Origin of the sequence: Bradyrhizobium liaoningense, from assembly GCF_018130955.1 — a bacterium.
Taxonomy (GTDB): domain Bacteria; phylum Pseudomonadota; class Alphaproteobacteria; order Rhizobiales; family Xanthobacteraceae; genus Bradyrhizobium; species Bradyrhizobium liaoningense_C.
On record NZ_JAFCJM010000014.1, the window covers coordinates 54,666 to 110,942 of the forward strand.

Annotated in this window: 53 protein-coding genes and 1 tRNA gene (2 of these 54 running past the window's edge); 30 read left to right on the plus strand and 24 right to left on the minus strand. The window is 64.6% G+C overall.

Annotated elements, in window-relative coordinates:
• The 6 genes in view from JQ632_RS14270 to JQ632_RS14295 are tightly spaced (at most 53 nt apart) and all read right to left on the minus strand, a layout consistent with a single transcriptional unit that may run on beyond the window.
• Positions 1–327, minus strand: the 5' portion of a protein-coding gene (locus tag JQ632_RS14270) for an aminotransferase class V-fold PLP-dependent enzyme (protein WP_212402968.1). The gene continues 843 nt to the left of window position 1, outside the view; the window shows 327 of its 1,170 coding nt (coding positions 1–327); it begins with the start codon at positions 325–327; the stop codon falls past the left edge of the window.
• 17 nt (positions 328–344) lie between these two features.
• On the minus strand, positions 345–1,646 hold the full coding sequence (gene glyA, locus JQ632_RS14275) for a serine hydroxymethyltransferase (protein WP_212402969.1): 1,302 nt from the start codon (positions 1,644–1,646) through the stop codon (positions 345–347).
• 53 nt (positions 1,647–1,699) lie between these two features.
• On the minus strand, positions 1,700–2,494 hold the full coding sequence (locus JQ632_RS14280) for an amino acid ABC transporter ATP-binding protein (RefSeq protein ID WP_249151955.1): 795 nt from the start codon (positions 2,492–2,494) through the stop codon (positions 1,700–1,702).
• Entirely contained in the window at positions 2,491–3,624 is a 1,134-nt protein-coding gene (locus JQ632_RS14285; protein ID WP_212402970.1) for an amino acid ABC transporter permease, read from the minus strand. Before JQ632_RS14285 ends, JQ632_RS14280 begins: the two co-directional genes overlap by 4 nt.
• Positions 3,621–4,814 (minus strand): ABC transporter permease subunit, encoded by a 1,194-nt coding sequence (locus JQ632_RS14290; RefSeq protein ID WP_212402971.1) that lies wholly within the window; start codon positions 4,812–4,814, stop codon positions 3,621–3,623. The genes JQ632_RS14285 and JQ632_RS14290 overlap by 4 nt, the downstream gene beginning before the upstream one ends.
• Positions 4,815–4,867: 53 nt before the next feature.
• Positions 4,868–5,896 carry a transporter substrate-binding domain-containing protein gene (locus JQ632_RS14295; RefSeq protein WP_212402972.1) on the minus strand — a complete coding sequence of 343 codons (1,029 nt, stop codon included), beginning with the start codon at positions 5,894–5,896 and terminating at the stop codon, positions 4,868–4,870.
• A gap of 154 nt (positions 5,897–6,050) precedes the next feature.
• On the opposite strand from JQ632_RS14295, the gene JQ632_RS14300 reads away from it, so the two are divergent.
• Positions 6,051–6,959 carry a LysR family transcriptional regulator gene (locus tag JQ632_RS14300; protein ID WP_212402973.1) on the plus strand — a complete coding sequence of 303 codons (909 nt, stop codon included), beginning with the start codon at positions 6,051–6,053 and terminating at the stop codon, positions 6,957–6,959.
• 89 nt (positions 6,960–7,048) lie between these two features.
• Here the strand turns inward: JQ632_RS14300 and JQ632_RS14305 are convergent, their stop codons facing one another.
• On the minus strand, positions 7,049–7,903 hold the full coding sequence (locus JQ632_RS14305; RefSeq protein WP_212402974.1) for a helix-turn-helix domain-containing protein: 855 nt from the start codon (positions 7,901–7,903) through the stop codon (positions 7,049–7,051).
• A gap of 235 nt (positions 7,904–8,138) precedes the next feature.
• Between JQ632_RS14305 and JQ632_RS14310 the strand changes: the two genes are divergently transcribed.
• From JQ632_RS14310 to JQ632_RS14320, 3 genes are all read left to right on the plus strand, one after another.
• The gene (locus JQ632_RS14310) at positions 8,139–10,265 is read left to right on the plus strand and encodes a molybdopterin-dependent oxidoreductase (RefSeq protein WP_212402975.1); all 2,127 of its coding nucleotides are present in this window, start codon (positions 8,139–8,141) and stop codon (positions 10,263–10,265) included.
• Positions 10,266–10,338: 73 nt separating this feature from the next.
• Positions 10,339–10,644 carry a ferredoxin family protein gene (locus JQ632_RS14315; RefSeq protein WP_212402976.1) on the plus strand — a complete coding sequence of 102 codons (306 nt, stop codon included), beginning with the start codon at positions 10,339–10,341 and terminating at the stop codon, positions 10,642–10,644.
• Positions 10,641–11,963 (plus strand): FAD-dependent oxidoreductase, encoded by a 1,323-nt coding sequence (locus JQ632_RS14320; protein ID WP_212402977.1) that lies wholly within the window; start codon positions 10,641–10,643, stop codon positions 11,961–11,963. Before JQ632_RS14315 ends, JQ632_RS14320 begins: the two co-directional genes overlap by 4 nt.
• A gap of 20 nt (positions 11,964–11,983) precedes the next feature.
• On the opposite strand, the gene JQ632_RS14325 is transcribed toward JQ632_RS14320, so the two are convergent.
• A complete protein-coding gene (locus JQ632_RS14325; protein WP_007602550.1) occupies positions 11,984–12,202 on the minus strand; it encodes a DUF3126 family protein in 219 nt (72 codons plus the stop codon).
• A gap of 148 nt (positions 12,203–12,350) precedes the next feature.
• Positions 12,351–13,175, minus strand: a complete 825-nt coding sequence (cysE, locus tag JQ632_RS14330) for a serine O-acetyltransferase (RefSeq protein WP_212402978.1) — start codon at positions 13,173–13,175, stop codon at positions 12,351–12,353.
• A 287-nt stretch (positions 13,176–13,462) separates the two neighbouring features.
• Between cysE and JQ632_RS14335 the strand changes: the two genes are divergently transcribed.
• Entirely contained in the window at positions 13,463–14,842 is a 1,380-nt protein-coding gene (locus tag JQ632_RS14335; RefSeq protein WP_212402979.1) for a hypothetical protein, read from the plus strand.
• Here the strand turns inward: JQ632_RS14335 and JQ632_RS14340 are convergent.
• Positions 14,828–15,583 (minus strand): alpha/beta fold hydrolase, encoded by a 756-nt coding sequence (locus tag JQ632_RS14340; protein WP_212403182.1) that lies wholly within the window; start codon positions 15,581–15,583, stop codon positions 14,828–14,830. The two genes, JQ632_RS14335 and JQ632_RS14340, sit on opposite strands and share 15 nt — an antisense overlap.
• Before the next feature lie 34 nt (positions 15,584–15,617).
• The gene (locus JQ632_RS14345) at positions 15,618–16,757 is read right to left on the minus strand and encodes a hypothetical protein (protein WP_212402980.1); all 1,140 of its coding nucleotides are present in this window, start codon (positions 16,755–16,757) and stop codon (positions 15,618–15,620) included.
• Positions 16,758–17,065: 308 nt separating this feature from the next.
• Here JQ632_RS14345 and JQ632_RS14350 point away from each other — a divergent pair, with 308 nt between their 5' ends.
• Positions 17,066–17,311: a zinc-finger domain-containing protein gene (locus JQ632_RS14350; RefSeq protein ID WP_212402981.1), complete on the plus strand. Its 246-nt coding sequence runs from the start codon at positions 17,066–17,068 to the stop codon at positions 17,309–17,311.
• Between the two features lie 33 nt (positions 17,312–17,344).
• On the plus strand, positions 17,345–18,547 hold the full coding sequence (locus JQ632_RS14355) for an FAD-dependent monooxygenase (protein ID WP_212402982.1): 1,203 nt from the start codon (positions 17,345–17,347) through the stop codon (positions 18,545–18,547).
• Between the two features lie 74 nt (positions 18,548–18,621).
• Here JQ632_RS14355 and JQ632_RS14360 read toward each other — a convergent pair whose 3' ends face one another.
• Positions 18,622–19,071 carry a twin-arginine translocation pathway signal gene (locus JQ632_RS14360; protein ID WP_212402983.1) on the minus strand — a complete coding sequence of 150 codons (450 nt, stop codon included), beginning with the start codon at positions 19,069–19,071 and terminating at the stop codon, positions 18,622–18,624.
• A gap of 248 nt (positions 19,072–19,319) precedes the next feature.
• Here JQ632_RS14360 and JQ632_RS14365 point away from each other — a divergent pair.
• Positions 19,320–19,408 (plus strand) — tRNA-Leu (locus JQ632_RS14365).
• A 311-nt stretch (positions 19,409–19,719) separates the two neighbouring features.
• The gene (locus JQ632_RS14370; protein WP_212402984.1) at positions 19,720–20,154 is read left to right on the plus strand and encodes a PPC domain-containing DNA-binding protein; all 435 of its coding nucleotides are present in this window, start codon (positions 19,720–19,722) and stop codon (positions 20,152–20,154) included.
• Positions 20,155–20,234: 80 nt separating this feature from the next.
• Here JQ632_RS14370 and JQ632_RS14375 read toward each other — a convergent pair whose 3' ends face one another.
• Positions 20,235–21,110: a LysR family transcriptional regulator gene (locus JQ632_RS14375; RefSeq protein WP_212402985.1), complete on the minus strand. Its 876-nt coding sequence runs from the start codon at positions 21,108–21,110 to the stop codon at positions 20,235–20,237.
• Between the two features lie 95 nt (positions 21,111–21,205).
• Here JQ632_RS14375 and JQ632_RS14380 point away from each other — a divergent pair, with 95 nt between their 5' ends.
• The 4 genes from JQ632_RS14380 to JQ632_RS40065 all read left to right on the plus strand — a co-directional run bounded on the left by JQ632_RS14380 (position 21,206) and on the right by JQ632_RS40065 (position 25,256).
• Entirely contained in the window at positions 21,206–22,288 is a 1,083-nt protein-coding gene (locus JQ632_RS14380) for an alkene reductase (protein WP_212402987.1), read from the plus strand.
• A gap of 15 nt (positions 22,289–22,303) precedes the next feature.
• Positions 22,304–23,194, plus strand: a complete 891-nt coding sequence (locus tag JQ632_RS14385; protein WP_212402989.1) for an SDR family NAD(P)-dependent oxidoreductase — start codon at positions 22,304–22,306, stop codon at positions 23,192–23,194.
• A gap of 617 nt (positions 23,195–23,811) precedes the next feature.
• Positions 23,812–25,059 carry a multidrug effflux MFS transporter gene (locus tag JQ632_RS14390; RefSeq protein WP_312015610.1) on the plus strand — a complete coding sequence of 416 codons (1,248 nt, stop codon included), beginning with the start codon at positions 23,812–23,814 and terminating at the stop codon, positions 25,057–25,059.
• A gap of 62 nt (positions 25,060–25,121) precedes the next feature.
• On the plus strand, positions 25,122–25,256 hold the full coding sequence (locus JQ632_RS40065; protein WP_283817678.1) for a hypothetical protein: 135 nt from the start codon (positions 25,122–25,124) through the stop codon (positions 25,254–25,256).
• An 89-nt stretch (positions 25,257–25,345) separates the two neighbouring features.
• Here the strand turns inward: JQ632_RS40065 and JQ632_RS14395 are convergent, their stop codons facing one another.
• Positions 25,346–26,953 carry an ABC transporter substrate-binding protein gene (locus JQ632_RS14395; protein WP_212402991.1) on the minus strand — a complete coding sequence of 536 codons (1,608 nt, stop codon included), beginning with the start codon at positions 26,951–26,953 and terminating at the stop codon, positions 25,346–25,348.
• Positions 26,954–27,226: 273 nt separating this feature from the next.
• On the opposite strand from JQ632_RS14395, the gene JQ632_RS14400 reads away from it, so the two are divergent.
• The 9 genes from JQ632_RS14400 (at position 27,227) to JQ632_RS14440 (ending at position 38,443) form a co-directional block, all read left to right on the plus strand.
• The gene (locus JQ632_RS14400) at positions 27,227–28,357 is read left to right on the plus strand and encodes a M20/M25/M40 family metallo-hydrolase (protein ID WP_212402992.1); all 1,131 of its coding nucleotides are present in this window, start codon (positions 27,227–27,229) and stop codon (positions 28,355–28,357) included.
• A gap of 149 nt (positions 28,358–28,506) precedes the next feature.
• Positions 28,507–29,448, plus strand: a complete 942-nt coding sequence (locus JQ632_RS14405; RefSeq protein WP_212402994.1) for an ABC transporter permease — start codon at positions 28,507–28,509, stop codon at positions 29,446–29,448.
• A 14-nt stretch (positions 29,449–29,462) separates the two neighbouring features.
• A complete protein-coding gene (locus JQ632_RS14410) occupies positions 29,463–30,350 on the plus strand; it encodes an ABC transporter permease (protein ID WP_212402995.1) in 888 nt (295 codons plus the stop codon).
• A 133-nt stretch (positions 30,351–30,483) separates the two neighbouring features.
• Entirely contained in the window at positions 30,484–32,133 is a 1,650-nt protein-coding gene (locus JQ632_RS14415) for an ABC transporter ATP-binding protein (protein ID WP_212402997.1), read from the plus strand.
• A 451-nt stretch (positions 32,134–32,584) separates the two neighbouring features.
• Complete coding sequence (locus JQ632_RS14420; protein WP_212402999.1) at positions 32,585–34,090, plus strand: M81 family metallopeptidase; 1,506 nt, start codon at positions 32,585–32,587, stop codon at positions 34,088–34,090.
• A gap of 17 nt (positions 34,091–34,107) precedes the next feature.
• A complete protein-coding gene (locus tag JQ632_RS14425; RefSeq protein WP_212403001.1) occupies positions 34,108–35,280 on the plus strand; it encodes a M20 aminoacylase family protein in 1,173 nt (390 codons plus the stop codon).
• Positions 35,273–36,694, plus strand: a complete 1,422-nt coding sequence (locus JQ632_RS14430) for an amidase (RefSeq protein WP_212403003.1) — start codon at positions 35,273–35,275, stop codon at positions 36,692–36,694. Before JQ632_RS14425 ends, JQ632_RS14430 begins: the two co-directional genes overlap by 8 nt.
• A gap of 187 nt (positions 36,695–36,881) precedes the next feature.
• Positions 36,882–37,772 carry a crotonase/enoyl-CoA hydratase family protein gene (locus tag JQ632_RS14435; RefSeq protein ID WP_212403005.1) on the plus strand — a complete coding sequence of 297 codons (891 nt, stop codon included), beginning with the start codon at positions 36,882–36,884 and terminating at the stop codon, positions 37,770–37,772.
• Positions 37,769–38,443 (plus strand): triacylglycerol lipase, encoded by a 675-nt coding sequence (locus JQ632_RS14440; RefSeq protein ID WP_212403006.1) that lies wholly within the window; start codon positions 37,769–37,771, stop codon positions 38,441–38,443. The genes JQ632_RS14435 and JQ632_RS14440 overlap by 4 nt, the downstream gene beginning before the upstream one ends.
• Here the strand turns inward: JQ632_RS14440 and JQ632_RS14445 are convergent.
• From JQ632_RS14445 to JQ632_RS14460, 4 genes are all read right to left on the minus strand, one after another.
• Positions 38,430–40,475 carry a methyl-accepting chemotaxis protein gene (locus JQ632_RS14445; RefSeq protein ID WP_212403008.1) on the minus strand — a complete coding sequence of 682 codons (2,046 nt, stop codon included), beginning with the start codon at positions 40,473–40,475 and terminating at the stop codon, positions 38,430–38,432. The two genes, JQ632_RS14440 and JQ632_RS14445, sit on opposite strands and share 14 nt — an antisense overlap.
• A 110-nt stretch (positions 40,476–40,585) precedes the next feature.
• On the minus strand, positions 40,586–41,563 hold the full coding sequence (locus JQ632_RS14450; protein ID WP_212403010.1) for an NADPH:quinone oxidoreductase family protein: 978 nt from the start codon (positions 41,561–41,563) through the stop codon (positions 40,586–40,588).
• On the minus strand, positions 41,563–42,171 hold the full coding sequence (locus JQ632_RS14455) for a 2-hydroxychromene-2-carboxylate isomerase (protein WP_212403012.1): 609 nt from the start codon (positions 42,169–42,171) through the stop codon (positions 41,563–41,565). Before JQ632_RS14455 ends, JQ632_RS14450 begins: the two co-directional genes overlap by 1 nt.
• 144 nt (positions 42,172–42,315) lie before the next feature.
• Positions 42,316–43,026, minus strand: a complete 711-nt coding sequence (locus JQ632_RS14460; protein WP_212403013.1) for a glutathione binding-like protein — start codon at positions 43,024–43,026, stop codon at positions 42,316–42,318.
• A 119-nt stretch (positions 43,027–43,145) separates the two neighbouring features.
• Here JQ632_RS14460 and JQ632_RS14465 point away from each other — a divergent pair, with 119 nt between their 5' ends.
• Both JQ632_RS14465 and JQ632_RS14470 read left to right on the plus strand, forming a co-directional pair.
• The gene (locus JQ632_RS14465) at positions 43,146–44,168 is read left to right on the plus strand and encodes a methionine synthase (protein ID WP_212403015.1); all 1,023 of its coding nucleotides are present in this window, start codon (positions 43,146–43,148) and stop codon (positions 44,166–44,168) included.
• Positions 44,168–44,404: a hypothetical protein gene (locus tag JQ632_RS14470; RefSeq protein ID WP_212403017.1), complete on the plus strand. Its 237-nt coding sequence runs from the start codon at positions 44,168–44,170 to the stop codon at positions 44,402–44,404. Before JQ632_RS14465 ends, JQ632_RS14470 begins: the two co-directional genes overlap by 1 nt.
• Here JQ632_RS14470 and JQ632_RS14475 read toward each other — a convergent pair.
• The 3 genes from JQ632_RS14475 to JQ632_RS14485 all read right to left on the minus strand — a co-directional run bounded on the left by JQ632_RS14475 (position 44,401) and on the right by JQ632_RS14485 (position 46,463).
• Positions 44,401–45,015, minus strand: a complete 615-nt coding sequence (locus JQ632_RS14475) for a hypothetical protein (RefSeq protein ID WP_212403019.1) — start codon at positions 45,013–45,015, stop codon at positions 44,401–44,403. The genes JQ632_RS14470 and JQ632_RS14475 overlap by 4 nt on opposite strands.
• Positions 45,016–45,169: 154 nt before the next feature.
• Positions 45,170–45,688, minus strand: a complete 519-nt coding sequence (gene gpt, locus JQ632_RS14480; RefSeq protein ID WP_212403021.1) for a xanthine phosphoribosyltransferase — start codon at positions 45,686–45,688, stop codon at positions 45,170–45,172.
• 37 nt (positions 45,689–45,725) lie between these two features.
• The gene (locus JQ632_RS14485) at positions 45,726–46,463 is read right to left on the minus strand and encodes a molybdopterin-binding protein (RefSeq protein ID WP_212403023.1); all 738 of its coding nucleotides are present in this window, start codon (positions 46,461–46,463) and stop codon (positions 45,726–45,728) included.
• Between the two features lie 280 nt (positions 46,464–46,743).
• Between JQ632_RS14485 and JQ632_RS14490 the strand changes: the two genes are divergently transcribed.
• The 3 genes from JQ632_RS14490 (at position 46,744) to JQ632_RS14500 (ending at position 50,062) form a co-directional block, all read left to right on the plus strand.
• Positions 46,744–48,162: a circularly permuted type 2 ATP-grasp protein gene (locus JQ632_RS14490; protein ID WP_212403025.1), complete on the plus strand. Its 1,419-nt coding sequence runs from the start codon at positions 46,744–46,746 to the stop codon at positions 48,160–48,162.
• Positions 48,163–48,166: 4 nt separating this feature from the next.
• A complete protein-coding gene (locus JQ632_RS14495) occupies positions 48,167–49,111 on the plus strand; it encodes an alpha-E domain-containing protein (protein WP_212403027.1) in 945 nt (314 codons plus the stop codon).
• Between the two features lie 108 nt (positions 49,112–49,219).
• The gene (locus JQ632_RS14500; protein ID WP_212403029.1) at positions 49,220–50,062 is read left to right on the plus strand and encodes a transglutaminase family protein; all 843 of its coding nucleotides are present in this window, start codon (positions 49,220–49,222) and stop codon (positions 50,060–50,062) included.
• Positions 50,063–50,173: 111 nt separating this feature from the next.
• On the opposite strand, the gene JQ632_RS14505 is transcribed toward JQ632_RS14500, so the two are convergent.
• Positions 50,174–50,584, minus strand: a complete 411-nt coding sequence (locus JQ632_RS14505; protein ID WP_212403031.1) for a sel1 repeat family protein — start codon at positions 50,582–50,584, stop codon at positions 50,174–50,176.
• Between the two features lie 157 nt (positions 50,585–50,741).
• Here JQ632_RS14505 and JQ632_RS14510 point away from each other — a divergent pair, with 157 nt between their 5' ends.
• Positions 50,742–51,500: a proteasome-type protease gene (locus JQ632_RS14510; protein ID WP_212403032.1), complete on the plus strand. Its 759-nt coding sequence runs from the start codon at positions 50,742–50,744 to the stop codon at positions 51,498–51,500.
• 22 nt (positions 51,501–51,522) lie between these two features.
• A complete protein-coding gene (locus JQ632_RS14515) occupies positions 51,523–52,281 on the plus strand; it encodes an SDR family oxidoreductase (RefSeq protein ID WP_212403034.1) in 759 nt (252 codons plus the stop codon).
• A 164-nt stretch (positions 52,282–52,445) separates the two neighbouring features.
• Here JQ632_RS14515 and JQ632_RS14520 read toward each other — a convergent pair whose 3' ends face one another.
• On the minus strand, positions 52,446–53,666 hold the full coding sequence (locus tag JQ632_RS14520; RefSeq protein ID WP_212403036.1) for an MFS transporter: 1,221 nt from the start codon (positions 53,664–53,666) through the stop codon (positions 52,446–52,448).
• A 166-nt stretch (positions 53,667–53,832) separates the two neighbouring features.
• Between JQ632_RS14520 and JQ632_RS14525 the strand changes: the two genes are divergently transcribed.
• Positions 53,833–55,083: a NupC/NupG family nucleoside CNT transporter gene (locus JQ632_RS14525; protein ID WP_212403038.1), complete on the plus strand. Its 1,251-nt coding sequence runs from the start codon at positions 53,833–53,835 to the stop codon at positions 55,081–55,083.
• Positions 55,084–55,216: 133 nt separating this feature from the next.
• Here the strand turns inward: JQ632_RS14525 and JQ632_RS14530 are convergent, their stop codons facing one another.
• Positions 55,217–56,277, minus strand: partial view of a rhomboid family intramembrane serine protease gene (locus tag JQ632_RS14530; protein WP_212403040.1) — the 3' portion only. Its footprint extends 154 nt past the window's final position; only the last 1,061 of its 1,215 coding nucleotides appear in the window; the start codon falls outside the window, past its right edge; its stop codon occupies positions 55,217–55,219.

The window sequence follows — 56,277 nt, forward strand, 5'->3', positions numbered from 1 at the left end:
GTCGCCTTCGACGAGGAGCACGTTGTCTCCCGCCATCAACGGCAAGGCATTTGCGGCGATGTTCATGCCCTCAGAGGTGTTCTTGGTGAAGGCGATCTCGTCCGGCGCGGCGTTGAGAAGCTTCGCCACGCGGGCGCGAACCTGCTCGACCCGCTCGAGCCAGACGGGTTTTGGGCCCGCCATTTCATGGCCTTCACGATAGAAGCCGAGCAGCGCCTCGCGAACGCTTGTCGCAAGCGGCGTCTGATGCGCAGAGTCGAGATAGAGCAAGCGCTCGGTCACAGGGAATTGGCTGCGGACCGCAGCGACGTCGTAGTGGCAGTTCATGATGCGTGGCTCTGGTATCAATCGACAAAGGACGGAATGGGATGGGCGATGGCGAGGTCCTTCAGCCTGCGAAGCCGCGCCGGATCGACCGGAGCGGTCGGGCCGGAGCGCAGGATCGCCGCGACCTCGCGACCAAGCGTCCTTGCGTCGGCCGTATCGAAGCCGCGGATCGTCAGGGCGATGCTGCCGAACCGGAACGCGGTCCGCGGTTCGCCTGACACACCCGGTGCGCGCATCGCATTGCCGATCACGCCGTGGGCGCCCAGCCCCGCCACCAGTTGCGGCTGCGTCCAGCCTTCGCCGGTATAGGCCATGATCATGTGCGAGTCCGTGCCGCCCGTGTAGAGCTCGATCCCGCCCTCCTCCAAACCCGCGCCGAAGGCCTTGGCATTTGCGACCACGTCGCGCATCAGCTGCGCGAAGGCCGGGCGGGTGATCATTTCCATCTGCACGGCCCGCGCCGCGATCATGTTCGAGGCTGCCGGGCCCTGCAGGCCGGGATAGACGGCGGCGTCGATGGCGGCGCCAAAACGCGCCTTGGCGAAGACAAACGCGCCGTTGCGCGGTCCGCACAAGGTTTTCTGCGTCGAGCTCGTGGACACGTCGGAGTACGGAACCGGATTGGCATGGAGGCCCACAGCGATCAGCCCCGCGACATGCGCAATGTCGGTGAAGACCAGCGCGCCGACTTCATCGGCGATGGTCTTCAATCCGGCGAAGTCGATCTCACGCGGATAGGATGACGGACCGGCAAGCAAGGCGTGCGGCTTCACCTTGCGCGCGAGGTCGCGAGCCTGATCGAGATCGACCGCGCCGGTACTGGTAACGCCGAAGGACACGACCTCGCGGTTCGCGCCCGTGATATGGCGCATGGCGCCGTGGCTGACATGGCCGCCGGCGAGTTCGTCGAAGGTGAGCAACCGCGCGCCCTCGGCCGGCAGGATCGCACGAAGGACGGCGACATTGGCGATGGTCGACGACAGCGCCTGGACGTTGACGTATTCGGCGCCGAAGATCGCCTTGGCGCGATCGATCGCGAGATTCTCGATCGCATCGAGCTCTTCGCAATTGGCAACGCTGCGACGGCCAGGCAGCCCCATCGGCGCTCGGTTGACGAGATGGGTTCCCTCGATCTGTCGCAGGCCGAGCGGCGCATAGGACGCAGACGCGATCATGTTGAGGGACAGCGCCTCCCGCTTGCGGTCCTGGTCGATCAGCGCAACGACGTCAGCGCCGACCTGACGAGCATCGGCCCCGAAGAAGCTGTGCCAGTTGGCGGCGGTCGAATGGGGCTGAACGGCGCCCGTCGAAAGTGACATGTGTCATCCTTTTTCTTGGTGATCGGAATACTGCGTTGGAGGCGACGGCTTCGTCAGTGACGGAGCACGCGCGAGAGAAAGGTTTTGGTTCGCTCATGCGTCGGCCGGTCAAAAATCTCCGCCGGCGTACCGATCTCCAAGATGCGGCCGTGATCGATGTAGACGACGCGGTCGGCGACCTCGCGGGCAAAGCCCATTTCGTGGGTCACGATCATCATCGTCATGCCTTCGCGCGCGAGCTCACGCATGACGTCTAGGACTTCGCCGACCATCTCGGGGTCGAGCGCCGAGGTCGGCTCGTCGAACAGCATGATGTGTGGCTCCATCGCCAGCGAGCGCGCGATTGCGACGCGTTGTTGCTGACCGCCGGAGAGCTGAGCCGGAAGCTTGTGGGCGTGGTCACGCAGCCCGACCCTGTCGAGCAGCCGCAACGCCGTCGCCTTCGCTTCGTCGGGCTTCCGACCACGAACGCGGATCGGCGCAATCGCGACGTTGTCGATCGCGCTCATATGCGGGAAGAGATTGAACTGCTGGAAGACCATGCCGACGCCCTTGCGGATCCTGGCCAGTTCCTTCTCGCCGCCGATCTCACGATCGGCCTCCGTCGGCATGTTGAAGCCGTCCACCGTGAGGCGGCCGCTCTGATACATCTCCAGACCGTTGACACAACGGATCAAGGTCGACTTTCCCGATCCGCTGGCGCCGATGATGACCACGACCTCGCCGCGGCCGACATCGAGATCGATGTCCTTCAGGACATGGAACGCACCGAAGGACTTGTTGAGCCTGCTGATGCTGACGATGACGTTGGGCGACGTCGTGACTTCCGGAATCTGGATGGCGTTCATCGCGATCCCCTTGCGAGATGGGCTTCTAGTCGGCGCGAGGCGTAAGTGATGGCCCCGCCGATGGCGAGATAGACGGCGAAGAGAAAGACGTAGATCTCGTAGGTCCGGCCGCTGTTCTGCGGATCGGCGAGAATCATTTGTCCGGCGCGCAGGAAGTCGGTCAGGCCGATGATGAAGACCAGCGTTGCGCCGTTGAAGATGTCGAGGACCTGTCCGACCAGCGACGGAACGACAACGCGCAGCGCCTGCGGCAGCACGATGTCGACATTGAGCGTCCAGCTGTTCATGGCGAGCGAACGCGCCGCCTCGATCTGGCCCTTCGGAACCGCCTGAAGTCCACTGCGGACATATTCGGCGACATAGGCCGCGAAGAAGAGCGCATAACCGGCCATGCCGCGCAGCAGGCTTGGCACGGACGTATCCGGCGACAGCAGCGGCACGATGATCCAGATCCAGTAGACGACGAGGATGAGCGGGACCGACCGCATCGTCTCGATATAGGCGGTCGAAATCACGCGCACGCTCGCGATGCGGCTTTGCCGGCCGAGCGCGAGCAATATCCCGAACGGCAAGGTCAGGATCGAGACCGCGATCGTCAGGACAACGCTGAGCAAGAGACCGCCCCAGACCTCGAAGCCCGGTGGCGAGAGCACGACGAAGATGGCGACCACGCCTGCGAGAAGTCCGGCCAAGACGACGCGCTGGTCACACTTCGAATGATGGACAGCTACCCATGCAACGACGCCAAGCGCAGCACTGGCGATCGTGAGCAGGCTGGCTGACACGCCGACGGCGGCAGCGATCGTCCCCGCGATCGCGGCTGCGACCATTGCTGCGACCGCCAACGCGGCGCGTCCCGGGCGAACCGAGAGGCCAAGGCCCGCGCCGAACATCGCGCACAACGTCGCGACTGAGAACCATGCCCGCCAGAGCTGATCGGCGGGGTATATGCCGGTCATCAGCACCTTGAGACTGCCGCCGACGACCTCCCAATGCGCGTCGACCAGGATCCAGTGTGCGAAGGCATAAACCGCCCAGGCCAACACGGGGATGACGACAAGCGAAAGTGCGGTGTCGAACGGTTTTGCAAAGAGATTGCGATGCAGCCACCGCAGCGCGACTGTGCTCATCGTGCCCCCCGTCCGTTCACGCGCGCGTTGAGCGCGTTGACGCAGGCGCTGATGATCCAGCTCAGCGCGAGGTAGGTCAGCATGACGATCACGACGCCTTCGAGGTTTCGTCCGGTCTGGTTCGAGACGGTGCCGTAGACGTTGAACAGGTCCGGAAAGCCAATTGCGATCCCGAGCGAGGTGTCCTTGGTCAGGCTGATGTATCGGTTGGCGAGCGACGGCAGGACGATGCGGAAAACCTGGGGAAGGATGATGTCGCGCAGCGTGTGCGAACGCGACAGCCCGAGCGAGGCAGACGCCTCCCATTGCCCTTTCGGCAGCGCTTCGATCGCGCCGCGGACGATCTCGGCGACATAGGCCGAGCTGTTGACGACGATGGCGAGCAGCAGCGCCGTCATTTCCGGCGACAGGGCAAAACCTCCGCGCGCGCCGAACCTTGTAGCGACCGGCAGGTCGAAGCCGAGGGGAAAACCGACGAGAGCGGTTGCGATCAGGGCCGCGGTCGTCACGGCCAGAAGGATCAGCCGGCGTCGCGGCCCGCGCAGGACCAGGCAGGCGACGGCTGATGCGGCGGCGATGGCGAGCAATCCCCAGGACGCAAAGCCGGCACTCTCGGAGATCACGAGGCCAGGCAAGTAGACGCCCGAACGGCTGACGAGGAGGCTGCCGAACCAGTTGGAAGCAGCACTGGCCGGAGGGAAACGCAGGACCACGGCAAAATACCAGAACACGATCTGGATCAGCAGCGGCGTGTTGCGCACGGCTTCGACCAGCCCAAAGCAGAGGTTACGCACCAGCCAGTTGGTCGAGAGCCGGCCAATGCCGACCAGCGTCCCGAAGATGGTGCAGAGGACGATCGCCGACAGCGCGACCTTTAGTGAATTCCACAGGCCCGCGAAGAGCGCCTGGAGATTGCTGTGGGAGGGAGAGAACGGCTCCAGAACCGGCCAGATGCCCTCGCGCGAAGGGACGAGCCCTTCGCTGAGACTGAAATTCGCGACATTGCCGAGATAGCCGAACGAAAAGTGGATGCCCTTGCGGGCCAATGCCTCACGGACGGCAAGGCCGAGCCAGATGACCAGTGCAGCCACCACGATCACGATCGCTGCCTGCAAGAGCCATTTGGACGCGATCAGCAGGCGGCGACGTGCCGACGGGATGGTGTGATACTCGGCGATCTCTGTGGTCACGATCCGCCTCTCGCGTTCGGGCGAGCCAGCCGGCTCGCCCTCGACCATGTGGCTCAGTTCCAGGGCGGCGAATACTCGGCGCCGCCCTTGGTCCACATCGCGTTGGGGGTGCCGGCACGATCGATGAAATAGGGCGTCTTGGGACCGAGATTGCGGTCGTAGATCTCGCCGTAGTTGCCGACTGATTTGATCATGCTGGCGACGAAATCGTCGGACACGCCAAAGTCCTTGCCAAAACCATCCTTCACGCCGAGGAATTTCTGCACGAAGGCGCTTTCGTCCTTCATCCTGTCGGCGAGGTTGGCCGACGTGATGCCCCACTCCTCCGCCTGGAACAGGGCAAAAGTCGCCCATCGCAGGAGGTTGCGCCATTTGGAATCATTGGCGATGACGAAGCCCGCAAACGGCGACTTGTTGAGGGTCTCGGGCAGGATCGAAAAATCGTCCGGCTTGGCCGAGTTGCCGCGCCAGGCTGCAAGCGCAGACTTGTCGGTCGACATCGCGTTGCAGCGATCGCTCTGCAGCGCACCAAACAGCTTCTCGAGATTCTCGAAGGTGAGAACCTTGGTGGTCTTGAAACCGCGCGCGCGGACGAAGCTGGCGAGCGTGGCTTCGGTGCCGGAGCCCTGCGTCGTGCAGATCGTCGCGCCGTCCAATTCAGCGGCGGACTTCACTCCGGAGGCCGCCTTCACCATCATGCCGGTGCCGTCGTAGAAATTGATCGGCAGGAAATCGACGCCTACAGCGGATTCGCGCACCGGCTTGACGGTGGTGTGTGCGAAGACGACGTCGACCTGCCCGGTCTGCAAGGCATTGAAACGGCTCTTGTCGGTGACGACGACGAAGTTGACCTTGCCGGCGTCGCCGAGAACGGCCGCCGCCATGGCACGGCAGAAATCGGCATCGAGTCCTTCGATCTTGCCGGTCTTGGTATTGAGGTAGCCGAACCCGGGAGCCGTGTTGTCGGTGCCGCAGTTCAGGACGCCGCGCTGCTTGACGTTGTCGAGCACGGTCGCGAAGGCGCCGGACGCCCACAGCGATGCTGCGGCAAGCGCAGCGACCAGAAATTTCGAACGAGCCATCTGAGAACCCCTCTCCGTTTGTGGTCGCCGCTACTCCACAGCTCCGGGGATCAAGGCTACAAGCGCAAAACAATTCCAGTCTACTTAATTAAATTTGCGATATACATTAGAGAATATGCATGATTGTCTTCTAAGCAGGTGTAGGGACTGACTTATGGATTTCGCCCGACTCCGCACCCTTCGTGAGCTTTCGCTGCGAAAAACAATGGCAGCGGTGGCCGAAGCCCTGTTGATCTCGCCATCGGCCGTTTCGCAGCAAATCGCGCAGCTCGAGGACGAGACCGGGATTGAACTGGTGGAACGCAGGGGCCGCGGCGTGCGGCTCACGCCGGCGGGACAACGGCTCGTCGATCATGCCGGGCGTGTCATCGGCATTCTGGAGGAAGCGAAGACCGATCTCGCAGAGCTGAAGAAAACCGTCGCCGGCGAGTTGCGGGTCTCGGCATTTCCTTCTGTCGCCGCATCTCTCATCCCGCCAACGATCCGGGCGATGGCAGCGCGCTTCCCCGATCTGGTGGCGATCTTCGAGGAACTGGAGCCTGACGACAGCCTGGCCGCTCTACGCGCCTGGCAGACGGATGTCGCGATCGTCGACGACCTCACCACTTCGGCAAGCCTGTCGGAGACGCAGGTCGAGATGCTGCATCTCCTGGACGACCACCTCCACGTCCTGCTGCCGCGCGATCACCCGCTGGCCGAGCGGCCTCATCTCACTTTGCCGGAGTTGGCGACGGAACGATGGGCTCTCGACACGACGTCCGCCACCTATTCGGACGTGATCGTCGGCGCGTGTCGCGACGCCGGATTCGATCCCATCATCAATGCGCGCTGCCATAGTTTTGAGGTGGTCCGCGCCATGGTCGAGGCGGGCTGCTCGGTCTCGATCAATCCGGGGCTACGCGGCCGCGACTATATCGGCACTTTGCGCCTGAAAGAGATCAGGCCGATCATCACACGGCGGATATTCGTAGCTTTTCGCAGCGGCGAAAGGCGCAATCCGGCGATCGCTGAATTCGTCAGAGAGCTTCGAGCGGTGGCGGCGTCGATGGCGAGTCCGCGATGACGCCTCTTCGGTCTCGATGACGAGAGGACGCGCCAAGCTCGGGCGGAATGCTCCGCGGGAACGCCCGGTAGCGTCTCCTCGACGCTCCCCTAGTCGCGAAGCTTCCGCGCGCGATACGCGCTCGGCGTCGTTCCCACGGCCTTGCGGAAGGCGCGGTTGAAATTGGCCTGTGACGAAAATCCCGTGGCATAGGCGATGTCGACCAGCAATCGATCGCTGCCGGTCAACAGCCGCTTCGCGAGATCGAGACGCTGGCTGCTGACATATTCGTGCGGCGCCTTGCCGGTCGCGGCCTTGAAGCTGCGCGAGAAATGCGCCGGGCTCATGCACGCCACCGACGCCAGATCCTTGACGGTGAACTCACGCTCGACCGACGCCTCGATGAAATCAGTCACGCGCGACAGCCGTTTGGCATCGAGCGGCTTGTGCGTCGCGTCAGTCTGCTTCAGCCGCACCGAAGTGGCCGAGTAGCTGTGCACCAGATGGGCCGACAAGGCCCGCCCCAGGCTTTCGATCAGGAGCCGGCCGGTGGAGGATTCCTGGGCAAGTTCCTGCAGGATCCGGTTCGCGACGTGCTCGATGAAGAGATCCTGATCGATGCTTTCGTAACGGATCGAGATGCCCGACGGGTCGATGTCGAGATCCCTGAGCATGGTGTCGTCGAACGGCTTGCCGGGAAGAAAGAGATGCAGAACTTCCTGCATCTGGTTTTCGACGCAGATGAAATCTTCGCGGATGCCGGCGGGGCATAGCCACACCGTGCCCTTTCTGCCGAAGGTGCGCTGGCGCATGCCCGCTCCTACCCGGTCGACGACCGAGCTGCCGCGCAAGAGGATCGCGATCTCGGTGTCGCGCGGCAATTGCGAAGGCAGCTCGCCGGGCTCATGACTCCAGCGCTCCGCGAGAAGGTCCGACCATTGCCGGTCGTTGGACGTCTGAAGCATTCTGCCGGTAACATATTTATCGACAGAGTTGCCAAGCATACCCATCGTGAATCTCTCCAGATAACGATGTGTGGGTAACGGTATTGCGAAGGCCGGCAAGGATCATGCCAGAGATCCACCGGGGCGTCCACTCGCTGAGAGCAGTCCGGGAAAAGAAGACAGCACGTTTTGAAAAGCCAGCGCCCAGCCGGCCGCCGCATGCTCCTGACAGCCTTGAATCAGAAGCGGAGGATCCATGGTCCGGACCACGGTCATCGGCGCGTGCCCCCACGATTGCCCCGACACCTGCTCGATCCTGACCACCGTCGAGGATGGCAAAGCGATCGCCGTCCGCGGCAATCCCGATCACCCGTTCACGCGTGGGCGGCTTTGCGTGAAGGTCAACAATTATGAGGAGCGCGTCTACAGCGACAAGCGCATCCTGCATCCGCTCAAGCGGGTCGGCCCGAAGGGCTCAAGGCAGTTTCAACGGATTTCCTGGGACGAGGCGATCGACACGATCGCCTCGCGCTGGAAGGCGATCATCAGCGAATACGGTGCGCAGGCGATCCTGCCCTACAGCTATCTGGGCACCCAGGGCATCATCAACGGGCTGAACGTCGGCGATCCCCTCTTCAACAAGCTCGGCGCAACAGTTCTCGAACGGACGTTCTGCGACTCCGCGTCGTGCACGGCCTACATGATGACGATCGGACACACGCCAGGAGTCGATCCCGAGAGCTTCGTGCATTCGAAATACATCATCCTGTGGGCCTGCAACACGCTGAGCACGAACTCGCATCACTGGCCGTTCATCGAGCAGGCCAAGAAGGCAGGCGCCAAGCTCGTGGTGATCGACCCCGTGCGGACGCGCACCGCGCGCCTCGCCGACTGGCACATTCCGATCCGGCCCGGCACCGACGCGGCGCTGGCGCTCGCCATGATCCACGTCATCATCAGGGAGAACCTGGTCGATCGCGACTATGTCGACAAATACACCGTCGGATACGACGAGCTGGCCGAGCGGTCGCAGGCTTACACGCCTGAATTCGCGTCGCAGGAGACCGGCATTCCCGTCGAGGACATCCTCACACTGGCGCGGGAATATGCCACGACGCCGCCGGCCGTGGTGCGGATCGGCGTCGCCGTGGAGCGGCACGCCGGCGGCGGCCAGACCGTGCGGGCGATCGCCTGCCTTCCCGGATTGATCGGCGCCTGGAAGCATGTCGGCGGCGGCTTGCTGCAGCTTCCGATCTGGGCATTCCCGGTCCGGTGGGACGTCTTGATGCGCCCCGACCTTCAGCCCGAGACCATGCGCGTGCTCAACTCCTGGCGGCTCGGCCCCGCGCTGACCGGAGAACTCGGCTTCGACCCGCCGATCAAGGCCCTGTTCGTCTACAACGCCAACCCGATGGCGATGGTGACCGAACAGGGCAAGCTCGAAAAAGGGCTCGAACGCGAGGATCTCTTCACCGTCGTCAGCGAGCACTTCCTGACCGACACCGCGAAATACGCCGACATCGTCCTGCCCGCGACCACGCAGCTGGAGCAGAAGGACATCATGTTCTCCTGGGGACATCTCTATCTGTCCTACAACAACCAGGCGATCGCGCCGCTCGGCGAAGCGGTCTCCAACACGGAGCTGTTCCGCCGCCTCGCGAAGGCGATGGGAATGACGGACCCCGCCTTCTTCCGCACCGATGACGAGATCATCGAGGCGTCGCTGGATTGGAGCAGCCCGGTGCTCGAGGGCATCACCCTCGACGGCGTCAAGGCCAGTGGTTATGCGCGCCTCAACATGCCCGCGCCCGACGACTGGGCGCCGCATCGCGAAGGCAATTTTCCGACAGCATCGGGCAAGTGCGAATTCAAGTCGACGATCGCCTCCGGCGGAAACTTCGTCGTGCCGCTATTCCGGCAGGGCTACAATGGCGACCAGGATGGCAGGCCGGTCGATCCCCTGCCCCACTACATTCCGCCGAACGAGAATGCGCGGACGGCGCCTAGCCTTGCGACACGCTATCCGCTCAGCCTGATCTCGCCGAAGAGCCATGCCTTCCTGAATTCCAACTACGGCAACCTGCCCGCACAAACCGCGCAGGCCGGCGAGGAGCAGGCCGTGATCATGAACCCGGACGATGCGGGAGAGCGTGGCATCGTGGCCGGCGCACCCATTCGCGTGTTCAACGATCGCGGCTCGTTCGAGGCCTACGCGACCGTTTCGCCGGACGTCATGCCCGGAGTCGTGGTGGCACCGTCCGGCTACTGGCAACGCTCCAACCGCAAGGGCGCGACCGTGCATGTGCTGACGCCACCCGCCTTCGCCGATCTCGGCCGTGCCCCGACATTCTCCGACATCCTCGTCCAGGTCGGCCGGGCGTGATCGGCATCAGCAGCACGCCGCGACGGATGCAACAGGCATCCGTCGTCTTGGCATCAATTACCTGGATTCCGCGATGACATATGTGGTCACCGACAACTGCCGCGGCTGTCGCTTCACCGAATGCGTCACCGTCTGCCCGGTGGAATGCTTCCACCTCGACGCGACGATGACCTATATCGATCCGGAGAACTGCATCGATTGCGGCGGCTGCGCGCCGGCCTGCCCCGTCGGCGCGATCGAGCCCGATTATCGGCTGGCCGCGGACAAGAAGTTCTGGATCGACGTCAACCGCAAGCGCGCGGCCGAGACGCCCGTCATCAGCGCCCGCCTGCCGCCGCTGCCGGGTGCCGACGAACGAAGACAGGCGCTGGGACGATGACCGGCCCGGATCGCGTCGCGAGCGATTTTCGTGTCGCTGTGGTCGGCAGCGGGCCGAGCGGCTTCTACGTGACCGAAGCACTGTTTCGCTCGGGCGCGACTGTCGCGGTCGACATGTTCGAGCGGCTTCCCGTTCCCTTCGGGCTGGTGCGGTTCGGCGTCGCGCCCGACCATCCCAAACTCAAGCAGGTGACGGTGACCTTCGACCGGATTGCGACGGCGCCGCGTTTTCGTTTCGTAGGCAACGTCGCGGTCGGACGCGACGTGACGGTCGACGAGCTCAGGCACAGCTATGACGCCGTCGTCCTCGCCACCGGCGCCGACGTCAGCCGCTCGCTCGACATCCCCGGGCAATCCCTGCCGGGGAGCCATCACGCCGGCGACTTCGTCGCCTGGTACAATGGCCATCCCGATTGTCGCGAGCTCCGCTTCGATCTCGGCCACGAGGCCGCTGTTATCGTCGGCCATGGCAATGTCGCGCTCGACGTCGCCCGCATTCTCGCGAAGACGGCCGACGAGCTGCGGCAAACGGACATCGCCAACCATGCGCTCGAGGTTTTGGCCGAAAGCCGCATTCGCGAAATCCACGTGGTCGGACGCGGCCAGCCTGCACAGGCCAAGTTCAGCGCCAAGGAATTGCGCGACTTTCTCGACTTGCGCGCGTGCGACGCCTCGATCGGCGAAGGATTGCCGCCGGACGAACCCGACCGGGACAACCCAAATGATCCGGAGCTGGCCGAGAAGCTGGCGCTGCTCGGCGCGTTCTCGCGACACGCCGCGACGAAGCCGCGCCGCTGCCACTTTCGCTTCGGCCTGTCGCCGCTTGCGATTCAAGGACGAGGCTGCGTCGAGGCAATGTCGTTCACGTCAGAGTCGGGCGCCGTTCAGGACATCCCTTGCGGCCTGGTGTTCAGCAGCATTGGCCGCCGGACGTCGCCGCTCGCCGGCGTTCCCTATGACGAGCATCGCGGCGTGCATGCCAACATCGAAGGGCGCGTCGCGAACGGCCATTCCGTCGTCGACGGCCTCTATGCCTGCGGATGGAGCAAGCGCGGCCCGAGCGGAACGATCGGCACCAACCGTGGCTGCGGCATCGCCACGGCCGAGGCTGTCATCGCCGACCTGCACACGCGCCGGAGGCCGCCCGCTGGTGACCCCGACGCGCTGCTGACACGGATCAGCAACCGCGTCCCCCACCTCGTGAGCTACGGCGATTGGGCCGCAATCGATGCGGCCGAGAAACGCAGAGGTGCCGCGCTGGGCAAGCCACGCGAAAAGTTCGTCATGGTCCCCGACATGCTGGCGGCGATCGGGGCGTAGGGAGCGGACAAGCCGCCACGCTACTCCTGGTCGACGAGGTCGTCTTCGAGGATCGCCATCTGGAACTGGAAGGAGCGGTCGTCGTCCTCATCGTCGACGAAGAGCACGCCGATAAACTCCTCGCCGATATAGACCTCGGCGGAGTCGTCCTTCTTCGGCCGCGGCACGACGCGAATCTTGGGGTTGCCAAACACGCGCTTCAGATACGCGTCGAGCTTCCTCACTTCTTTGACGTCCACGGCAAGTCTCCAATCGAAATCTGTTGGGCGGGGGTTTTAGGACGAGACGCGAGGAACCGCCAGCATGAATTCGCAAAGAATGTTGGGGACGATGGGGGGCCGGAGAACCCGGCCCCTTTCAAGGCAGACGGCCCGTCAGAGCCCCATCTCAAAGTCCCATGGCGTTGATCATCTGGTCCATGGTGCGCGAGGGCTCGGCGCAGCCGGCCTCGCCAACAATCTTTGCGGGAACGCCAGCAACCGTGACGTTGTGCGGCACGGGCTTGACCACGACGGAGCCCGCCGCGATGCGCGCACAATGGCCGACCTCGATATTGCCGAGGATCTTTGCGCCCGCCCCAATCATCACGCCGCGGCGGATTTTCGGATGGCGGTCCTCGTTCTCCTTGCCGGTGCCGCCGAGCGTGACGCCGTGCAGGATCGAGACGTCGTCTTCGATCACGGCCGTCTCGCCGACGACAAAGCCGGTCGCATGATCCAGGAAGATGCCGCGGCCGATTTTTGCGGCCGGATTGATGTCGGTCTGGAACACCGCGGAGGCGCGGCTCTGCAGATAGTAGGCAAAATCCTTGCGGCCCTTCAGGTAGAGCCAGTGCGCGAGGCGGTGGGTTTGGATGGCATGAAAACCCTTGAAGTAGAGCAAGGGATCGATGAAGCGCGAGGTCGCGGGATCGCGGTCGTAGACGGCGACGAGATCGGCGCGGAAGGCGTTGCCGAGATCGGGATCGTCGCGCAGCGCCTCGTCATAGGTCTGGCGCACGAGGTCGCCCGACAGCGCGGCATGGTCGAGCCGCTCGGCGATCCGATGCACCACGGCATCTTCCAGCCGGCTGTGATGCAGCACGCTCGAATAGATGAAGCTCGCAAGCTCGGGCTCGCGGTGGACGATGTCTTCCGCCTCGCCCCGGATCCGATCCCAGATCGGATCGAGCGCGGCGAGCTTTCCTCCCGGATTGACCTGATGCACTGCCATTTGGGTTCTCTCTGGCTGCTCTCTCGAATTCTGCTCGTCTTGTTTGACGTATAGCACAGCTTAAGCGCTTGCGTCCGTGAAGGCTTGCCTGAGAGTGAACATCCCCTTGCCTTCCGAACCCCCATCAACGCGTTGAATCAAAAGACTTTCTTACGCCACCCCACGCGCGACATGGTGGGTTCAAGGTGGTCAGGGTTTTGCCAAATTCAAGCCGGGCAGCGTCAAACTATTGGTGAATTCCGTCGTAAGCGCTATTTCGGTCATGGTCGCGACGCGACGGAGAGGATTTGAGCATCACCACCGAAATCCTGCGCAGCCGCGCCACCGGCTCTGCCTGGCTGGGCCTGGCGGTCATCGCACTGCCCCTCCTCTTGATCGCGCCGGCGTTCTGGAACGGCTACCCCCTGCTTCAATGGGATACCGGCGGCTACCTGGCGCGCTGGTACGAGGGCTATCTGGTGCCGAGCCGGTCCACGGTGTTCGGTCTCTATCTGCATATGGGCGAGAGTTTTGGCTTCTGGATCAACCTCGCGATCCAGTCGCTGGCGACGCTGTGGCTGTTGCAGCTCACGCTGCGCGTGCTCGGCCTGATGCAGACATCCCGCTTCGTCGCGATCAGCCTCATCCTCACCGTATCGACCGCGCTGCCCTGGCTCGCCAGCATGCTGCTGACCGATATCTTCGCAGGGCTGTCGGTGCTGGCGCTGTTCCTGCTCGTCGTCGGCGGCAAGCGGATTTCGACCACGGAAAAACTCTCGCTGTTCGCCTTCACTGCCTTTGCCGCAGCAACCCACAGCGCGACACTCGGCGTGCTGCTCGGGCTTTGCGCAATCGGCTGGATGACGTGGCCGATTCTGCGCCGGCGCATCCCGGTCGCAGGCCTGGTGCAGGGCAGCCTGACGATCGTTGCCGGCGGCCTGATGCTGCTTGCGACGAACCACGCGCTGTCAGGCAACTGGGCCTGGACACCCGGCGGCTACGGCGTCGCCTTCGGCCGCATGATGCAGGACGGCATCGTCGCACGTTTCCTCAGCGACCATTGCCCGCGCGAAAAATTCAAGCTCTGCCCCTATCGCAACGCGCTTCCCGCGACCGCCGACGAATTCCTGTGGGGCAACAGCATGTTCAACACGCTCGGCCGGTTCGACGGCATGAACGACGAGATGAGCTACATCGTCGTGCATTCGCTCGCCGACTATCCGGCCTGGCAGGCGCAGGCGGCGCTGACGGCGGTGGGCCAGCAATTGCTGCATGCGGCGACCGGCGAAGGCACCAATGGCTGGATCCCGCACACCTACGGCATCATCGAGCGCTATATCCCCTCGCAGGTCGCGCCGATGCGCGCGGCGCGCCAGCAGCACTGGGGCGTCGATTTCGCCTACGTCAACTGGCTGCACGTCCCGGTCGCGCTCGCCTCGATGCTGGCGCTGGTCGCGCTGCTCGGACATGCGGCCTCGCGCCGCCGGCTCGACGATCTGACGCTGCTTGCGGCCACGGTGTCGCTGGCGCTGCTCGGCAACGCCTTCATCTGCGGCGTGATCTCGGGACCGCATGACCGGTACGGCGCGCGGATGGCGTGGCTTGCGACCTTCGTCGTGCTGATGGCGCTGGCGCGCTATGTCGCCGGCGACGATGATGGCGCGGACGAGCCGTCATCGCCGGCGTGACAGGAAATCGAGCACGCCGGCCTTGTAGACCTTGTCGCCGACCGCGCGCATGTGATCGCGGTTGGGGATGTCCAGCACTTCCGATCCCGGGATGATGTCGCCGAGCGCATGCGCGGAGCCGGCAACCTCGTCGGTGGTGCCGACCGCGATCAGCACGGGCACGTCGATGCGCGCGGCCTCCTCCTTGCGCATGAGGTCGCGGGTGCCGCGCAGGCATGCGGCGAGCGCCTTGCGGTCGGAGCGCGTCTGATCGGCGAAGGCACGGAAGGTGCGCCCGACGGGATCGGTGACGTCGTCGAGCGATGGCGCCTCCAGCGCCTCGGCCACCTTCTCGCCGGGGCCGGTGCCCTCGATCAGGCCGCCGATGCCGATGCCGCCGAGGATCGCCGAGCGCAGGCGATGCGGCTCGTTGAGGCCGAGCCAGGCCGCCATCCGCCCGCCCATCGAATAGCCCATGATGTCGGCCTGGGGGATCGCGAGATGGTCCATCAGTGCCAGCACGTCGCCGGCCATGATCGGGATGGAGTATTGCGCGGGGTCGTAGAGCTTTGCCGACTCGCCATGGCCGCGATTGTCGAGCGCAATGACGCGGCGGCCGTTCTTGCGCAGCTCGGAGACCCAGGTCGGATAGACCCAGTTCACGTTCTTGCTCGAGGCAAAGCCGTGCAGCAGCAGGATCGGGTCGCCCTCGCCTTCGTCCAGATAGGCAATTTCAACGGCGCCGTTGTGGAAACTCGGCATCATTCATTCCGCGTCTGTTGGGGAGAAGACGATCTTAGGCCGTGACAGCCGCGCCCGCTAGAGCGGTCTCGGCAGCGTCGGCCTGCGCCTGGCGCTGCCGCCGCCTCCGTCTGCGGTCACACCAAGATTGGGTGAGACGTTCCGTGGTCGCCTTGATCGAGGACAACAGGCCGAGCAGCGTGAAGGCGGCGCCCAACAGCCACATCGTGAAATTGAAGGCGCCTGTCACGAGCAGCAGCGCGCCGCGGCCGAGCAACTTCATGATCGCGCGGGTCTTGCCGCCCTGCGCTTCGGCAAGTCGCGCGGCGCGTGCGACGTCCTTCGGACCGTCGGCGATGCGCAGCGTATCCAGCGCGCCGCGCGTACCGGTCTTCTCGGCGACGCGCGTGACGTCCTTGCCGAGGCGCACCAGCCCGCCGGCCTTCTCGGCGCGGAACGCGGCCTTGATCGCGCTGACGCTCTCGCCCGGCCGGAACACGGAGCCGGAGGCAACCGCCTTCTGGAGCGCGGGCGTGTCGACGACCTCGCGCGCGGAGCGGCCGGCCCATGCCGCGAGCCCCTCACCGAGACGGCCGACCTTGCGGGCATCCTTCACCAGCGACAGCCCTGCGCGCACGGGCGTGGCGCCGCCGACGGAGATATAGGTCGCGGCCGTCACCGCGAGCCCCGCGGTCGCTAGCCCAAGGATGAGGTGATCGGTCTCCTCGCCCATCGCGAGGTGCTTGCCCTCGCGCACGACGTCCCTGACGTCGCCGAACACGAAGAGATCGCCGGCGACGGTACCGGAGAGGCTCGCGACATCGTCCGCATTGCCGGTGACGAGACCGGTCGCAAACCGCTTGGCGAAATGCGTGGTTGAATTTTCGTCCCTGACCGCGTCGTTCACGCGGGTTAAGAGACTGTCCGGCAGCGCGATGTTGCGCTCGCGCGCGAGCTCGACAAAAGAATTGGCAAGATCGGCGTCGCCTGCGGCCAGCGCGGCCTCGATGTTATCAGGAACGAGCGACGGGTTAGCGGTCAGGAGGGCATCGAGCCGCAGCTCCGACAGCGCGGCCGGATCGTCCTGCGCGGCGAGGATCGCGGCCGAGTAGCGCGCATGCGGCGCAATCTGCACGAGGATATACGTGCAGGCGAGCAGACCGGTCACGGCCGTGCTGATTCGCAGCCACTTCATGCGCAAAACCTGGACGTCCGCCTGCTCATCTGCCTGCCGATTCGGTCCGCTCTCGGGGGTCTCCCACGTCCACAGAAATAGTATGCCAAATTTGCGACACAACGTCCCCGACGAAAGAAGGGCTTCTCCGGAAGGACAAGAAAGTGTCGAATTTACATGAGCAAATGAGCATGAGGCAGTTGCGGGCCTTTTTGGTTCCACTGGACTAGCAATCATCTGCACCCGCCAGTATGGTCCGCGGCCTCTTGAACGATGCCGCGTCAGTTGGTTGTGTTCTGACGCCCTTTGCCACCCCAGGATGAGTTCCGATGTCCGACCATGTCGTCCCGCACTTCCACAACGATGCCGGGGTTTCCGTCATCGAGATCGGCTCGCAGGAGTTCATGTGCGTGGGCGCCAATCCTCCGTTCGACCATCCGCACGTGTTCCTGGACCTCGGCAACGACAACGAGATTATCTGCCCGTACTGCTCGACGCTGTACCGCTTCGCGGCCGACCTGAAGGCCGGCGAAGCCCGTCCGCCGGAATGCGTCGTGAAGGACAAGGTCGCCTGACCGCGGCCCAGATAGTCTGATAATCCTCATCGGGTGGCGGTCTCCCGAACGATCTTCATTGCAGGCGCCGGTATCGGCGGATTGACGGCGGCGCTGGCGCTCGCCGCCAAGGGTTTTCGCGTCGTCGTGCTGGAGAAGGCCGAGCGGCTGGAGGAAGTCGGCGCCGGCCTGCAGCTCTCCCCCAACGCCAGCCGCATCCTGGTCGGGCTCGGACTGTCCGAGCGCCTGCGCTTACGCGCCGTGACGCCCGAGGCGGTCAGCATCATGAGCGCGCGGGCCGGCGGCGAATTGCTGCGCCTGCCGCTCGGAGAGGCCGCAGCGCTAGCGGCCGGCGCGCCCTATTGGGTGGTGCACCGGGCCGACCTCCAGGCCGCGTTGGCAGCGCAGGTTGCCGACCATCCCGATATCGAGCTGCGGCTGGGTGCGACCTTCGAGGACGTGGCGGCCCACGCCCGGGGGCTGACCGTGGTCCACCGCATCGGCAATTCCCGCCGGAACGACGTCGCCAGCGTGCTCATCGGCGCCGACGGTATCTGGTCGACGGTGCGCCAACATCTGTTTCCCGAGGTGCAGCCGCAATTCTCCGGCCTAATCGCCTGGCGCGGCACGTTCGAGGCCAGGCAACTGCCGAAGGAATACACCTCCCGCCGGGTCCAGCTCTGGATGGGCCCCGGCGCCCATCTGGTCGCCTATCCCATCGCGGGCGGTCGCCAGATCAACGTGGTCGCCATCGTGCCGGGGACCTGGAACAGGCCGGGCTGGAGCACGCCCGGCGACCCCTTCGAGCTGATGGAGGCCTTCCTCGCACAACGCTGGCCGGGCCCGGCGCGGATGATGCTCACGGCGGTCGATAGCTGGCGCAAATGGGCGCTGTTCGGCGTGCCCGAAGGCTGCGAATGGAGCAAGGGCTCGATCGCGCTGCTGGGCGATGCCGTGCACGCCATGCTGCCCTTTGCCGCGCAAGGCGCCGGCATGGCGATCGAGGATGCCGCCGTGCTGGCGCAGCATCTTGCCGGCAACGCGACCGAGAGCGCCGCTGAGATCGCGGCCGCGCTAAAGCAATATGGCCGCGCCCGCCGCGCGCGCGTGAGGCAGGTTCAGCGCACGGCGCGGCAGCAGGGCCAGATCTATCACCTCACCGGCCCCTTGGCGCTGGCGCGCGATCTCGCGATCCGCGCGCTGGGGCCGGAGCGCATGCTGGCGCGGCAGGACTGGATCTACGGCTGGAAACTTTGAGGCGCGCTAAAGCCCTTATCTTGTTTGACGCGCTTTCTTGACGCGAACCGGTATCCACTTCGCTTGAAAACGCTCTAGTAAACCGCGCTGCCTGACTTCGATGCCGGCTGCGGCCGCGACGCGCTGGCGGGCGCGATGACGGGCGGCGTGGGCGGCCCGCCCGCAGTCGCAGCGCCCGGCACAGATTCGCGGCATCGGTTCTTGCGCCATGCCTCCTCGGCAAAATGCCTTTGCCCCTGCACCGCCACATAGTCGTTGCGATAGGCCATCTCGGAAACGACAGCCCCGCCGACTCCGGTCTGGGCCTTGTCCATCAGCTTCTGCAAATCGGCCGTTCGCGTAGCCAGCGTCTTGCGCTCGCCCTCGAGCTGCTTGCAGTCCCACAGCTCGTATTTGCCGGGATCGGCGAAGGCCGGGCTGATCGTGTCGCCGACGCTGGCGCAGCCGGACAGCGCTGCGCCGGAGGCCAGCAGCACGAAGACTGCGCAGCACGCGCGCAGGCGATGGGAATTCGAAACAAACATGCCGGAGTGATAGTCCCCTTGAATTGAGAATGCCTAAAGCGCTTCGCGCTTTAGGTCATTCTTGGAGCATGATCTCTTCGAAAAACCGGTGCCCACTTTTTGGATCATGCTCTAAGCAAGCCCAGGTGTCCGGATTGAGGCTTTGCCTTGCGGCGCGCCCTCGCTTAAGGAAGAAGCGCCTTTCCGGTCCAAGAAAGCCAATTCCTCAGGCCGGAAAACGCGTTAAGTCTTTGATCTCGTTAGATCAAGCGGGCATGGCGGAATTGGTAGACGCAAGGGACTTAAAATCCCTCGGTGCGAAAGCGCTGTGCCGGTTCGACTCCGGCTGCCCGCACCATCACGGTGATGGACACTTCAAACCACGGACTGAGCCGCATCCGCGCGGCGCGTATCTCGCCAAGGGCTTTGCTTCTGCCTCGAAAAGGCGCGCAGGGGAGACCGCGGTCGGCATCAACGGTCACCCACATATTCCGCAAATCAGAAATTCCATCAATCGGATAACCTGGATCGAGGAGCCTGACACGAATTTCGGGCCGAACCGGAACGAAGGCCGCAATTCCGCCTGCATGACGCGACGGAGGAACAACGCGCTGCCCCATCCGTTGACCCGGCACGAAGCCGTCATTCACGCCTCGTACGGACGCAGCGATGAAATTCAGATGCCTCAAGGACGCTCCGGCGCGCATCTTCGTGCTGGTGCTCGACCCCGGCGAGGAAGCTTTCCACGCGATCACCGAGTTCGCCAATCGCGAGCGCATCACGGGCGCGTCGGTTACCGCCATCGGCGCGTTCTCGCAAGCCAAGGTCGGCTGGTTCGACCTCGCAAAGAAGCAATACAAGCCGATCGATGTGGGCGAGCAATGCGAAGTGCTGAGCCTGCTCGGCGATCTCGCCGAGGGCGACGACGGCAAGGCCAGTCTGCATCTGCATGCGGTGCTCGGGCTCAGGGACGGCTCCGTCCGCGGCGGCCATCTTCTCTCGGGCACCGTCCAGCCGACGCTCGAAGTCACGATTGCGGAGACCGCCGCGCATCTGCGCCGCAGGAAGCGCGAGGATCTCGGTATCGCGCTGATCAAGCTGTGACGAGACTCTGTGCCGCACAACGCAGACCCGATCGACGCGATGACACTCAGGGGAGGCAACAGGCCCTTCATCTACGATCGTCATTCGCTTCTCAGCTCCTCCTGCAAGAACTCGATGAAGCGCTGTGTCTTGGCGGGAAGCAGCCGTGTTTCCGTGACGGCATAGACCGAGGACGGATGCCCCCGCCAGGCGGACAGGATGCTCACGAGGCGACCGGCCTGGAGGTCTTCGGCAACCACACGCTCGGGAAGAAAGGCGATGCCCATTCCGAGGGTCGTCAGCCGCCGGATCATGGCGACGCTGTTGCAGGCGAAACGACTGCCGACCTTCGCTTCGAAAGCTTCTGATCCTGAATACAGCGCCCAGCTCGCCAGCGTGTGCATGGTGAGGCATTGCCGCCCCTCGAGCTCCGCGGGGTGGGCGGGAATGCCGTCGCGGGCGAGATATTCGGGCGCAGCGTAGAGCTCGGCCGACACCCTGGCGATCACCCGCGCGATGAGGTTCGGCGATTCCGGCTTGGCCATGCGGATGGCGAGGTCGAAGGGCTCGGCTACCAGATCGACGTTGCGCGGCGTGAGGTCGAACTCGAACGCAAGACCCGGATAGAGCGTTGCGAATCTCGGCAGCAGCGGCGCGACATAGGTCGTCGCGAAATCGACCGGCATCGACACGCGCAACGTCCCGGTCGGCTGCGCGACCATCTCGCCGAGCTGTTCATGGGCAAGCCGGGCTTCCTCGACAATCCGCTTGCTGCGCTCGAAGTAGATCTGGCCCGCCTCCGTCAGCTCCAGGCGCCTCGTGGTCCGGTGCAGGAGCCGCAGGCCAATCTCTTTCTCGAGCAGGCTGATGCGGCGCGACAGCGTGGAGTTGGGCATGTCCAGCGCTTCGGCGGCGCGGCTAAAACTGTTGGCCTTCACCACCTCCACGAACAGAGCCATGTCGTTCAGCAGTTCCATGCCGATATTGCCATATACGGAATAATCAATTCCATTATACCGGATTTATTCCACGAGGGGAATTCCTATCCTTTCGCCAACAGAAAGGAAGGCTCATGCAATCGCTCTTCAACCCCGTGCGGCTCGGCAAGGTCGACATTCTCAATCGTTTCGTGATGGCGCCGATGACGCGGTCTCGCGCGAATGCGGACGGCTCGCCCGGCAGCCTCACCGCGACCTACTACGCGCAACGGGCCAATGCCGGGCTCATCATCACCGAGGGTGTCTTTCCGTCCGCCGACGGCAAGGGATACGTCCGCACGCCGGGCATCGAGACCGAGGCGCAGATCGCCGGATGGAGGGCCGTGACGACGGCGGTTCACGATGCCGGTGGCCGCATCTTCATGCAGTTGATGCACACCGGGCGCATCTCGCATCCCCTGCTGCAACCGGAGGGAAAGGCGCCGGTCGCGCCGTCGGCGATCCGCCCGCAGGGGCAGTCCTGGACCGATGAAGGCCAAAAGGATTTTGTCACGCCTCGCGCCCTTACCACCGATGAAGTGAAGGACGTCATCGCCGCTTACCGGCGCGCGACCAGGAATGCCCTCGCCGCCGGGTTCGACGGTGTCGAACTGCACGGCGCCACCGGCTATCTGCCGGAGCAATTTTTGTCGTCCGGCACCAACCGCCGCACCGACGCCTATGGCGGCTCGCTGGAAAACCGCGCGCGCTTCATCCTGGAAACGCTTGCCGCCATGATCGAAGAAGCCGGCCCGGGCCGCGTCGGCCTGAAGATCTCGCCGGACATGAACTTCAACGACATCAAGGACGACGCGCCGGAGGAAACCTACGGCTACCTCGTCGCGCATCTCAACGCGAAGGACATGGCTTATCTGCATGTCGCGCTGTTCGGGACAACGAAGGACTATCACGCCTTGCTGCGTCCACGCTTTGGCGGCGCCTACATCGTTGGCGGCGGCCTCACCAGGGATTCGGCCGAGCCGCTCCTGAGAGAAGGCAAGGCCGACGCCGTCGCATTCGGCAGTTCGTTCCTCGCCAATCCCGATCTTCCCGAACGCTTCCGCCGCAATGCGCCGCTGAATCAGCCCGACCGCGCGACGTTCTATACGCCGGGCGCGAACGGCTACACCGACTATCCTACCTTGGCCCAATCGTCGGGCCAGGCGGCCGCGCGCTGACGGAGATTCACAGAGATGAAGCGTGATCCCTCCATTCGCCTGTCGCCCGTCGACGTGAAGACACTGGACCTGAAAGGCCTCAAGGTCGCGATCATCGGCGGGACCGGCGGCATCGGCAGAGCGCTGGCCCTGTCGCTTGCCGCACAGGGCGCCCACGTGCTGGTGGTCGGCCAGACCTTTCGCGACGCGGCTGTGCCGGGCATCGCATTCATGAAAGCCGATCTCAGCCTGATGAAGGAGGCGCAGCGCGTGGCCCGCGAACTTCCAGCGGAGACGCTGGACATCGTCGTCATGACCACGGGCGTGATGGCAGGCCCGAAGCGCGAGGTGACGGGCGAAGCGATCGAGCGCGATCTGGCGGTCAGCTATCTCAGCCGGCACGTGATCCTGAAGCAGATTGCGGCGCGCCTGGGGACCGGACGATCCAACGCGAGCATGAAGCCCCGCGTGTTCGTGATGGGTTTCCCGGGCAGCGGCCAGGCCGGTGACGTCGGTGACCTCAATTCCGAAAAGAGCTATGGGCGCTGGAAAGCGCATATGAACACGGTTGCCGGCAACGAGGCCATCGTGCTCGATGCGCGCGACCGATATCCGCGCATCGACGCGTTCGGCCTCAACCCCGGTTTCGTGAAGACCGACATTCGCGCCAATTTGTTCGGCTGGAAATGGCTGCGCGGGATCGTCGAGGCGTTGACGAGCGTCACGACCCTCGCGCCCGATGTCTATGCAGAGCGCATCGTCCCACTCCTCGTGTCATCAGACATCCAGGGACGCAGCGGCGCCATGTTCAACAACAAGGCCGAAGCCATCCTCCCAAGTCCCAAGCTGGTCGATCCGACCTATCGAAGCGCCGTGCTCGCAGCTTCAGATGTGCTGCTCGAACGCGTTCTCGGACCGTCGACATGAGCGGCCGATTCCAGGCGCGACAAGATTGGCACGCGAGGCGCCGCGCTCACCTTTTCGTGTCTGCCGGGGGGCTGCCTGGAATGAGCCGCGCGCTTCCCCAACTTGGCCGCGTTTCTGTCAACGAAATGCGCGATATGTTTTGCAAGAGCTAACCATCCCGGCGAGCCCTTTGCCGTGCTCTGAGAGCGGAGTGTATCTGGTGGATGTTGTTGTACTCCTGATTCTTCTCGTGATGGCGTACGCCGCGGGCTACCTCACCCGCGCCCACATCTCGCGCATGCGACACGACCAGGCGCGCAGGTGGAAGGACCACAGGGAACCGGAGTCGCCGCAGCCAGCAAATGCGAATGAAGTGATGCCTCAGGGCCAAGCAACGCCCGCGGGGCTCGGCGATCTCGGGCCAATGCTCGACCGATGGGAGCGCAGAGCGCGGGCGCGCTTGCTGCACGCCTCGGCCTGATCGCGGGTCAGCCTCGGACCGGACCCGCCCAACCATCACGCCGCCGTCGCCGATTGTTGTCCGGTCGCCACGTCGCCTAGCTGCCATCCCGAAACGCCGCTTGTGCGGCGCAGCATGCGCGCTACAAGGTGTATGTCACTTGCAGCAAGGTTCTTTCGTGTCCGAGGTCAATGCCGACAATTGGGTGTCCTCGGGACACCGCCCGATGGGATTTCCCGAATTCGTCGTGGTGATCGCCGCCATCATGGCGCTCAATCCGCTTGCGATGGACATGATGCTGCCGGCGCTGCCCAACATCGGCACCGCCTTCAAGATTCCCGTCGCCAATCATCTCCAGCTCGTGCTGTCGACCTTCCTGATCGGATTTGGCGTCGGCCAGTTCGTCATGGGCCCGCTGTCGGACCGGTTCGGACGGCGGCCGGTGCTGCTCGGCGGCATGACGGTCTATGCGATCGCGAGCGTGCTTGCGATCGCCGCGCCCTCCTTCGAGACGCTGCTGCTCGCCCGCGCGCTGCAGGGGCTAGGCACCTCGGCGACGCGCGTCATCGCCACCTCGATCGTGCGCGACTGTTATGTCGGCCGCCGCATGGCGAGCGTGATGTCGCTCGCCATGATGGTGTTCATCGCCGTGCCCGTGGTCGCGCCGTCCTTCGGCCAGGCGGTGCTGATGCTGACGCAATGGCGCGGCATCTTCGTCGTGCTGATGCTCTACGGGCTGCTCGCGCTGGCCTGGAGCGTGCTGCGGCTGCCGGAGACCTTGCCGGAGAGCGAACGCCGGTCGCTCGCGCCGGGCGAGGTGCTCGACGCCTTCAGGCAGACCATCACCAACCGCCAGACCATCGGCTATGCGCTCGCGGCCGGCGGTGTCATCGGCTCGCTGTTTGCCTATGTATTCTCGGCCCAGCAGGTCTTCGTCGGCATCTATCACCTCGGCCATTATTTCCCGCTCGCCTTTGCCGCAATCGCGGCCGGCACCGCCATTGCCGCCTTCCTCAATGCGCGGTTGGTCGGGCGGCTCGGCATGCGCGTGATCTCGCATGGCGCGTTGACGCTCTACGCCGTCGTCGCGGGCGCGATGCTTCTTGCCGAGAGCCTGCATGCGCTGCCGCTGGCGCTGTTCCTCGTGCTGTCGGGACTGATGATGTTCTCCTTCGGCATGATGATCGCCAACTTCACCGCGCTCGCGATGGAGCCGCAGGGCCATATCGCCGGCACCGCCTCCTCGCTCTACGGCTCGATCACGACGCTGGTCGGAATCGCGATCGGAATCGTCATGGGCCAGAGTTTTGACGGCACGCTGCTGCCGTTCGCGACCGGCTTCTTCCTCTGCACGCTGGCATCGCTCGCGATCGTGCTGGTCGTGGAAAAGGGACGGCTGTTCCGGCCGCATCACCGCGCGACGTAAGAGGCGCGCAGGAACTTCACTGCCGCCCCGATGTTGTCCTGCAGCAATCGGGAGACGGCGAGATGGAATCCAAGAACAGCAATCAAGAATCGCGCGAGCGCGACGACGCGCCGGAGCGTGGGTGTCGCACCCAGCCCGCGTTCAATCCGCCGTTTGCCGGCGAAGGGCTGGAGCAGGTGCGCGATCCGAACTGCTGACGACGGTCACTGAAACAAGAACGGCGCCGCTTATGACAGCGGCGCCGTTCGACGTTTGAGAGCGGATGAAGCCGCGCGGAAGCCGCGCCCTACTCCGACTTGTCGACGTTCCAGAACAGCGGCGTCGCCGGACCATCCAGCACGCCGGAGAGTGATTTGCGCCAACCGCTCGGCAGGAGGTACTGGCCGAGCGGGACGTAGATCACCTGCTCGTAGGCTTCCTTCTGAATGTCGGCCGCGATCTTCTTCTGCTCGTCGAGCGAGGCCGCACGCACGAACGCGTCCTTGAGCTGCTCGATCTTGGCGTTCTCAGCCCAGCCGAACCAGCCCTTCTTGCCCAGGCCGCCGATCGAGAGATTGGCGATCGGGTTGGAGACGTCGGCCGCGACCCAGTTGGTGAAGAACATATTCCAGCCGCCTTCCTTGACCGGCTTCTGGCTGGCGCGACGGCTCACCACCGTCTGCCAGTCGGTCGCCTGAAGGTCGACCTTGAAGCCAGCCTCGCGAAGCTGCTGCGCCGCCACGATCGGCTGCGCCTTCAGCGTCACGACGTCGCCGGGCGCCATGATCACGATGGGCGTGCCGTCGTATCCGGACTCGGCGAGCGCCTTCTTGGCTTCCGCCATGCCGTTGCCCTTGACCAGCGTCTCCGAGCCGACGTCGGTCGCGAGCGGCGTATCGCACACAAAGAAAGCGCCGCAGATCTTTTGGTATTTGGGATTGCCGACGAGCGCGTCGAGCACGTCCTTCTGGTTCATTGCCAGCAGGGCTGCACGACGAACCTTCACGTTGTCGAAGGGCGGAAGCAGGAAGTTCATGCGCCCGAGGGTCTGGTAGCCGAACTTGTTCGAGACCTCGATCGTAAGCTCCTTGTTCGCTTCGAGCACCGGCAGCATGTCGTACGGCAGGCTCTCCATGAAGTCGATGTCGCCCGATTGCAGCGCGTTCACCGCGGTCTGCGAATCCGGCATGGTGATCCATTCGACGCGGTCGACCTTCACCACCTTGCCGCCGGCCGTCCAGCTCGCCGGCTCCTTGCGCGGCACGTAGTCGGTGTTCTTGACGTAGACGGCCTTGACGCCAGGCTGGAATTCACCTTGCACGAACTTGAAGGGACCGGAGCCGATCTGCTCGGGGATCTGCTTGTCGGCCGGCGTCTCGGCGATACGCTTCGGCATCATGAAGGCGACGCGCGAGGACGGCTTGCCGATCGAATCGAGCACCAGTCCGTAGGGCTCCTTCAGCTTCAGCGTGATGGTCTTGGGATCAGTGGCCTCGATGCTGGCTGTGAAATCCATCAGTTTTTGGCCCATGCCGTCGACCGCGGCCCAACGCTTCAGCGAGGCGACGCAGTCTTCCGCGGTGACGGGCGCGCCGTCATGCCACTTCAACCCATCGCGCAGCGTGAAGGTGTAGGTGAGCTTGTCGTCGGAGATCTTCCAGTCCGCCATCTGCGGCTGGATCTTGAAGCTCGAATCGGTCGACACCAGCGTGTCGTAGACCATGTAGCCATGGTCGCGCGTGATGTAGGCCGTGGTGAAGATCGGATCGATGATACGCAGATCGGAGTGCATCACCGCCGTGATCGTCTTGTCGGCGGCGAGCACTGGCGAGGCCAGTGCCGTCGACAGCGCGACGACGGACAGCGCAAGTTTGGAGACGAGCGTGCGATGTCTCCGGCGCGTGAAGTGAATCATTTGAAAGTTTCTCCTGACGTGAAACTGGTCAAAGGCGGGTTATTGCTTGTGCATTCGGTTCGTTCTTTAGGCGACCTAACGTGCTGCAACGCCTTCATCTTTTCGAGACTTGCATCAAGCGCGCAGGCCGTCAATCCGCTTTCGGTGCATGCCCACGACGGCTCCCGCACGGGCTCTCGTCCCAGCCATTTCGCTTTACAAAGCCGCCCGCAGAACATTCCCTGAGACGCGCGCGACCTTATTGCGCCGCGCTCGAAGCCCGAGAGATCAGCGATGAATCCAGCCAATCTCCCCTTTGATTCCGAGGCGATGCTGCAAGGCTTGCGCGCCTGGGTGGAATGCGAAAGCCCGACCTGGGACGCGAATGCGGTGAACCGCATGCTCGACCTCGCCGCGCGCGACATGGCGATCATGGGTGCGACGATCGAGCGCATCGCCGGCCGGCAGGGCTTTGGCGGCGTGGTCCGCGCGCGCTTCCCCCACCCGCGACAGGGCGAGCCGGGCATCCTGATCGCCGGCCACATGGACACCGTGCATCCCGTCGGCACCATCGAAAAGCTGAAGTGGCGGCGCGAGGGCAACAAGTGCTACGGCCCCGGCATCTTCGACATGAAGGGCGGCAACTACCTCTCGCTCGAGGCGATCAGGCAATTGGCGCGCGCCTCCTTCACCACGCCGCTGCCGATCACCGTGATGTTCACGCCGGACGAGGAAGTCGGCACGCCCTCGACGCGCGACATCATCGAGGCGGAAGCGGCGCGCAACAAATATGTGCTGGTGCCGGAACCCGGCCGCCCCGACAACGGCGTCGTCACCGGCCGCTATGCGATCGCGCGCTTCAACCTGGAAGCCACGGGCCGGCCGAGCCATGCCGGCGCGACGCTCTCCTCCGGGCGTTCCGCGATACGGGAAATGGCGCGGCAGATTCTCGCGATCGACGCGATGACGACGGACGATTGCACCTTCTCGGTCGGCATCGTGCATGGCGGCCAGTGGGTCAATTGCGTCGCCACCACTGCGACCGGCGAGGCGCTCTCCATGGCCAAGCGCCAGGCCGATCTCGACCGCGGCGTCGAGAAGATGCTGGCACTGTCAGGCACCAGCAACGATGTCACCTTCAAGGTGACGCGCGGCGTCACGCGGCCGGTCTGGGAACCCGACACCGGCACCATGGCGCTCTATGAAAAGGCGCGCAGTCTCGCAAAGCAACTCGGCGCCGAATTGCCGCACGCCAGCGCTGGCGGTGGTTCCGACGGCAACTTCACCGGCGCGATGGGCATCCCCACCCTCGACGGCCTGGGCGTGCGCGGTGCCAATGCACACACGCTCGACGAGCATATCGAGGTCGACAGCCTCGCCGAGCGCGGCCGGCTGATGGCGGGGCTCTTGGCGACGCTGGAGTGACGGCGTGAGAGACAGCCGCAGCGCGCAAAACGTGTTGGCTGCATCGCAAAAACGGCGACCCCGATGGCACGGGAATTGCTGAAATGTTAGGCTCGTGGCAGCTTGCACGAGCTCGTCACGTGATTTGACTCTAATCTGACGGATCCAACTTGCTGGGATATCTCGTTCGCCGAATCCTCGCCGCCGTGCCCGTGATGGGCGTGGTGGCGCTGTTTGTCTTCCTCCTGCTGCGACTCACGCCGGGCGATCCCGCCGCGATCCTCGCCGGCGACAATGCGACGCCCGAACGGCTCGAGCGCATCCGCGAGACGCTCGGCCTCAACGAACCCCTGATCGTGCAGTTCATCACCTGGGTGAACCGGCTGCTGCATGGCGATCTCGGCACCTCGCTGATCTCCAACCTCCCCGTCATGAAGATGATCAGCCAGCGCTTCGAGCCCTCGATCTCGCTCGCGCTGTGCACCATCATCCTCGCGGTTGTGGTCGCCGTTCCCTTAGGGGTCATCGCGGCCTGGAAACACGGCACCTGGATCGACCGCTTCGTGATGGGTCTTTCCGTGCTCGGCTTCTCGGTGCCGGTGTTCGTGGTCGGCTATGTCCTGATCCAGCTGTTCGCGATCGACCTGCGCTGGGTGCCGGTGCAGGGGTTCCGCAGCATCTTCAACGGCTTCGGGCCGTTCTTCGAACGCATCGTGCTGCCCACCTGCGCGCTCTCCTTCATCTATATCGCGCTGATCGCGCGCATGACGCGTGCAGCCATGCTCGACGTGCTCGGTGAGGACTATGTGCGCACCGCGCGCGCTAAAGGCATCAACGAGACCGCCGTGCTGCTGCGGCATGCGCTACGCAACGCCGCCGTGCCCGTGATCACCGTGATCGGCACCGGCTTTGCGCTGCTGATCTCCGGTGTGGTCGTCACCGAGAGTGTGTTCAATATTCCCGGCATCGGCCGCCTCACGGTGGATGCGGTGCTGGCGCGCGACTATCCGGTGATCCAGGCGATGATCCTTCTGACGTCGCTGGTCTACGTCACCGTCAACCTCCTGATCGACGTCGCCTACACGCTGCTCGATCCGCGGATCCGGTACTGAGGAACGGTTCAGACATGTCCATCGAAACCCTTCCCGAACCGTCAATCCCGATCACGACGCCGCTGCGTCCGCGCTTCGGCTTCCTGACGGCGACGCCGATCATCGCGACCGCAACGGTCTGCCTCGCCCTGATCATCCTCGCCTCGATCCTCGCGCCGCTGATCGCGCCGCACGACCCGATCCTGCTGGCGCCGGCGCAGCGGCTGAAGCCGGCCTCCGCGCAGTTCCTGCTCGGCACCGACGCCTATGGCCGCGATCTGCTGTCGCGAGTGATCTATGGCGGCCGCATCTCGCTGTTGATCGGCATCGGCTGCGCCATCCTGTCGATCGCGATCGGACTCGCCATCGGCCTCGTCTCCGGCTTCTTCAAGCTGGTCGACGCGGTCATGATGCGCGTGATGGACGGCTTGATGGCGATGCCGAGCATCTTGCTCGCGATCGCCGTGGTGTCGCTGTCCGGCGCCAGCATCTGGACCGTGATGGTCGCGATCACCATCCCCGAAATCCCGCGCGTCGCGCGCCTCGTCCGCTCCGTCGTTCTGTCGGCGCGCGAGGAGCCCTACGTGGAAGCGGCGATCTCGGTCGGCTCGTCCTTGCCGAAGATCATGGTGCGGCATCTGATGCCGAATACGATCGCGCCGCTGATCGTGCAAGGCACCTATGTCTGCGCATCCGCGATCCTCACCGAGGCCATCCTCTCCTTCCTCGGCGCCGGCATCTCGCCGGAGACGCCGACCTGGGGCAACATCATGGCCGAGGGACGCCAGTTCTTCCAGATCAAGCCGTCGCTGATCTTCTGGCCCGGCCTGTTGCTGTCGATCGCCATCCTCAGCATCAACCTGATCGGCGACGCCGCACGTGACGCGCTTGATCCGCGCATGAAGCAGCGGGAGGGGAAGTGAGAACTATCCGCTTCGTCATTCCGGGGCGCGACGAAGTCGCGAGCCCGGAATCCATTTCACCACTTGTGCTGACGCCCGATGGATTCCGGGCTCGCGCTACGCGCCCCGGAATGACGGCTGAGAGTTTTGTTGCATGACCAACACCGTTCTCGACATCAACAATCTCGTCGTCTCCATCGGCAAGAAGCCGAACGGAGCCACGATCATCGACGGCATCTCGCTCCAGGTGAACGAGCGCGAGACGCTCTGCGTGGTCGGGGAAAGCGGCTCGGGAAAATCCGTCACCTCACTGACGGTGATGGGCCTGTTGCAAAAGGGCACGCTGGTCCCGACCAGCGGCAGCGTGAAGCTCGTCGGAGAAGAGCTGTTGACCGCGACCGACCGCCGCCTGCGGCAGTTGCGCGCCACGCAGATGGCAATGATCTTCCAGGAGCCGATGACGGCGCTCAATCCTGTCGTCCCCGTCGGCCGCCAGATCGACGAAGTGCTGCGCGCCCACACCGACCTCGATGCCAAAGCGCGGAAGAAGCGCATCCTCGACATGATGGAACAGGTTCACCTGCCCCAGGTCGAGCGCATTTTTGCCTCCTATCCGCATCGCCTCTCCGGCGGCCAGCGCCAGCGCATCATGATCGCGATGGCGCTGGTGCTCGAACCAAAACTGCTGATCGCGGACGAGCCGACCACCGCGCTCGACGTCACCACGCAGAAGCAGATCCTCTCGCTGATCCGCGAGCTGCAGCGCGACCACGGCACCGCCGTGCTGTTCATCACCCATGACATGGGCGTGGTGGCCGAGATCGCCGACCGCGTGGCTGTGATGCGTCAGGGCCGCCTGGTCGAAACAGGCACGCTCGATTCCATCCTGCGCAGTCCGACGATGGAGTATACGCGCAACCTGCTCGCCTCGGTGCCGAGCCTGGTGCCGCGCGCGGCGCGTGAGGAGACCAAGGAACCGATCGTGCTGGAGGCTAACGACCTCGGCAAGGTCTATCGCGAGCGCACCTTCTTCGGCCAGGGGCGCGAGGTCGTCGCCGCCGACAAGGTCACGCTGACCCTGCGCAAGGGCCGCACGCTCGGCATCGTCGGCGAAAGCGGCTCGGGCAAGTCGACGGTCGCCCGCTGCATCGTCCGCCTGATCGATCCGACCTCGGGCGGAGTGCGGCTTGCCGGCCGCGAGATTTCGGACCTGTCGCGGCGGCTGCTGCAGCCGCACCGGCAAAGGATCCAGATCGTGTTCCAGGATCCCTACCGCTCGCTCAATCCGCGCGTCACCATCGGCGAAAGCATTGCCGAGGGCCCGATCAACTACGGCGCCCCGCGCGCGGATGCGCTCAAGCGCGCCCGCGAGCTGTTGGAACTGGTCGGCCTGCCCGCCGACGCCGTGTCGCGCTATCCGCATCAATTCTCGGGCGGCCAGCGCCAGCGCATCGCCATTGCGCGCGCGCTCGCGCTCGATCCGGACGTGCTGGTCGCGGACGAGGCGGTCTCCGCGCTCGACGTCTCCGTGCAGGCGCAGGTTCTGGAACTCTTGGACGAAATCCAGAAGCGGCTCGGCATCGCGCTGCTCTTCATCACCCACGATCTGCGCGTCGCCGCGCAAATCTGCGACGAGGTGGTGGTGATGCAGCACGGCCGCGTCGTCGAGCAGGGTCCCGCGGCGGACGTGCTGACGAATCCGAAAGAGGCCTACACCAAGGCGCTGCTGGATGCGGCGCCCGGCCGCGGCTGGGATTTTGCCAACTTCAGGCCCGTCGCCGAGGGCGTGGCGGCGAGCCTCTGACGTCGTCCTGGCTTTCCAGGCTGTGCAAAAACTCAAGATTCGGAGAGCTCGATAGAACAGGATGCTACACGCCCCTGCTTTCAAGCTCTTTACTGACTACTTGGTTCTCTCTTCTGTCGCGCAAGAGAATCAGATTCTACGTCGAAACGAGCGCGCTGAGTTTTTTTACGGCCTGGAAAGCCAGGACCCATTACCCCAGGGAGACGTTTGGCGACGACTCGTCGTCCGGGACTCGCACCGCACAAAATCGACGGACCTCGCGGTATGGGTCCTGGCTTTCGCCAGGACGACACTGAGGTTTGGCGGATCACTACGCTCACAACACGCACCGTGCACCAGCAGCATCCCCAAAACAGCGTGAGGCCATGCGCGGCGCGATGACGTCCCTTGCTTGCTCTTGCCGCAAAGGCGGCTAACGTTGCGCGCATCAATTGCCTTGGACCGGAACTGAATGACACGTATCGCCGTCGGCGGCTTCCTGCACGAGACCAACACTTTTGCTCCGACGAAGGCCACCTTCGCCGACTTCCAGCATGGCGGCGGCTGGCCGGCGATGACCGAGGGCGCCGACGTGTTGAAGGTGATGCGCCGCATCAATGTCGGGCTCGCCGGGTTCGTCGAGAGTGCCGAAGCCAACGGCTGGGAACTCATACCGACGATTGCCTGCGGCGCGAGCCCGTCGGCGCATGTCACCGAGGACGCGTTCGAATGCATCGTGAAAGTCATGGTCGACGGCATCAAGGCCGCCGGGCCGCTCGATGCGGTCTATCTCGATCTCCACGGCGCGATGGTCACCGAACATCTCGACGACGGCGAAGGCGAAATTTTGGCGCGCGTGCGCAAGGTGATCGGCAAGGATGTCCCGCTGGTCACAAGCCTCGATTTGCACGCCAACGTCACGCCCGAGATGGTCGCGCATGCGGATGCGCTGATCGCGTATCGCACCTATCCCCATATCGACATGGCCGAGACCGGACGTGCCTCGGCAAAGCACCTCGCGCTGCTGCTCAAGACCAGACAGCGTTTGGCAAAGGCGTTCCGGCAATTACCGTTCCTGATCCCGATCAGCTGGCAATGCACCAACGACCAGCCGACCAAGGGCATCTACGACAGGCTCGCCTCGCTCGAGAGCGATACGGTTCCCACCCTCTCCTTCGCACCGGGCTTCCCCGCCGCCGATTTTCGCGATTGCGGCCCAAGCGTGTTCGCCTATGGCGTGACGCAAGCGGACGCCGATCGCGCGGCGGACGCGATCGTCAAACTGATCGAGAGCCACGAGGACGACTTCGACGGAAAAATCTGGTCGCCCGACGACGGCGTGCGCCATGCCATGGAGCTCGCCAAGGGTGCGAGCAAGCCGATCATCATCGCCGACACCCAGGACAATCCCGGCGCTGGCGGCGATTCCGACACCACGGGTATGCTGCGCGCGCTGGTGCGCAACAAGGCGAGTGCGGCCACCGGCGTGATCTACGATCCCGTGTCGGCCAAGGCGGCGCATGCGGCCGGTGTCGGCGCCAGTGTCACGTTGTCGCTCGGCGGCAAGTCCGGCATCCCCGGCGATGAGCCCTACACCGAGACCTTCGTTGTCGAGAACCTCTCCGACGGCCGCTTCGTCGCGCCCGGCCCTTATTATGGCGGCCGCGAGATGGAGATGGGCCCGTCAGCCGCCTTGCGCATCGGCGACGTCCGCGTGGTCGTCTCCTCGCACAAGGCGCAGCTCGCCGATCAGGCGATGTACCGCTATGTCGGCATCGAGCCGACCGAGCAGGCCATTCTCGTCAACAAGAGCTCGGTGCATTTCCGTGCCGATTTCGAGCCGATCGCCGCAAAGCTCCTGATCTGCGCCGCGCCCGGCGCGATGCCGGCCGACACTGCATCCCTGCCCTGGACGCGCCTACGCCCGGGCATCCGCATCAAGCCGAACGGCCCCGTATTCAATCCCCCTTCCCGCTAACCGACAGAAGAGAAGAGATGCCCACCATCGAACGCATCGACGGCTATGCCGACGAACTCACCGCCATCCGCCGCGACCTCCACGCCCATCCCGAGATCGGCTTCGAGGAGGTCCGCACGTCGGGCATCGTCGCCGACAAGCTGACGAGCTGGGGCGTCGAGGTGCATCGCGGACTCGGCGGCACCGGCGTGATCGGCGTCATCAAGGGCAAGGGCACCAGCGGCAAGCGCATTGGCCTGCGCGCCGACATGGACGCGCTGCCGATGGAAGAGAACACCAATTTGCGGTGGCGCTCGACCATTCCCGGCCGCTTCCACGGCTGCGGCCATGACGGCCACACCACCATGCTGCTCGGCACCGCGCGCTATCTCGCCGAGACCCGCAATTTCGACGGCACCGTGCACCTGATCTTCCAGCCGGCTGAAGAAGGCCTCGGCGGCGCGCGCGCGATGATCAAGGACGGGCTGTTCGAAAAGTTTCCCTGCGATGAGCTCTACGGCCTGCACAATGCGCCCGATCTCAATCACGGCGAGATCGCCATCCTGCCGGGACCGGCGATGGCCGGCGCCGACTTCTTCGACCTCCGCATCAGCGGCTACGGCGCGCATGGCGCGATGCCCGAGCGCTCCAAGGACGCGGTGATCATCGCGACCACGCTGGCGCAGGCGATCCAGACCGTTGTCAGCCGCAACGTCGAGCCGCTGCAGGCTGCCGTGGTCTCGATCACCCAGATCCATGCCGGCTCCGCCTACAACGTCATTCCCGGCGAGGCGCATCTCTGCGGCACCATACGCGCCTTCTCCGACGAGGTGCGCGCGCTGATCCGCGAGCGCATGCGCGCGATCTGCGCCGGTGTGGCCGCCGCGTTCCAGTGCGAGATCGAGGCCGACATCCGCGACACCTTTGGCGTGCTGGTCAACCAGGTCGAGCAGTCCAAGGTGGTCGAGGACGTCGCGCGCACCGTCGTCAACCCCGCCAACGTCATCACCCGCACGCAGCCCAAAATGGGCAGCGAGGATTTTGCCGACATGCTGCAGACCATTCCCGGCGCCTATTTCTGGGTCGGGCATGACGGCTCGGTGCCCGTGCACAATCCCGGCTACGTGCTCGACGACAAGATCCTGCCGATCGGCGCCAGCATGTTCGCCCGCATCATCGAAACGCGCATGCCGGTCGGAGCCCATGCATAAGCCGCGGACTGAGGAGGCCGTCACCTCCCTGCACGATCTCTCCGCGGTCGACCTGATCGCGGGCTATCGTGCAAAGCAGTTCTCGCCGAGCGAGGTGCTGGAGGATCTGCTCGCGCATGTCGCGGTGTGGGAGCCGCAGCTCAAGGCGCTCTACGCCTTCGACCCCGACGGTGCGCGCGCGGCCGCAAAGGCCTCGACCGCGCGCTGGTCGGGCGGCGAGCCCTCCGGCCCACTCGACGGCGTGCCGGTCACGATCAAGGACAACATCGCGACCAAAGGCACGCCCGTGCCGCTCGGTGCGGCCAGCGTCAAGCTGGTGCCGGCGGAGAAGGATGCGCCGCCGGCCGCGCGCCTGCGCGAAGCCGGCGCAATCCTCTTCGCCAAGACCACCATGCCGGACTACGGCATGCTGTCGTCGGGCCTTTCGAGTTTTCATGCGCTCGCCCGCAATCCCTGGGACCTCACCAAAAATCCCGGCGGCTCCAGCGCCGGCGCGGGTGCCGCGGGCGCTGCCGGCTACGGGCCGCTCCATCTCGGCACCGATATCGGCGGCTCGATCCGCCTCCCGGCCGGGTGGTGCGGCCTTGTTGGCCTGAAGCCGAGCTTTGGCCGCGTGCCGATCGATCCGCCCTATGTGGGCCGGGTCGCGGGTCCGATGACCCGCACGGTGGATGATTGCGCGCTGATGATGAGCGTGATCGCAAAGCCCGACCGGCGCGACGGCATGAGCCTGCCCGCCGACACCATCAACTGGAAGGCGCTGGAAAAATCGCCGCGCAAGTTGCGGATTGGCCTGATGCTCGATCTCGGCGTCGGCCAGTCGCTGGAGAAGCCGGTGCGCGAGGTCGCGGTGAGGGCCGCCAAGGCGTTTGAATCCGCCGGCGCCGTCGTCACCGAAGTCGACGGCATTTTGACGCGCGAGATGCTCGACGGCCTCGACAATTTTTGGCGCGCGCGAATGTGGGACGACCTCTCAAAGCTCACGCCCGACGAGCAGGCCAAGGTACTGCCCTACATCTTCAAATGGGGCGAGTCGGGTGCAAAGCTCTCCGGCGTCGACGTCGTCAGGGGTTTTAACCAGACCATGGCGATCCGGGCTGCTGCGAAGACGCTATTCTGCGAGCTCGACTATCTGATCTCGCCGACCGCGCCGAACGTGAACTTTCCCGCCGAGTTCGCCTCGCCTCTCAACGATCCCATGAAGCCGTTCGAGCACATCTGCTATACCGTGCCGTGGAATATGTCGGAGAACCCGGCGATCTCGATCAACGGCGGTTACGATGCACGCGGATTTCCCATCGGCGTGCAGATCGTCGGGCGCCGTTTCGACGATATCGGCGTGCTCGGCATGGCGAAGGCATTCGAAAGCCTGCGCGGACCGCAGCGGCCCTGGCCAAGTCCGCCGAAGAAGTAGCGGCTCAGCACAAGTCGGCGCGGGTCGGACCCGCGCACTAATCACCACTGTCATTCCGGGGCGCGCCACTTGGCGCGAGCCCGGAATCCATACTCACGATAGTGGTTATGGATTCCGGGCTCGCGCTTCGCGCGCCCCGGAATGACGTGCTAGAGATGAAGGCAAAGAAGCAAGGAAGGAAACCGCCATGGCGTATGAGACCATCAAATACGAGGCCGCCGATCAGATCCTCACCATCACGCTGAACCGGCCCGACAAGCTCAACGCCTTCAACGCGCAGATGCAAGCCGAGCTGATCGACGCGTTCGACGCCGCCGACAAGGACGACAACGTCCGCGCCATCATCGTGACAGGCGCCGGCCGCGGCTTCTGCGCGGGCGCCGACCTCTCCTCCGGAGCCAACACCTTTGACCGCGACGCGCGGCGCGGGCCGGTGAAGCGGCTTGCGAGCGGTGCGGTCGACTACAGCGATCCCCAGGTGCGCGACGGTGGCGGCCAGGTGACGCTGCGCATCTTCAAATGCCTCAAGCCCGTGATCGCCGCCGTGAACGGCCCCGCTGTCGGCATCGGCGTCACCATGCAGCTCGCGATGGACATCCGCATCGCATCGGACGCGGCGCGCTTCGGCTTCGTGTTCTCCCAGCGCGGCATCGTGCCCGAGGCCGCCTCGAGCTGGTTCCTCCCCCGCATCGTCGGCATCTCCCAAGCGCTGGAATGGTGCTATTCGGGCCGCGTCTTTCCGGCGCAGGAAGCGCTCGCCGGCCGCCTCATCAGCAAGGTCGTGCCACCGGATGATCTCTTGCCGACCGCACGCGCGCTCGCCAAGGAGTTTGCTACCAAGACCGCGCCCGTGTCAGTGGCGCTGATCCGCCAGATGATGTGGCGCATGATGGGCGCCGACGACCCGATGGAAGCCCACAGGGTCGACAGCCGCGGCATCTACGCCCGTGGCCGCTCCGAGGACGTGAAGGAAGGTGTCGTCTCGTTCCTGGAGAAGCGGCCCGCACAGTTCAAGAACAAGGTGTCGAACGACATGCCCGACTATTTCCCGTGGTGGACGGAGCGCGAATATAAGTGAGCGTGGCGCGGACGACGCCGCAGGACGGCGTCGTCCTGCTGCACGGGATCAGCCGGACCTCGCGCTCGTTTCGCAAGATGGAGATCGCGATCGGGCGCGCCGGCTACACCACGTTGAATATCGACTATGCGAGCCGTCGCAATTCGCTCCAGGAGCTTGTCGAGGAGATTCACCCGGCAATTGAATTATTTGCCGAGGCACTCGATGGCTCCGTGCACTTCGTCTGCCACTCCATGGGAGGCCTGCTGGCGCGCGCCTATCTTGCAAGGCACCGGCCGCAAAATCTCGGCCGCGTCGTGATGCTGGGAACGCCTAACGGCGGCAGCGAGATCGCCGATCGATTGAAGAATACATTTCTCTATCGCGCTGTCTTCGGCCCGGCAGGACAGCAACTCGGCACGCATCGCGACGCCGCAACCATGGCGCTCCTGCCGCCGGTCGACTATCCCGTCGGCATCGTCGCCGGCGACCGCTCGATCTATCCTGTGACCGGCGCCTTGCTGCCGCGCCCCCATGACGGGCGCGTCTCGGTCGCGAACACCCGGCTCGACGGCATGGCGGATCACGTCGTAGTGCACGCCTCCCATCCATGGCTGGTACGAAGCGACGCGGCGATTTCCGCGACGCTTTCATTCTTGCGCGATGGTCGATTCACCTCTACGCGGCCCTGATACCGCCGATGAACGTCTCGACGAACTGTCGGAGGTTTTCGGACTGGCGCGACAATTCTTCCGAGGCGCTCAGCACCTCGCTCGCGGCCGCACTGGACTCGCTTGAAGCGATTTTGACTCCCGAGACACTTTGCGAGATCTCGCCGGTGCTCTTCGCAGCCTGCTGAACGTTGCGTGCGATCTCCTGCGTTGCGGCGCCCTGCTGGTCGACGGCCGCGGCAATCGACGAACCGATCTCGTTGATCTCGTCGACCACTGCAGTCATTCCCTGGATCGCCGCCACCGCATCCCCCGAGGTCGTCTGGATCGCTGCGATCTGACCACGAATGTCGTCGGTTGCCTTCGCCGTCTGGTCGGCCAGTCCCTTCACCTCAGCCGCGACGACGGCAAAACCCCTGCCTGCATCCCCAGCCCTGGCCGCCTCGATCGTTGCATTGAGCGCCAGCAGGTTTGTCTGGCTTGCAATCTCGCTGATCAACTTGACCACATCGCCGATCTTCTCGGCTGCGGCCGAAAGACCTTGCACGGTCTCGTTCGTGCGGCGGCCTTCTGCGGCGGCCTTCTGCGCAATCAGCGACGACTGCGTCACCTGGCGCCCGATCTCCGCGACGGAGTTGGAAAGCTCCTCGGTTGCAGAGGCGACCGTCTGCATGTTCACCGAGGCGGCCTGCGTAACCCCCGCCACGCTCGCCGCGTCGCCGCTGGTCTGGCTTGCCGCCCTTTTCATCTGCGAAGCCGTCGCCTCGAGTTGCGAGCCGGCCGATATGACCGACTCGATCACGCTGCCGATATCGTCGTTGAACCGGTCGGTGAGCTCGCCGATATGCGCCGCGCGGGCAGCGCGCGCGGTGATCGATTCGCGCTCTCGGGCCGCGAGTTGGGCCGTCTGGATCAGGTTTTCCTTGAAGACCTGCAATGCCCGCGCCATTGCACCAATCTCGTCTCCGCGGTCCGTCGCGCCGACGTGCTGGCTGAGCTCGCCATTCGACAAGCGTGTCATCGCTCCGGCAAGCGCCGCGATCGGCGAAGTAATGCTGCGCGCCATGCCCACGACCGCGATCGAGCTTGCCAGCAGGGCGAGCAGCGCCAGCCCGATCACGACGCCGAGGCTAAGCGTGGCCTCGTCCTTCTTCGCCGACATCAGGCCAGCAAGCTGCGTCGTCAGGCCATCCTCGATTCTCTTCAGGAGGTCGATCCGAACCGTTGCAGCCTCGAACCAGGATTTGCCGTCGAGCGACTTGAAATCCCCCGCGAGCCCGCCCTGCTCGACAATCCTGCGCATGTCGTCGAACTTGTCGATTGCGGGTCCGGACAAGGTCGCATTGAACAGGTCCCTCGCAGCCGGCGATGCGGCTGCACGAAAGGCGCCGAAGAAACTTTCCTGCGCCGCGGCGAGACCGATCGCACGGACATAGGCCTGCGGCTCGAAGCGGCCCATCGCAATGCCGCCCGCGACCGTTGCGCGTTCCAGGCCGGCCTTCTCCTTGCCTTCGACCAGATTGGCGTAGGCCGCGACCGATTTCGAAATATCGTCGTCCTGGGTCAATTTGGATATGCCGGTGATCACCGAGATCAGCCGCCCGACCACCTCCGTCAGATAGCCGACCGCCGCCTGCGGAGCGACGGCTTGACGATCAATCTCGTCGCGTCGTGCGTCGAGCCGACCCAAAGCCTCCGCAGCCGCCTGGCTTGCCGTGGCAAGCTGACCGCCGCGTTCACCACCGAGATCGGCGAGGACACCGCGCGCCGCGGCGCGCTCTGCGTCCGTTCGCCTGCGCTGCTCCAGAAGCTCGGCGCGCATTTGCGTGCCCTTGCTGCTCAGGAAGGCCGACGATAAGCCACGCTCGCGCTGGAGCTCATGCACAAAGCGGCTCAGCTTGCCGACCCCCTCAACGGCGGGCTGCATGTCGGCCATCGCCGAACGCACGGCCAGTTTGATCGAGATTTCGTAGGTTGCCAGCGATGCAAGCGTAGCGAGGGGCAGCAACGCCGCAAGGGCGATGCGGTGAAGTATCTTCGTGTTCTTGAACATTATCCGAATTCGCGATTGCGCACTCGTGATACGCGAAGTTCGTAAAGAAACACGTTATCGCACATGGTCAAAATGTGGGCACGCCCTGCTCACAGGCAGGGCAAAACGACTCAATCCATCACCAGCGCAACGCGGCCGATCGCCTTGCGGTCGATCAGCAGTCGCATCGCCTTGGCGCAGTCCTGCAGCGGCAGACGGTGCGAGACGTTGGGACGGAGTTTTCCTTCCTCCGCCCATTGCAGCAAAGCCTTCAGCCTGATCGCACCGAGCCCCGGATTCCTGCGTACCGCTTCGCCGGCGCGCACGCCGTGCACGCTCGCGCCCTTGATCAGCAGCAGATTGGTTTTCGCGGATCCAATGCCGCCGGTGAAGCCGATCACCAGCAGCCGCGCGCCCCAGGCGATGCAGCGCATCGAGTTCTCAAACACTTCGCCGCCGACGGGATCGAACACGACGTCGGCGCCGCGGCCGTCGGTGATGCGCTTGACGGCATCGCGGAACGGCTCCTGGTCATAGCGCACGAGATGATCGGCGCCGCGCGCCTTTGCGATCGCGAGCTTCTCGTCGCTCGAGGCGGTCGCGATCACGGTGGCACCCAGCATCTTGCCGAGCTCGACCGCGGCAAGCCCCACGCCGCCGCCGGCGCCGTGCACCAGCAACACCTCGCCCGGCTCGACCTTGCCGCGGTCGATCAGCGCGTGATAGGCGGTGCCGTGCCCGGCCAAAAACGTCGCGGCCTCCGCATAGTCGAAGGTCGAGGGCATCGGCGTGAGTTGCGAGGGTGCCACCACCGCTTCGTCGGTGAACGCCCCGTGCCGCATCTTGACGATCACCCTGTCGCCGACGGCGACGCCCTTCACGTCCGCGCCGATCTCGGCGACGTCGCCGGCGGCCTCCATGCCCGGCGTGAACGGTAGCTCCGGCTTGAGCTGATACTCGCCCGCCACCATCAGCACATCAGGGAAATTGAGCCCGGCGGCGCGGATCGCGACGCGGACCTCGCCCGGCTTCAAGGGCCGCGACCGAAACTCTTCAAGCTGCAGCGTCTCGGGCGCACCGAGCGCGCGGCAAACGACGGCGCGGACCATCAGGCCGCACTCGCCTTGCGGCGCAAGATCGCCTCGCGGATCAGCGGCAGCCGGTCATTGCCAAAATACATGTCGGTCTGGTCGACGAAGATCGTGGGCGACCCGAATCCGCCGCGCGCCATGACTTCCTCCGTGTTGGCCTTGAGCTGGTCCTTGATCCCCTGTTCCGAAATCCCGGCAAAGAATTTTTGCTCGTCGATACCGACCTTCTTGCAGACCTCGGCAAGGACTGCGTCCTGCGAGATGTCCTTGTCGCCGCCCCAATAGGTCTCGAACACGGCGGTGGCGAACGGCACCATCTCCGCACCCAGCCAGATGCAGCCGCGCATTGCCTTCACGCTGTTCACCGGAAACACCGTCGGCGGCATCTTGATCGCAAGGCCCGCCGAGCGCGCCCAGTCCTGAAGGTCCTTCTTCATGTAGCGCGCCTTCAGCGGCACCGGCGTCTCGCGCTGGGCGTAGACGCTGGGGTTCACCGTATTGAAGATGCCGCCGACCAGAATCGGCCGCCAGACGATCTCGACGCCGAGCTCCCTTGCGAGCGGTTGGATGTTGTGGAAGGCGAGATAGGTCCAGGGGCTGGAACAGTCGAAGAAGAATTCGATCATGGACGTTTCCTTGCGTTTCTCTTGCCTTTCGTCGTTCCGGGATGCGTGCGCAGCACGCAGGCCCGGAATCCATTCACCCCTTGCGTTGCGGCTCAATGGATTGCGGGCTCGCGACTTCGTCGCGCCCCGGAATGACGGGCGTTGTTAGCTCACTTTCTTTCCCAACAGCTCCTTAGCCTTCTGGCCGAACATGATCTTGCGTGATTCCTCGTCGAACGGTTCTTTCACGAATTTTCCGATCGCAAGCCCGGCCTGCACCTGCGGACGGGCGCGCACGGCGGCATACCAGCGCTTGACGCTCGGGTAGTCGTCGAGCGTAAAGCCCTGCGCCTTGTGGGTCATGGTCCAGGGGAAGCAGGCGATGTCGGCGATAGAATAGTCGTCGCCCGCGACATAGGCACCGGTCTTTTCGAGCTGCCGGTCGAGCACACCATAGAGCCGCGCCGCCTCGTCGCGATAGCGCTCGATCGCGTACGGGATTTTCTCGGCAGCATAGAGCGCGAAATGGCCGTGCTGGCCGAGCATGGGACCGAGGCCAGCCATCTGCCACATCACCCATTGGATGGTGCGCGAGCGGCCGCGCATATCTGTGGACAGGAAGCGGCCTGTTTTTTCGGCGAGATAGATCAAAATGGCGCCGGTCTCGAACGCCGAAAACGGCCCGCCGCCATCGGCCGGGTCGTGATCGACGATCGCCGGAATCCGGTTGTTCGGGGAGACGCCCAAAAATTCGGGACGAAACTGTTCGCCGGTGCGAATGTTGACGGGAATGACCGTATAGGGGAGCCCGAGTTCCTCCAGCATGATCGAGATCTTCCAGCCGTTCGGCGTCGGCGCGTAGTAGAGATCGATCATGGTTTTTGTCTTAGCCTTCCCGTTGGCGTCGCGGGTTAAGGGCGACTTTTGTTGTTCTGTACCTCGACGTTAAGACATGGCAGGAAGGTGCGCAACGAGAACCGATGCGGGAGGCCGCCATGCTGTTTCCAACCACGATTGCCGGCTCCCTGCCGAAGCCGGAATGGCTCGCCGAGCCCAACATGCTCTGGGCGCCCTGGAAGTCGAAGGGCGAGGAGCTCTTGCGCGCCAAGCGTGACGCGACGCTGATCTGGCTCAAAATCCAGGACGACGCCGGCATCGACATCGTCACCGAGGGCGAGCAGGCGCGGCAGCATTTCGTGCACGGTTTTCTGGAGAAGATCGAGGGCATCGATTTCGCCCACAAGGTCGAGATGGGAATCCGCAAGGACCGTTACAAGGCGATGGTGCCGCAGGTCGTTGCGCCCCTGCAACTCAAGGAACGCGTCCATGCCTTCGAGGCGCGCGTTGCCCGGACGCACACCGCACGGAAGCTGAAATTCACCCTGCCAGGCCCGATGACCATCATCGACACCATCGCCGACCGCTACTATGGCGACCGCGTCAAGATGGCCTTTGCGTTTGCCGAGCTATTGAACGCGGAAGCCAAGGCGTTGCAGGCCGACGGCGTCGATCTCATCCAGTTCGACGAGCCCGCCTTCAACGTCTATATGGACGAGGTCAACGACTGGGGCATCAAGGCACTGGAGCGCGCGGCCGAGGGGCTGACCTGCGCCACCGCCGTGCACATCTGCTACGGCTACGGCATCAAGGCCAACACCGATTGGAAGGAAACGCTCGGCGCACAGTGGCGGCAGTACGAGCAGATCTTTCCTGCGATCGACGCCAGCCCGATCCAGCAGGTCGCGATCGAATGTCGCAATTCCAAGGTGCCGCTCGATTTGCTTGCGCTACTCAAGAACAAGATCGTCCAGGCCGGCGTGATCGACGTTGCGAGCGACGCGGTCGAGACCGCCGAGGACGTCGTCAAGGTGATCGAGGACGTCGCAAAATTCGTGCCCAAGAGCAACATCATCGCAACAACCAATTGCGGCATGGCGCCGATGCGGCGGGACATCGCGGAAGCAAAACTGATGGCGCTCGGCGCCGGCGCGGCCTTGGCGCGCGAGAAGCTCAAGTGATGGCGGCTGTGTTGCGCCTTGCCGCCATCGTTCTCGTGCTGGCGGCATTCGTTCTGCCGGCCCGCGCGGAGGACCGCTCCGTGCTGCTCAACTGCAAGGCGATGGTGGAACGCGCATCGAAGGACGCGAACGCGGAAAGCGAGGCGGAGCTTGCGCGCTGCCGCCAGGTGATCCGCGAATGGGCACTGCGCGATGCGCGGATGCTTGTGGACGAGCAGGGCCGGCCGCTGCGCTAGCCTGAGGCCGTCGGATGCAGCAGCGGCCGATAACCGGCAATGAACGCGCGAAGCGATGAGGGCGGCGTCAGCAGCATCGCCTTCCCCAAGATACGCGCATCGCCGTAGCCCGCCGGCGACCACAGCAGCGCCCTGCCCCGCACGATCAGAAAGCTCTCTTCACCCTGCTGCACCATCGCGCCATCGGGCAGTTCGGCTGATGGCATCGGCAGCGCGTGCAGACGCTTCTGGCCGCGGTCGAGACGTTCCCCATGCAACACCGCATCCATCGCCTTCGCGCTGATGCCGTTCACGCCATTGCCCTTCTCCCACGCGGCGCGAAAGCGTTTTGCGTCGTCGCGGCGGCAGAAGAAGCAGGGCCGATGTCCCGCCGCAAAGGCAGTCGCTTCGTCGAGGAAGAACAGCTCGGTCCAGCTCCGCCGCGCCATCACCGGACGGCGCCAGCCGCGGAACTCGCAGAGGCAGGTGATCCAGGCCGGTGTCGACCAGCGCTTGGTCAACAGTGTCTTGGTCGCGGGATCGTGGATGATGCCGCGATTGCCGGTGAAGAGCCCGCGATGCGTTGTCGCAATGATGTCGCCGGTGGGGGTGACGCGGTTTTGGAGGGGCATGTGCGGCTCTTCTCCTTCTCCCCGCTCGCGGGGAGAAGGTCGGGATGAGGGGGAGCCTCCACAAGGTCGGTGAGAGTTGGACGCGCGGAAGCTCCCCCTCACCCGCGCCTTCGGCGCGGCCTCTCCCCGCACGCGGGGAGAGGCGAAGAAAAAACTAACCCGCGCCGTCGCGGAGCGGCGGGTGGTAGGACAGCGCGGTGTCCCAGGGGAAGAATATCCAGGTGTCCTGCGACACCTCGGTGATGAAGGTGTCGACCAGCGGACGGCCCTTCGGCTTGGCGTAGACGGTGGCGAAATGCGCATCGGGCAGCATCTCGCGCACCAGCTTGCCGGTCTTGCCGGTGTCGACGAGGTCGTCGACGATCAACAGTCCCTTGCCGGTGCCGCCGCCGAGCTTCATCGCTGCGTCGGAAATGCCTTTCAGGACCTGCAAATCGCCCTGCTTGTCGTGGTCGTAGCTGGCGATGCAGACGGTATCGATGATGCGCACCCCTAACTCGCGCGCCACGATCGCCGCAGGCACCAGGCCGCCGCGGGTGATTGCGATGACGGCGTGGAACGGGCCGACCTCGTTGAGCCGCCAAGTCAGCGCACGGCAATCGCGGTGGAACTGGTCCCACGAGACCGGAAAGGCCTTGCCCGCCCGCTCCTGCGCACTCAATTCACCGTTCATCCTTGTCTCCTGCCACTGATCGTCCGGCAGCTTGGTGCTAGCGGCTAATGTTCAATCCCGCCAGCATTTCCTTCACGGCGGCCATGGCGGCGGCGAGCTTCTCCGGATCGCGCGAACGCACCACCAGATTGGTGTTGGGCTTCGACTCCTCGTCCATGAAGGGGTAGCTGCCGATGATGGTGTCGGGATGGGCGGCGGCAATGGTCCGCAAGGGGCTGCCTATGTCGCCCTCGCGCGCGTTGGCGCGGACCGACTCGGAGAGCATGCGAACGCCGGACTTCAGCTTGGGCGAAACAATATCCATCATCGCCTGCATGATCGACGGCACGCCCGCCATCACGATGACATTGCCGATCTTGAAACCAGGGGCGAGGATGGTCGCGCTCTGGATCAATTCGGCGCCGTCGGGGATACGGGCCATGCGCAGCCGCGCCTCGTTGAGGTCCTGCCCGCTCCAGCGCTCGCGGAAACGCGCGACCACTTCCGGGTGGTGGTCGATGCCGACGCCGAAGGCCTTGGCCACGCTGTCGGCGGTGATGTCGTCATGGGTCGGCCCGATGCCGCCTGTCGTGAAGACGTAGGTGTAGCGTTGCCGCAGTGCATTCAAGGCGGCGATGATGTCGTCCTCGTCGTCGGAGACGACCCGGACTTCCTTCAGGTCGATGCCGATATTGGTCAGGTATTCGGCGATGAAACCGATATTCTTGTCCTTGGTCCGGCCCGACAGGATCTCGTCCCCGATAACCAGAATGCCCGCCGTGACGATCTCGCTCATAAACCCATTCCTCACCTGTGACGCCGACTTTGCCGAGGTAACGCGTTGAAGTCACGCGGTTTTGCTGCCGAAATAAGCAGTCCTCAGCCATTTTTTCAGGCAAGCCGCTGACTATCCCCGTCAAATGCCGTCAGTCCATGCATATCGCGCTGGCCCGGCCCTTGCTACCACCCCAATAAGTCATGCACTCTCCCCGCATGGCCACAGGACGTTGCGGTCTTCACCAAGCCCTATGCGACCTGACCAATTGCGCAACGCCTGGGGAGAACAGTCGGGATCTATGGCAGTCGCGTTCGATGAAATGAATATTCCCGGGGGGGACCTCCGTCCCGCCTATCAGGAGCTGGCACGCTGGCTCAAGGAGACGCCTCCCGAGGCGCTCGAATATCGCCGTCAGGAGGCGGAGCTCTTGTTCCGCCGCATCGGCATCACCTTCGCCGTCTATGGCGATGCGGAGGCGACCGAGCGGCTGATCCCGTTCGACGTCATCCCGCGCATCATGTCCGGCAAGGAATGGGCGCTGCTGGAAAAGGGGCTGAAGCAGCGGGTCCGCGCGCTCAACATGTTCCTGCGCGACATCTATCACGGTCGCGAGGTGCTGCGGGCCGAGATCGTGCCCGACGACCTGATCTTCCAGAACCCGGTGTTCCGGCCTGAGATGAACGGCCAGCAGGTGCCGCACGACGTCTATGTCCACATCGCCGGCATCGACATCGTCCGGGTCGACGCCAACGACTTCATCGTGCTCGAGGACAATGCGCGTACGCCATCCGGCGTGTCCTACATGCTGGAAAACCGCGAGATCATGATGCGGCTGTTTCCGGATCTCTTCGCCCGCCACAAGGTGGCGCCGGTCGAGCGCTATCCGGACGAGCTGCTCGCGGCGCTTCGCTCCGTCGCGCCGCTGAGTGCGTCGGCCGAGCCGACGGTCGCGCTGCTGACCCCCGGCGTCTACAACTCCGCCTATTACGAGCATTCCTTCCTCGCCGACAAGCTCGGCATCGAGCTCGTCGAGGGCCGCGACCTCATCGTCAAGAACAACGAAGTGTTCATGCGCACGACGGAGGGGTTGAAACGGGTCGACGTGATCTATCGCCGCGTCGACGACGATTTCCTCGATCCCCTCACCTTCCGTCCCGATTCCGTGCTCGGCGTGCCCGGCCTGATGTCGGCCTATGCGGCCGGCAACATCACGCTCGCCAACGCAGTCGGCACCGGCATCGCCGACGACAAGGCGATCTACTCCTACATGCCCGACATCGTGAAATTCTATCTCGGCGAGGAGCCGATCCTGAAGAACGTGCCGACCTGGCGCTGCCGCGAGCCGAAGGATCTCGCTTACGTGCTCGACAATCTCGGCGAGCTCGTCGTGAAGGAAGTGCACGGCTCCGGCGGCTACGGCATGCTGATCGGACCCGCCGCGACCAAGGCGACGATCGAGGCCTTCCGCGAGAAGCTGAAGCGCGAGCCCGAAGGGTTCATCGCCCAGCCGACGCTGGCGCTCTCGACCTGCCCGACCTGCACGGCTGCGGGCCTTGCCCCGCGCCATGTCGATCTTCGCCCCTTCGTGCTCACGGGCAGCAAGCGCACGACCATCGTGCCGGGCGGACTGACCCGTGTTGCGCTGAAGGAAGGCTCGCTCGTGGTGAATTCGAGCCAGGGCGGCGGCACCAAAGACACCTGGATTTTGGACGAGTAGAGAGATGCTGTCGCGTACCGCCGAAAACCTCTACTGGCTCGCCCGCTACGTCGAACGCGCGGAATATCTTGCGCGCACCATCGATGCGACCCTGCGTGTCACAGCCCTGCCCGCCGCCTATATCGGCAAGACCAACGAATGGGACTCGGCGCTGCTTACCGCCGGCGTCGCCGCGAGCTTCTATCAGCAGTACGAGGAAGCCAACGAGAACAATGTCGTCGACTACCTCTCCTTCTCGCAAAGCAATCCGTCCTCGATCAGGAACTGCATCGAGGCGGCGCGGCTGAACTCGCGTTCGGTGCGCACCGCGCTGACCAGCGAGATGTGGGACACCATCAACTCGGCCTGGATCGAGTTGCAGGAGGTCTGGAGCAAGGGCACCTCGACGCGCGAGGACCTGGCGAAGTTCTTGCGCTTCGTGCAGGAGACCTCGCTGCGCTTCGACGGCTCGGCCTACCGGACCATGCTGCGCAACGACGCCTACTGGTTCTCGCGCCTCGGCCTGCATCTGGAGCGCGCCGACAACACCGCACGCATCCTCGACGTGAAGTATCACGTGCTGCTGCCGGAAGAGGAGCACGTCGGCGGTCCGCTCGACTTCTATCAGTGGAGCTCGATCCTGCGTTCGGTGTCGGCGCTGACAGCCTATCACTGGGTCTATCGCGAGACGCTGAAACCGTGGCTGGTCGCGGATCTGCTCATCCTCAACGGCACGCTGCCGCGCTCGCTGGCGAGCTGCTACGACAATCTCGTGCGCAATCTCGACCAGATCGGCGTCGCCTATGGCCGCCAGGGCCCGGCCCAGCGCCACGCCCGCGGCATCCGCAACCGGCTGGAACACTCCAACATGAACGACATTTTCCAGCATGGCGTGCATGAATTCATTCAGGAATTCATCGCCGACAATTCCAGGCTGGGCGAAATCATCACGAAGCAGTATTTGATCTGACACCCTGTCATTCCGGGGCGCCCGCAGGGCGAACCCGGAATCTCGAGATTCCGGGTTCGATGCTTCGCATCGCCCCGGAATGACGATGCAAGAAACAACCGGTCCACCATGCGCCTGCGAATCCAGCACACCACGACCTATCGCTACGAGCCGGCGGCCACCAGCGTGATCCAGATCCTGCGCATGACGCCCGGCAGCCATGACGGGCAATATGTGGCGGAATGGCAGATCGACGTTTCGACCGACACCAAGCTCGACATGCACGAGGACGCGTTCGGCAACGTCACGCATGTGCTGTCCTGCGGACCGGTCAGCGACATCAAGATCATCGCCGAGGGCCTGATCGAAACCCATGACACCGGCGGCGTGCTGCGCGGGACCGACGAGCGGTTTCCGGCCGGGATGTTCCTGCGCGCGACCGACCTCACCGGCGTCAACCCGGCGATGGCGGCGTTCGCGAAAAGCCTGCGCGCCGAGGCCGAGAGCGACACGCTCGGCTTCCTGCATTCGCTGATGTCGCAGGTCAGCGAGCACATGACGTTCGACGAGGACCCGACCCATAGCGGCACCTCGGCGGCGGAGGCGTTCACGCTCAAGCGCGGCGTCTGCCAGGACTATGCGCATATCTTCATCGCCTGCGCGCGCAGCGCAGGCGTGCCGGCGCGCTTCGTCTCCGGTCACTTCCTGCGCTCCGACGGCGCGGTTCACCAGGATGCCGGTCACGCCTGGGCGGAGGCCTTTGTGCCGGATCTCGGCTGGGTCGGCTTCGATCCCGCCAATTGTCTCTGCTCGACCGACGCCCATGTTCGCGTCGCGATCGGGCTCGATTATCTCGGTGCGGCCCCCGTGCGCGGCACCCGTTATGGCGGGGGTGCGGAGACGCTGACGGTGGTGGTCAGGGTCGATCAGGCCGGGCGTTCCGGACAGTCGCAATCGCAATGGCAGCGGTGACCGTTTTCCCGTCATTCCGGGGCGCGCCTAGCGCGAACCCGGAATCTCGCGCCACAATCTCCAGATTCCGGGTTCGATGCTATCGCATCGCCCCGGAATGACGACGATAAGCTAATACTCGCAATTCCTGTAGTCCGACGCCTCGCAGGCCTGCATCATCGCGCGTGCCTGCGACAGGTCGTCCGGCGTCATGGTCGCCGACACCGTCTTCAGCTCCGCCTTGGCCTTTGTGTCGCCGCGGGACGCAGCCAGGGTCAGCCACATGAAGGCATGGGCAGAACTCCTCGCCACACCCTGTCCGCGCTGATACATCGAGCCCAGCATCATCTGCGCCTTGGTGTTGCCGGCCTTCGCCATGCCGCGGAACACGTGGATCGCCGGCACGTAATCGCCGCGGTTATAGGCGGCCATGCCGTCCTCCCAGGGACCGGCGAACGCCGCGCCGCCGATCATGCCAAGAGTCACGACAAGAGTCATGCCAAGGGCCGCCGCAACCAGGCTGCCGAGCACCAGTCTTCTCATTCCCCGCCCTCCTCTGCCGGGTCGATTTCTAGCCGTTTGATACGGCACCCGCCAAGGAAAGGTTTCAGCGTGCCCCTTTGGGGGAAATGGGGTTGGAGCCGTCCATGAAATTGGCTAGTAATTTCCGCGTTCAAGATGGTGCGTTCGGGGACTGGAAATGACCTATTGCTGCGGAATCCTGGTTCGGGAAGGCCTCGTCATGATCGCCGACACCCGGACCAATGCCGGCCTCGATAACGTTTCGACCTTCCGCAAGCTGCACATCTTCTCAAAACCCGGCGATCGCATCATGGCAATCGCCAGCGCCGGCAATCTCGCGATCAGCCAGTCGGTGCTGTCGACGCTGACCGAGGGTCTGGAAGATCCGGACACCGGCGAGATAGAGACCTTGATGAACGCGCCGACCATGTTCCAGGCGGCGCAGCGCATCGGCCGCGCCATCCGCGCCGTGCATTCGACCGAAGCGGCGGCGCTGAAGGCCGAGGACATCAATTTCGACGTCTCCTTCCTGTTCGGCGGCCAGATCAAGGGCTCGCGGATGCGCCTGTTCATGGTCTATCCGGCCGGCAATTTTATCGAATGCACCACGGATACGCCTTACCTCCAGATCGGCGAGCACAAATACGGCAAGCCCGTGCTCGACCGCGCCATGCACTATGACATCGAGCTCTATGAGGCGCTGAAGACGAGCCTGATCTCGATGGACTCGACCATGCGCTCCAATCTCGGCGTCGGACTGCCGATCGACGTGCTGGTCGTCCGTCCGGACGTATGCGATGCCGACCTCAATCATCGCATCGAAGCGGGCGAGCCCTATTTCCACGATTTGCGCTCGCGCTGGTCGGCGGCGCTGCGCGCGGCACATCAGAACATCCCGCGGCCGCCCTACAAGAACGAAAAAGACTCCAAAACCTGACAAACAGAAAAGGCAGGAAACGATGAGTGAAGCAAAGAAGATCGCAGTGGTGACGGGCGCCGGCACGGGTGTCGGGCGCGCGGCCGCGCTGGCGCTGATGGATGCCGGCTTCACGGTGGTGCTCACGGGACGGCGGCTCGACAAGCTGGAAGAGACCGCAAAGCTCGGCCCAGCCGGAAAAAGCCTTTGCGTGTCCGCCGACATGACCAACGCCGACTCGATCGCCGCGCTGTTTGCCAAGGTGAAGGACAGCTACGGCCGGCTGGACGTGCTGTTCAACAACGCCGGCATGGGCGCGCCGCCGGTGAATTTCGAGGATCTCACGCTCGAGCAGTGGCAGGCGGTAGTGAACACCAACCTCACCGGCCCGTTCCTGTGCACCCAGCACGCCTTCCGCATCATGAAGGACCAGTCGCCGCGCGGCGGCCGCATCATCAACAACGGCTCGATCTCGGCGCATGCGCCGCGGCCGTTCTCGGCGGCCTACACCTCGACCAAGCACGCCATCACCGGCCTGACCCGTGCCAGCAATCTCGACGGCCGCGCCTATGACATCGCGGTCGGCCAGGTCGACATCGGCAACGCGGCGACCCCGATGACCGACCGCATGGTCGCCGGCCCCGGCGTGATGCAGCCCGACGGCACGATGAAGCACGAGCCGCGCATGGACGCGAAAGCCGTCGGCGATGCCGTGGCCTACATGGCCGGCCTGCCGCTGGACGCCAACGTGCTGTTCATGACGGTCATGGCGACGAAGATGCCGTTCGTGGGTCGGGGCTGAGCTCTCTCCTTCCCCTCTCCCCGCTTGCGGGGAGAGGGTTGGGGTGAGGGGAAGTCTCCACAGGGACGGTAACAGTTGGACTCGCGGAGAGTCCCCCTCACCCGCATCGCATCTTCGATGCGATGCGACCTCTCCCCGCAAGCGGGGCGAGGTGAAGAAATGCCCTACTCCAGCCGCTCCACCTTGCGCAGGCTCGGAAACAGCTTCATCCACAGCAGCGCCACCGCGATGGTGCCGATGCCGCCGAGCACCGCGGCCGGCATCGCGCCGAACAGCGCGGCGGTCAGCCCGCTCTCGAACTGGCCGAGCTGGTTCGAGGCGTTGATGAAGAGGAAATTCACCGCGCCGACGCGGCCGCGCATCTCGTCGGGGGTGGCGAGCTGCACCAGCGAGAAGCGGATCACGACGCTGATCGTATCGGCAGCACCGAGGATCGCGAGCGAGGCCACCGACAGCCACATCCAGTGCGACAGCGCGAACACCACAGTGGCGATGCCGAACACGATCACGGCCTGGAACATCCGCATGCCGACGCGCCGGTTGATGGCGTGCCGCGCCAGCACCATGGTCATGACCAGCGCGCCGACCGCGGGCGCGGCGCGCAGGACGCCGAGCCCCATCGGCCCGGTCTGAAGGATGTCGCGGGCATAGATCGGCAGCAGCGCCGTGACGCCGCCGAGCAGCACCGCGAACAGGTCGAGCGAGATGGTGCCGAGGATCGCCGGGTTGGAGTGGATGAAGCGCACGCCGGCATAGATGTCGTCGTCCGCCGCCGCCTTGGCGATCGCCTGCGGCCGTGGCCGGATCACACCGGTGAAGATCATGCCGAGAATCCAGAACAGCACCATGATGCCATAGGCGAAGTGCGGCGCGATCGCGTAGGCGAAGCCGCCGAGCGCAGGCCCCGTGATGGTCGCGATCTGCGCCGCGCCGCTGGAGACCGCGGTCGCGCGCTGCAGCGAGCCCTCCGGGGCGATCAGCGGCAGCAGCGCCGCGGTGGTCGGGCTCTCGAACGCGCCGGCAATGCCGAGCACGAAGGTCGCGACAAAGATCTGCACCTCGCCGACCGCACCGTAATAGGTGCTGACCGCGAGGTAGAGCGCGGTGGCGGCTTCGGCCAACTGGCAGAGCTGGACCACGCGCTTGCGCTCGTAGCGGTCGGCGGCGTGACCGGCGACGAACACCAGCAGCGCTGTGGGGAGGAACTGCACCAGCCCGACCATGCCGAGCGCAAAAGCGCTGCCGGTGAGGTCGTAGATCTGCCAGCCGATCGCGACCGCCGCGATCTGGCTGGAAAAGCGCGACAGGCTGCGCGAGAGCAGGAAGAACAGGAAGGCCCGGTGCTTGAGGAGTGCGCCGGCGCTGACCGGCGGTTTCGCGGACATCGACTGCTCTTGGCTGTTGCTTGGGGGCCTGGTGCGGCCCGAAAGGGTCGAAATCATCGCGTGACTGAGCCGGCCGCGGTTGTCAACAACTGGGGGACCAGCCCCGCGCGCGGCATTGCGTTTGCAACGCGCTCACTGCCATAATCATTGAGGGATTGGGGACATCATGCTGCGGTTGCAATCGGCACTCGGCATTTTCGCATTGCTGTTGATCGCCTGGGCGCTCGCGGAGAACCGCCGCGCGGTTTCGCTGCGGCAGGCCGCGATCGGGCTTGTCGCAACCCTTGGCACGGCGATCGTCCTGCTCAAGCTGCCCATCGTCGCCCACGCCTTCGGCGCGATCAACGATGCGGTTGGCGCGATCTCCTCAGCCTCGCGCGCAGGAAGCGCCTTCGTGTTCGGCTATGTCGGCGGCGGCACCCTGCCCTTCGAGCTGAAGGTGCCCGGTGCGGATTTCATCCTCGCCTTCCAGGCGCTGCCGATCGTGCTGGTCATGAGCGTGCTGACGACGCTGCTGTTCTATTGGCGCGTGCTGCCGCCGATCGTGCGCGGCATGGCGTGGCTGCTCGAGCGCACCCTCGGCGTCGGCGGGGCGGTGGGCTTGTCGACCGCCGCCAACATCTTCCTCGGCATGGTGGAGGCGCCGCTGTTCGTGCGGCCTTACCTGGCGCAGATGACGCGCAGCGAATTGTTCCTGGTGATGACCGGCGGCATGGCCGGCATCGCCGGCACCGTGCTGGTGCTGTACGCCACCTTCCTTGCGCCGCTGATCCCAGACGCGGCGGCGCATTTCGTCATCGCCTCCGTGCTGGGCGCACCGGCCGCGATCCTCGTCAGCCTGATCATGGTGCCCGAAACCAGCGACAAGCTCACCGGCGGCAGGCTGGAAGATCCCGAGATGCATGCGTCCGGCACGATGGACGCCATCGTCAAGGGCACCTCCGCAGGGCTCGAACTGCTGCTCAACATCGTCGCCATGCTGCTGGTGCTGGTGGCGCTGGTCTATCTCGTCAATGCCGTGCTCGGCCTGCTGCCGAACGTCGGCGGCAGCGCAATCTCGCTACAGCGCATCCTTGGCCTCGTGATGGCGCCGGTGTGCTGGCTGATGGGCCTGCCCTGGGACCAGGCCGTCACCGCCGGCAGCCTGATGGGCACCAAGACCGTGCTCAACGAGCTGATCGCCTATGTCGACCTGTCAAAGCTCGCGCCCGACGCGCTCGATGCGCGCTCGCGGCTGATCATGCTCTATGCGATGTGCGGGTTCGCCAACTTTGCCAGCCTGGGCATCATGATCGGCGGCCTCGGCGTCATGGCGCCGGAACGGCGCGACGAGATCAACGCGCTCGGGCTGAAGTCGATCGTGTCGGGGACGCTGACGACGTGCCTGATGGGAGCGATCGTGGGGGTGTTGACGTAGGTCATCCCCTCGTCATTCCGGGGCGCGCGAAGCGCGAGCCCGGAATCCATTTCCCCGCGTGTACTGCGGCCCGATGGATTCCGGGCTCGCGCCCAAGAGGGCGCGCCCCGGAATGACGGCGGAGAGGTTCCGCTCACCCACACAACTTCGACTTCTCCAATATGCGTTGCCCCTTGCCCAGCCTGGCACGGCAAGGATCGGCCGCCATGGCCTTCGCCTCGCTGTCCCGCTTCTGCGCGAGCAGCAACTCCGCCAGCACGGCTTGCGCCGCGGTGCGCGCCGGCCCGCCCGCCACATCGGAAGCGGCGAGCGACATGGTGGTTCGCAATTCCGTCTCGGCGGCACCAAAACTCTTTTGTTCAATGAAGAAGATCGCACGGAACAGATGAGCCCGCGGGTCCTTCGGGTAGCGGGTGACCAAATCGAGAGACCTGCTGGCCATCTCGCGCGCGTTCGCCGGCAGTTCCGACGCGCGGATATACTGCGCGGCGTCGGCCATGTAGGACGAATAATGACCGGCGGCGAAGCCGGCGCAGATCAGAGATCCGGCGAAGGCTGCGATCATCGTCATGCCGGCGCTCCGCGGCAGGCTGTCATAGGACCGGAAGGCGAGCCACGGCGTGATGGCAAGCGCGGCGCCGGCCAGCGCACCACCTGCGTGAGCATAATAGTCGGTGTTGCCGGAGGCGCCAAAGGCAAGCGGCAGCAGCGCGGGAATACCGAAGAAGAGCGACGTCTTCAGTCGCGAGATCGTTTGATCGGCGTCCGCCTCGGGATCGAAGCTCGCGACGAACAGGGCTGCGATGAGCCCGGTGATGGCGCCGGACGCACCGACGCCGGGCATGCCCGGCGCATTGCCCAGCAGCGAGCCGGCCTCGCCGGCCAGCGCACTGGCAATGAAGATCAGCGAGAACAAGCCGCGGCCGATCAGAGGCTCCAGCCTGACGCCGACGATGAACAGCGCAACGCAGTTGCCGATCAGGTGCGAGTTGCTGCCATGCAGAAGCGGCGCAAGTCCGATCCGCCACCACTCTCCCTTTCCAACCACCAGATCGTAGCTGGACGCGCCATAAGCGATCAGCGAGCGGACATCGAGCGAGCCGTCCCGCCCAATGCTGATCGCCAGATTGCTTTGCAGCCCGTAGATCAGGATCAGGAGAAAGATCAGGCCAATGGTGAGGAAGGGAATATCGG

Excerpts from the sequence above, each read along its gene's own strand:
- JQ632_RS14425 (WP_212403001.1), top strand. The coding sequence starts at position 34,108 with ATGCCCACCATCGAACGCATCGACGGCTATGCCGACGAACTCACCGCC.
- JQ632_RS14435 (WP_212403005.1), top strand. The coding sequence starts at position 36,882 with ATGGCGTATGAGACCATCAAATACGAGGCCGCCGATCAGATCCTCACC.
- cysE (WP_212402978.1), bottom strand. The coding sequence starts at position 13,175 with ATGGCAGTGCATCAGGTCAATCCGGGAGGAAAGCTCGCCGCGCTCGAT.
- JQ632_RS14460 (WP_212403013.1), bottom strand. The coding sequence starts at position 43,026 with ATGATCGATCTCTACTACGCGCCGACGCCGAACGGCTGGAAGATCTCG.
- glyA (WP_212402969.1), bottom strand. The coding sequence starts at position 1,646 with ATGTCACTTTCGACGGGCGCCGTTCAGCCCCATTCGACCGCCGCCAAC.
- JQ632_RS14445 (WP_212403008.1), bottom strand. The coding sequence starts at position 40,475 with ATGTTCAAGAACACGAAGATACTTCACCGCATCGCCCTTGCGGCGTTG.
- JQ632_RS14360 (WP_212402983.1), bottom strand. The coding sequence starts at position 19,071 with ATGTTTGTTTCGAATTCCCATCGCCTGCGCGCGTGCTGCGCAGTCTTC.
- JQ632_RS14315 (WP_212402976.1), top strand. The coding sequence starts at position 10,339 with ATGACATATGTGGTCACCGACAACTGCCGCGGCTGTCGCTTCACCGAA.
- JQ632_RS14415 (WP_212402997.1), top strand. The coding sequence starts at position 30,484 with ATGACCAACACCGTTCTCGACATCAACAATCTCGTCGTCTCCATCGGC.
- JQ632_RS14485 (WP_212403023.1), bottom strand. The coding sequence starts at position 46,463 with ATGAGCGAGATCGTCACGGCGGGCATTCTGGTTATCGGGGACGAGATC.
- JQ632_RS14475 (WP_212403019.1), bottom strand. The coding sequence starts at position 45,015 with ATGCCCCTCCAAAACCGCGTCACCCCCACCGGCGACATCATTGCGACA.
- JQ632_RS14280 (WP_249151955.1), bottom strand. The coding sequence starts at position 2,494 with ATGAACGCCATCCAGATTCCGGAAGTCACGACGTCGCCCAACGTCATC.
- JQ632_RS14285 (WP_212402970.1), bottom strand. The coding sequence starts at position 3,624 with ATGAGCACAGTCGCGCTGCGGTGGCTGCATCGCAATCTCTTTGCAAAA.
- JQ632_RS14300 (WP_212402973.1), top strand. The coding sequence starts at position 6,051 with ATGGATTTCGCCCGACTCCGCACCCTTCGTGAGCTTTCGCTGCGAAAA.
- JQ632_RS14515 (WP_212403034.1), top strand. The coding sequence starts at position 51,523 with ATGAGTGAAGCAAAGAAGATCGCAGTGGTGACGGGCGCCGGCACGGGT.
- JQ632_RS14400 (WP_212402992.1), top strand. The coding sequence starts at position 27,227 with ATGAATCCAGCCAATCTCCCCTTTGATTCCGAGGCGATGCTGCAAGGC.
- JQ632_RS14420 (WP_212402999.1), top strand. The coding sequence starts at position 32,585 with ATGACACGTATCGCCGTCGGCGGCTTCCTGCACGAGACCAACACTTTT.
- JQ632_RS14305 (WP_212402974.1), bottom strand. The coding sequence starts at position 7,903 with ATGCTTCAGACGTCCAACGACCGGCAATGGTCGGACCTTCTCGCGGAG.
- JQ632_RS14385 (WP_212402989.1), top strand. The coding sequence starts at position 22,304 with ATGAAGCGTGATCCCTCCATTCGCCTGTCGCCCGTCGACGTGAAGACA.
- gpt (WP_212403021.1), bottom strand. The coding sequence starts at position 45,688 with ATGAACGGTGAATTGAGTGCGCAGGAGCGGGCGGGCAAGGCCTTTCCG.
- JQ632_RS14470 (WP_212403017.1), top strand. The coding sequence starts at position 44,168 with ATGGCGGCTGTGTTGCGCCTTGCCGCCATCGTTCTCGTGCTGGCGGCA.
- JQ632_RS14310 (WP_212402975.1), top strand. The coding sequence starts at position 8,139 with ATGGTCCGGACCACGGTCATCGGCGCGTGCCCCCACGATTGCCCCGAC.
- JQ632_RS14340 (WP_212403182.1), bottom strand. The coding sequence starts at position 15,583 with ATGCCGAGTTTCCACAACGGCGCCGTTGAAATTGCCTATCTGGACGAA.
- JQ632_RS14455 (WP_212403012.1), bottom strand. The coding sequence starts at position 42,171 with ATGATCGAATTCTTCTTCGACTGTTCCAGCCCCTGGACCTATCTCGCC.
- JQ632_RS14375 (WP_212402985.1), bottom strand. The coding sequence starts at position 21,110 with ATGGAACTGCTGAACGACATGGCTCTGTTCGTGGAGGTGGTGAAGGCC.
- JQ632_RS14450 (WP_212403010.1), bottom strand. The coding sequence starts at position 41,563 with ATGGTCCGCGCCGTCGTTTGCCGCGCGCTCGGTGCGCCCGAGACGCTG.
- JQ632_RS14510 (WP_212403032.1), top strand. The coding sequence starts at position 50,742 with ATGACCTATTGCTGCGGAATCCTGGTTCGGGAAGGCCTCGTCATGATC.
- JQ632_RS14495 (WP_212403027.1), top strand. The coding sequence starts at position 48,167 with ATGCTGTCGCGTACCGCCGAAAACCTCTACTGGCTCGCCCGCTACGTC.
- JQ632_RS14395 (WP_212402991.1), bottom strand. The coding sequence starts at position 26,953 with ATGATTCACTTCACGCGCCGGAGACATCGCACGCTCGTCTCCAAACTT.
- JQ632_RS14500 (WP_212403029.1), top strand. The coding sequence starts at position 49,220 with ATGCGCCTGCGAATCCAGCACACCACGACCTATCGCTACGAGCCGGCG.
- JQ632_RS14370 (WP_212402984.1), top strand. The coding sequence starts at position 19,720 with ATGAAATTCAGATGCCTCAAGGACGCTCCGGCGCGCATCTTCGTGCTG.
- JQ632_RS40065 (WP_283817678.1), top strand. The coding sequence starts at position 25,122 with ATGGAATCCAAGAACAGCAATCAAGAATCGCGCGAGCGCGACGACGCG.
- JQ632_RS14345 (WP_212402980.1), bottom strand. The coding sequence starts at position 16,757 with ATGAAGTGGCTGCGAATCAGCACGGCCGTGACCGGTCTGCTCGCCTGC.
- JQ632_RS14465 (WP_212403015.1), top strand. The coding sequence starts at position 43,146 with ATGCTGTTTCCAACCACGATTGCCGGCTCCCTGCCGAAGCCGGAATGG.
- JQ632_RS14410 (WP_212402995.1), top strand. The coding sequence starts at position 29,463 with ATGTCCATCGAAACCCTTCCCGAACCGTCAATCCCGATCACGACGCCG.
- JQ632_RS14520 (WP_212403036.1), bottom strand. The coding sequence starts at position 53,666 with ATGTCCGCGAAACCGCCGGTCAGCGCCGGCGCACTCCTCAAGCACCGG.
- JQ632_RS14490 (WP_212403025.1), top strand. The coding sequence starts at position 46,744 with ATGGCAGTCGCGTTCGATGAAATGAATATTCCCGGGGGGGACCTCCGT.
- JQ632_RS14430 (WP_212403003.1), top strand. The coding sequence starts at position 35,273 with ATGCATAAGCCGCGGACTGAGGAGGCCGTCACCTCCCTGCACGATCTC.
- JQ632_RS14380 (WP_212402987.1), top strand. The coding sequence starts at position 21,206 with ATGCAATCGCTCTTCAACCCCGTGCGGCTCGGCAAGGTCGACATTCTC.
- JQ632_RS14295 (WP_212402972.1), bottom strand. The coding sequence starts at position 5,896 with ATGGCTCGTTCGAAATTTCTGGTCGCTGCGCTTGCCGCAGCATCGCTG.
- JQ632_RS14350 (WP_212402981.1), top strand. The coding sequence starts at position 17,066 with ATGTCCGACCATGTCGTCCCGCACTTCCACAACGATGCCGGGGTTTCC.
- JQ632_RS14320 (WP_212402977.1), top strand. The coding sequence starts at position 10,641 with ATGACCGGCCCGGATCGCGTCGCGAGCGATTTTCGTGTCGCTGTGGTC.
- JQ632_RS14505 (WP_212403031.1), bottom strand. The coding sequence starts at position 50,584 with ATGAGAAGACTGGTGCTCGGCAGCCTGGTTGCGGCGGCCCTTGGCATG.
- JQ632_RS14525 (WP_212403038.1), top strand. The coding sequence starts at position 53,833 with ATGCTGCGGTTGCAATCGGCACTCGGCATTTTCGCATTGCTGTTGATC.